48 protein-coding genes (2 of these 48 only partly in view) are annotated in these 57671 nt (G+C 45.5%); 23 read left to right on the forward strand and 25 right to left on the reverse strand.

The genetic code is table 11. The features are described from left to right. The 3 genes from IE103_RS05355 to IE103_RS05365 form a co-directional block, all read right to left on the reverse strand. Positions 1-998, reverse strand: the 5' portion of a protein-coding gene (locus IE103_RS05355) for a M20/M25/M40 family metallo-hydrolase (protein WP_189344917.1). The gene continues 451 nt to the left of window position 1, outside the view; the window shows 998 of its 1449 coding nt (coding positions 1-998); the start codon lies at positions 996-998; the stop codon falls past the left edge of the window. Positions 999-1247: 249 nt separating this feature from the next. Further along, positions 1248-2639, reverse strand: coding sequence for an ATP-binding protein (locus IE103_RS05360; protein ID WP_189344918.1), 1392 nt, complete (start codon positions 2637-2639; stop codon positions 1248-1250). 48 nt (positions 2640-2687) lie between these two features. Next, positions 2688-3347, reverse strand: a complete 660-nt coding sequence (locus tag IE103_RS05365; protein WP_189344919.1) for a response regulator — start codon at positions 3345-3347, stop codon at positions 2688-2690. A 143-nt stretch (positions 3348-3490) separates the two neighbouring features. Between IE103_RS05365 and IE103_RS05370 the strand changes: the two genes are divergently transcribed. Genes IE103_RS05370 through IE103_RS05385 form a run of 4 tightly spaced genes read left to right on the forward strand, consistent with a single transcriptional unit; the run spans position 3491 to position 9558 of the window. Then, positions 3491-4783: an efflux RND transporter periplasmic adaptor subunit gene (locus tag IE103_RS05370; RefSeq protein WP_189344920.1), complete on the forward strand. Its 1293-nt coding sequence runs from the start codon at positions 3491-3493 to the stop codon at positions 4781-4783. After that, on the forward strand, positions 4783-7929 hold the full coding sequence (locus IE103_RS05375) for an efflux RND transporter permease subunit (protein ID WP_189344921.1): 3147 nt from the start codon (positions 4783-4785) through the stop codon (positions 7927-7929). The genes IE103_RS05370 and IE103_RS05375 overlap by 1 nt, the downstream gene beginning before the upstream one ends. Then, the gene (locus tag IE103_RS05380) at positions 7922-8260 is read left to right on the forward strand and encodes a DUF3240 family protein (protein WP_229827083.1); all 339 of its coding nucleotides are present in this window, start codon (positions 7922-7924) and stop codon (positions 8258-8260) included. Before IE103_RS05375 ends, IE103_RS05380 begins: the two co-directional genes overlap by 8 nt. Beyond that, on the forward strand, positions 8260-9558 hold the full coding sequence (locus IE103_RS05385; protein WP_189344922.1) for a TolC family protein: 1299 nt from the start codon (positions 8260-8262) through the stop codon (positions 9556-9558). Before IE103_RS05380 ends, IE103_RS05385 begins: the two co-directional genes overlap by 1 nt. A gap of 209 nt (positions 9559-9767) precedes the next feature. On the opposite strand, the gene IE103_RS05390 is transcribed toward IE103_RS05385, so the two are convergent. Further along, positions 9768-11033, reverse strand: a complete 1266-nt coding sequence (locus tag IE103_RS05390) for an MFS transporter (protein WP_189344923.1) — start codon at positions 11031-11033, stop codon at positions 9768-9770. Between the two features lie 193 nt (positions 11034-11226). Here IE103_RS05390 and IE103_RS05395 point away from each other — a divergent pair, with 193 nt between their 5' ends. After that, positions 11227-11625, forward strand: coding sequence for a hypothetical protein (locus IE103_RS05395; protein ID WP_189344924.1), 399 nt, complete (start codon positions 11227-11229; stop codon positions 11623-11625). 4 nt (positions 11626-11629) lie between these two features. Here IE103_RS05395 and lnt read toward each other — a convergent pair whose 3' ends face one another. Together lnt and IE103_RS05405 are read right to left on the reverse strand one after the other, a co-directional pair. After that, positions 11630-13126 (reverse strand): apolipoprotein N-acyltransferase, encoded by a 1497-nt coding sequence (gene lnt / locus IE103_RS05400; protein WP_229827084.1) that lies wholly within the window; start codon positions 13124-13126, stop codon positions 11630-11632. A gap of 81 nt (positions 13127-13207) precedes the next feature. Next, complete coding sequence (locus tag IE103_RS05405) at positions 13208-14089, reverse strand: HlyC/CorC family transporter (RefSeq protein ID WP_189344926.1); 882 nt, start codon at positions 14087-14089, stop codon at positions 13208-13210. Positions 14090-14422: 333 nt separating this feature from the next. Between IE103_RS05405 and IE103_RS18635 the strand changes: the two genes are divergently transcribed. Then, the gene (locus IE103_RS18635; RefSeq protein WP_373295229.1) at positions 14423-14710 is read left to right on the forward strand and encodes a DUF1294 domain-containing protein; all 288 of its coding nucleotides are present in this window, start codon (positions 14423-14425) and stop codon (positions 14708-14710) included. Between the two features lie 22 nt (positions 14711-14732). On the opposite strand, the gene IE103_RS05415 is transcribed toward IE103_RS18635, so the two are convergent. The 3 genes from IE103_RS05415 to IE103_RS05425 form a co-directional block, all read right to left on the reverse strand. After that, the gene (locus tag IE103_RS05415) at positions 14733-15215 is read right to left on the reverse strand and encodes a histidine phosphatase family protein (protein ID WP_189344928.1); all 483 of its coding nucleotides are present in this window, start codon (positions 15213-15215) and stop codon (positions 14733-14735) included. Between the two features lie 67 nt (positions 15216-15282). Then, a complete protein-coding gene (locus IE103_RS05420; protein WP_229827085.1) occupies positions 15283-15843 on the reverse strand; it encodes a lytic transglycosylase domain-containing protein in 561 nt (186 codons plus the stop codon). A 91-nt stretch (positions 15844-15934) separates the two neighbouring features. Further along, entirely contained in the window at positions 15935-17671 is a 1737-nt protein-coding gene (locus tag IE103_RS05425) for a proline--tRNA ligase (protein ID WP_189344930.1), read from the reverse strand. Positions 17672-18168: 497 nt separating this feature from the next. Here IE103_RS05425 and IE103_RS05430 point away from each other — a divergent pair, with 497 nt between their 5' ends. After that, positions 18169-18831, forward strand: coding sequence for an RNA pyrophosphohydrolase (locus tag IE103_RS05430; protein ID WP_189344931.1), 663 nt, complete (start codon positions 18169-18171; stop codon positions 18829-18831). A gap of 2 nt (positions 18832-18833) precedes the next feature. After that, on the forward strand, positions 18834-19382 hold the full coding sequence (locus IE103_RS05435; protein WP_189344932.1) for a CNP1-like family protein: 549 nt from the start codon (positions 18834-18836) through the stop codon (positions 19380-19382). Positions 19383-19466: 84 nt separating this feature from the next. On the opposite strand, the gene IE103_RS05440 is transcribed toward IE103_RS05435, so the two are convergent. Then, positions 19467-22292 carry a TonB-dependent receptor plug domain-containing protein gene (locus IE103_RS05440; protein WP_189344933.1) on the reverse strand — a complete coding sequence of 942 codons (2826 nt, stop codon included), beginning with the start codon at positions 22290-22292 and terminating at the stop codon, positions 19467-19469. A 723-nt stretch (positions 22293-23015) separates the two neighbouring features. Between IE103_RS05440 and IE103_RS05445 the strand changes: the two genes are divergently transcribed. Continuing rightward, the gene (locus IE103_RS05445; protein WP_229827086.1) at positions 23016-25862 is read left to right on the forward strand and encodes a TonB-dependent receptor domain-containing protein; all 2847 of its coding nucleotides are present in this window, start codon (positions 23016-23018) and stop codon (positions 25860-25862) included. 144 nt (positions 25863-26006) lie between these two features. Here the strand turns inward: IE103_RS05445 and IE103_RS05450 are convergent, their stop codons facing one another. Further along, positions 26007-26882, reverse strand: coding sequence for a collagenase (locus IE103_RS05450; RefSeq protein ID WP_189344934.1), 876 nt, complete (start codon positions 26880-26882; stop codon positions 26007-26009). 234 nt (positions 26883-27116) lie between these two features. On the opposite strand from IE103_RS05450, the gene IE103_RS05455 reads away from it, so the two are divergent. The 4 genes from IE103_RS05455 to IE103_RS05470 all read left to right on the forward strand — a co-directional run bounded on the left by IE103_RS05455 (position 27117) and on the right by IE103_RS05470 (position 32866). Further along, on the forward strand, positions 27117-28211 hold the full coding sequence (locus IE103_RS05455; protein WP_189344935.1) for a proline racemase family protein: 1095 nt from the start codon (positions 27117-27119) through the stop codon (positions 28209-28211). Positions 28212-28239: 28 nt separating this feature from the next. Further along, positions 28240-29355, forward strand: a complete 1116-nt coding sequence (locus IE103_RS05460; RefSeq protein ID WP_189344936.1) for a M24 family metallopeptidase — start codon at positions 28240-28242, stop codon at positions 29353-29355. 3 nt (positions 29356-29358) lie between these two features. Beyond that, complete coding sequence (gene lhpI / locus IE103_RS05465; RefSeq protein WP_189344937.1) at positions 29359-30300, forward strand: bifunctional Delta(1)-pyrroline-2-carboxylate/Delta(1)-piperideine-2-carboxylate reductase; 942 nt, start codon at positions 29359-29361, stop codon at positions 30298-30300. A gap of 877 nt (positions 30301-31177) precedes the next feature. Then, positions 31178-32866, forward strand: coding sequence for an MFS transporter (locus IE103_RS05470; RefSeq protein WP_189344938.1), 1689 nt, complete (start codon positions 31178-31180; stop codon positions 32864-32866). 70 nt (positions 32867-32936) lie between these two features. Here IE103_RS05470 and IE103_RS05475 read toward each other — a convergent pair whose 3' ends face one another. Further along, positions 32937-33536: a YceI family protein gene (locus IE103_RS05475; RefSeq protein ID WP_189344939.1), complete on the reverse strand. Its 600-nt coding sequence runs from the start codon at positions 33534-33536 to the stop codon at positions 32937-32939. A 153-nt stretch (positions 33537-33689) separates the two neighbouring features. On the opposite strand from IE103_RS05475, the gene IE103_RS05480 reads away from it, so the two are divergent. The 4 genes from IE103_RS05480 to IE103_RS05495 all read left to right on the forward strand — a co-directional run bounded on the left by IE103_RS05480 (position 33690) and on the right by IE103_RS05495 (position 35691). Continuing rightward, complete coding sequence (locus tag IE103_RS05480; RefSeq protein WP_189344940.1) at positions 33690-34061, forward strand: YfeK family protein; 372 nt, start codon at positions 33690-33692, stop codon at positions 34059-34061. An 88-nt stretch (positions 34062-34149) separates the two neighbouring features. Then, complete coding sequence (locus IE103_RS05485; protein WP_189344941.1) at positions 34150-34473, forward strand: low molecular weight protein tyrosine phosphatase family protein; 324 nt, start codon at positions 34150-34152, stop codon at positions 34471-34473. 255 nt (positions 34474-34728) lie between these two features. After that, a complete protein-coding gene (locus tag IE103_RS05490; protein ID WP_189344942.1) occupies positions 34729-35034 on the forward strand; it encodes a hypothetical protein in 306 nt (101 codons plus the stop codon). A gap of 246 nt (positions 35035-35280) precedes the next feature. Then, positions 35281-35691 carry a hypothetical protein gene (locus IE103_RS05495; protein WP_189344943.1) on the forward strand — a complete coding sequence of 137 codons (411 nt, stop codon included), beginning with the start codon at positions 35281-35283 and terminating at the stop codon, positions 35689-35691. A gap of 202 nt (positions 35692-35893) precedes the next feature. Here IE103_RS05495 and IE103_RS05500 read toward each other — a convergent pair whose 3' ends face one another. From IE103_RS05500 to IE103_RS05515, 4 genes are all read right to left on the reverse strand, one after another. Next, entirely contained in the window at positions 35894-37339 is a 1446-nt protein-coding gene (locus IE103_RS05500; protein ID WP_189344944.1) for an NAD(P)(+) transhydrogenase (Re/Si-specific) subunit beta, read from the reverse strand. Continuing rightward, on the reverse strand, positions 37339-37662 hold the full coding sequence (locus IE103_RS05505; RefSeq protein ID WP_189344945.1) for an NAD(P) transhydrogenase subunit alpha part 2: 324 nt from the start codon (positions 37660-37662) through the stop codon (positions 37339-37341). Before IE103_RS05505 ends, IE103_RS05500 begins: the two co-directional genes overlap by 1 nt. 230 nt (positions 37663-37892) lie before the next feature. Continuing rightward, the gene (panD, locus tag IE103_RS05510) at positions 37893-38255 is read right to left on the reverse strand and encodes an aspartate 1-decarboxylase (protein WP_189344946.1); all 363 of its coding nucleotides are present in this window, start codon (positions 38253-38255) and stop codon (positions 37893-37895) included. A 166-nt stretch (positions 38256-38421) separates the two neighbouring features. Continuing rightward, a complete protein-coding gene (locus IE103_RS05515) occupies positions 38422-39537 on the reverse strand; it encodes a Re/Si-specific NAD(P)(+) transhydrogenase subunit alpha (RefSeq protein WP_189344947.1) in 1116 nt (371 codons plus the stop codon). 563 nt (positions 39538-40100) lie between these two features. Here IE103_RS05515 and IE103_RS05520 point away from each other — a divergent pair. Together IE103_RS05520 and mnmA are read left to right on the forward strand one after the other, a co-directional pair. After that, complete coding sequence (locus tag IE103_RS05520; RefSeq protein WP_189344948.1) at positions 40101-40595, forward strand: NUDIX hydrolase; 495 nt, start codon at positions 40101-40103, stop codon at positions 40593-40595. Between the two features lie 146 nt (positions 40596-40741). Next, positions 40742-41848 (forward strand): tRNA 2-thiouridine(34) synthase MnmA, encoded by a 1107-nt coding sequence (gene mnmA / locus IE103_RS05525; RefSeq protein WP_189344949.1) that lies wholly within the window; start codon positions 40742-40744, stop codon positions 41846-41848. A gap of 148 nt (positions 41849-41996) precedes the next feature. Here mnmA and IE103_RS05530 read toward each other — a convergent pair whose 3' ends face one another. The 6 genes from IE103_RS05530 to IE103_RS05555 form a co-directional block, all read right to left on the reverse strand. Then, positions 41997-44594 (reverse strand): M14 metallopeptidase family protein, encoded by a 2598-nt coding sequence (locus tag IE103_RS05530; RefSeq protein ID WP_189344950.1) that lies wholly within the window; start codon positions 44592-44594, stop codon positions 41997-41999. Between the two features lie 329 nt (positions 44595-44923). Next, entirely contained in the window at positions 44924-46198 is a 1275-nt protein-coding gene (locus IE103_RS05535) for an NAD(P)/FAD-dependent oxidoreductase (RefSeq protein WP_189344951.1), read from the reverse strand. A gap of 73 nt (positions 46199-46271) precedes the next feature. Then, the gene (gene trxC / locus IE103_RS05540; RefSeq protein ID WP_189344952.1) at positions 46272-46691 is read right to left on the reverse strand and encodes a thioredoxin TrxC; all 420 of its coding nucleotides are present in this window, start codon (positions 46689-46691) and stop codon (positions 46272-46274) included. Between the two features lie 65 nt (positions 46692-46756). Next, complete coding sequence (locus tag IE103_RS05545; protein ID WP_189344953.1) at positions 46757-46966, reverse strand: YgaP family membrane protein; 210 nt, start codon at positions 46964-46966, stop codon at positions 46757-46759. A 108-nt stretch (positions 46967-47074) separates the two neighbouring features. After that, positions 47075-50296 carry an efflux RND transporter permease subunit gene (locus IE103_RS05550; protein ID WP_189344954.1) on the reverse strand — a complete coding sequence of 1074 codons (3222 nt, stop codon included), beginning with the start codon at positions 50294-50296 and terminating at the stop codon, positions 47075-47077. A gap of 28 nt (positions 50297-50324) precedes the next feature. After that, a complete protein-coding gene (locus IE103_RS05555) occupies positions 50325-51461 on the reverse strand; it encodes an efflux RND transporter periplasmic adaptor subunit (RefSeq protein ID WP_229827087.1) in 1137 nt (378 codons plus the stop codon). Positions 51462-51654: 193 nt separating this feature from the next. On the opposite strand from IE103_RS05555, the gene IE103_RS05560 reads away from it, so the two are divergent. Continuing rightward, positions 51655-51993: an ArsR/SmtB family transcription factor gene (locus IE103_RS05560; protein ID WP_189345126.1), complete on the forward strand. Its 339-nt coding sequence runs from the start codon at positions 51655-51657 to the stop codon at positions 51991-51993. A gap of 114 nt (positions 51994-52107) precedes the next feature. On the opposite strand, the gene IE103_RS05565 is transcribed toward IE103_RS05560, so the two are convergent. Together IE103_RS05565 and IE103_RS05570 are read right to left on the reverse strand one after the other, a co-directional pair. Then, positions 52108-53031 (reverse strand): hypothetical protein, encoded by a 924-nt coding sequence (locus IE103_RS05565; RefSeq protein ID WP_189344955.1) that lies wholly within the window; start codon positions 53029-53031, stop codon positions 52108-52110. Positions 53032-53072: 41 nt separating this feature from the next. Continuing rightward, on the reverse strand, positions 53073-53891 hold the full coding sequence (locus IE103_RS05570) for a sulfite exporter TauE/SafE family protein (RefSeq protein ID WP_189344956.1): 819 nt from the start codon (positions 53889-53891) through the stop codon (positions 53073-53075). A gap of 285 nt (positions 53892-54176) precedes the next feature. On the opposite strand from IE103_RS05570, the gene IE103_RS05575 reads away from it, so the two are divergent. The 3 genes from IE103_RS05575 (at position 54177) to IE103_RS05585 (ending at position 56492) form a co-directional block, all read left to right on the forward strand. After that, entirely contained in the window at positions 54177-55037 is an 861-nt protein-coding gene (locus IE103_RS05575; protein WP_189344957.1) for an MBL fold metallo-hydrolase, read from the forward strand. Positions 55038-55127: 90 nt separating this feature from the next. After that, positions 55128-55316 (forward strand): YgaP family membrane protein, encoded by a 189-nt coding sequence (locus IE103_RS05580; RefSeq protein WP_189344958.1) that lies wholly within the window; start codon positions 55128-55130, stop codon positions 55314-55316. 27 nt (positions 55317-55343) lie between these two features. Then, entirely contained in the window at positions 55344-56492 is a 1149-nt protein-coding gene (locus IE103_RS05585) for a 6-phosphofructokinase (RefSeq protein WP_189344959.1), read from the forward strand. A gap of 79 nt (positions 56493-56571) precedes the next feature. On the opposite strand, the gene IE103_RS05590 is transcribed toward IE103_RS05585, so the two are convergent. Further along, positions 56572-57671, reverse strand: partial view of a sensor domain-containing phosphodiesterase gene (locus IE103_RS05590; protein WP_189344960.1) — the 3' end only. Its footprint extends 2578 nt past the window's final position; the window shows 1100 of its 3678 coding nt (coding positions 2579-3678); its start codon lies off the right edge, out of view — the gene reads right to left on this strand; it ends in the stop codon at positions 56572-56574.

The raw sequence follows: 57671 nt of genomic DNA on the forward strand, positions 1-57671 counted from the left end.
CAGGTGGTACGCAAACTGGCGTTATAAAACGGCGTGGTCGCACTTAAACGTGCCAAGGCTTCTGCGTCGACTGGCTCACGCAAGATGGCCTTCATATCCGCGGCCAATTGCCCGCTCTCTATATTCGACATGGTTTCAAAAAAACCACGTGTGGTTGGCGTCAAGCGGAAAGGGAAATCATATTTACCCAAACGCGATAAGGCATCTGATAATTGATAAATCGCATTGTCTTTGCGTGGCACCGAGCTGTGTCCTCCAGTATTCGTCACCTCTAAACTAAAACTTTGAAATATCTTTTCGCCTGCTTGTATGCCGTGACGCACTGGTTTGCCATTTTTATCTAAGCTACCACCACCGCCTTCATTCAAAGCAAGTTCTGCATCGATTAATGCGCGATGGTTCTTTAATAAATATTCGACACCATTAAATTCTGCTGGGACTAACTCTTCATCGCAGGTCAAGGCCATGATGATATCGCGCTTGGTTTTCAATTTTTCCTGTTTATAACGCATCATATTGGCAATGAAAATTGCTGCCATTGGCTTATCGTCAGACGAGCCACGCGCGTAAAAGAAACCATCTTCTTCTATCAATTTAAATGGATCGCGCAACCAATCTTCACGTTTCGCTTCGACCACGTCGATATGCGCCAGCAGTAACAAAGGCTTTTGTGTTGCACCAGCAGATGCCTTATAACGCGCGACTAAATTGCCTTTCTTGGGTGCGCCGGGTGGCACAATGATCTGCATATCGGTATCAGCAAAGCCAGCCTTTTTCAAATGTGCCGCCATCGCCTTTGAGGCCGCAGTGCAACTGCCCACTGAGTTGGTGGTATTTATCTCAACCAATTCTTGATAAATCGCGCGCAGTTGATTTTGTTCTGGACTGAGGTTCTTTACAGCATTCTGTGCGTGGGCTTGCGCACTGAAGCCAGCGGCAACGCTACTTATTGCAATAGCGATGATGGCACGGCTTATTTTGCTACGAGATATCGACATAGTGAGTTCCTAAATTAGCCTACAAATAAGTCTCGAAAAAAAGACATGTACCGAATGATAGATGCCATGGAGGTGCTACAAACAAGTATGGACTAGAGCTGCACGCCAGAGTTCCCAACTCACAAAAAAAGACGCAAATCCATCGAAGCTAGCGGTTTAAATGAGCAATCGACTATTCTCAAGCTACTTCAACCAACACATCAATTGCAAACCTTAGAAAAACATTTAGAAAGAAATTTAGATACAAGTCTAAGAAGAAAACCACACTGTAACAATCAAGCCCTGCCCCGCTGCCTCACCCAGTTCAAGTTGCGCATCATGGCTGTGAACTATACTCTTGACGATCGACAAGCCCAAGCCACTTCCTGATGCGCTCGCGCCGGGCAAACGGAAGAATCGTTCAAATACCTTTTCACGCATCTCGACTGGAATCCCTGGACCCGTATCTTGAATGCGTAAGAAGGCGCGGCCATCGACACTTCCACAAGATAATGCAATCTGACCACCAGCAGGTGTGTAGCGCACGGCATTATCGAATAAATTACGCACCATAATCGCCAGCGTATCGGGATTTATTAAGCAAGAAGCAGCTTGCAGCTCGCTGGTAAAAGCTAACTGTTTTTTCCCTGCGATAGCGGTAAATTCAGCGACTTGCTTGGCTAAAAATGCTTGCAAATCTCCCGTCTGTAATGCAGGATCACGCGCTGCTTGTGGGTCGAGTTTAGATAAGGTCATTAACTGCCCAACTAAACGGGTTGCACGATCAACGCTAATCAACAGACCCGCAGCTGCTTCGTCACGTTCATGATCATTGCGAGCGCGTTGGATGACCTGCAAGTTTGCTTTAATCGCCGCTAATGGCGTACGCAATTCATGCGAAGCATTTGCGGTGAATCGTTGCTCTTGCTCCATCGCGTGACTAACCCGTTCAAACAAGTGATTCAAAGCAGTAAGTAAAGAGTGCAATTCAATCGGCGCTCCGGCCAAATCGACTTTTTCTAAATCATTGGGCGTACGTTGACTAACTTGATCAGCCGAGTGTTGTAGCGCACGGAATAAGCGATTAATCATCCACCAGATCGCACCCGCCATCAAGGGTAACACCAGTAACGCAAATACCAGTAATTTGTAAGCAAAACGGCCGCTAATATCTTTACGATGACTAATTGGTTCAGCGATCTGAATTTGCAAACGATGCGGCGCATTCCAAATCGAATAAGTACGCCAAGGCTGCCCATGCAATTGCGTCCAACCGAAACCACTGTTGGTATCGGTGGTCAAGGGCGTTTCTGGCGCCGCATTATTACGATAAAGTAGCCGCTTTTGCGTATCCCAGATTTGCAGCAACAAATACTGGCTATGCTTTTCCACATTTGACTCTGTCAAGGTATCAGCAGTCGAAGCTAAACGTTCCTCGGCTTCATGATCGGCAAGCGTCAACAGTAGATGCGCAGTCTCGGCTAAGGATTGATCAAATAATTCTTGGCTTTCTTGATCGGCCTCGATGTAAACGACGATGCCACTAAAGCCCCAAATTGATACGGTAATCGCTAACACAATTGCCAAGATCGAACGACGCAGCGACCAGCCCTCGCCTTCTTTCTTCGCCAAATTTTTCAACTCGATTTTACTTAAATTCATATCTGCTTCTCTTACTGTGCCGATTACCCTAATCGGTATCTCTCAACATTATTCTTTATCGATCACGTAACCAACCGCATGCAAAGTGCGTATCAATTCCTTACCAAGTTTCTTACGTAAATGATGAATATGTACTTGTATCGTATTACTTTCGATTTCATCACCCCAGCTATAAAGTGCTTGTTCCAGCTGATCTTTGGTGATGATTTGTCCTAAATGTTCAAACAGAATTTGTAAGATATTAAATTCCCGCGTCGTCAAATTAATCGACTCACCATGCAATTTAACTTGTCTTGCGGCGGTATCAATTTCGACACCACGATGGGTTAAGATCTCTCGACTACGCCCAACCAAGCGCCGACGAACCGAACGGATGCGGGCAGCTAGTTCATCTAAGTCATACGGCTTGACGATGAAATCATCAGCGCCGCTATCCAAACCCATAATACGATCAGGAATCTGATCTCTCGCCGTCAATATTAAAATCGATTGCTCAAAACCCGCTGCTCGCAATTTTTTCAATAAAGACATGCCATCTTGGCGCGGCAAACCTAGATCCAGTAACAAACATTGATACTGATGGAGTTTGATAGATATTTCTGCATCTTCTGCCGACTGTACCCAATCCACTGCATAGCCCAACTGATCCAAACCTAACTGCGTAGCGCGTCCTAATTGCGGATCATCTTCTACCAACAAAATACGCATATACCTCCTCAGTTTTGTTTTTACTGTGCCGATTGATTATTCGCAAATATAAGCCTAACTTGTTAAGGAGTTCTTAAGAACCGCTAACTACAATGGCTTCACTTTCCCCTTATTGACACTCTTTGAGACCACTCGAGACTATTATGCTTACTTTCATCCATCAAGAAAAACAATTTAGCAAGCTTATCCTGCTCAGCGTAATTGGCCTGAGTAGTATTGTGTCGACGAGCAATGCACAAACAAATTCCCAAATTCATATCAGCCAACAACAAATTGCGCGTTCTGGCATCAAAATTGAAGCTGCCACGGTTGCTAGCGATGGTGCATTGTCGGCCAATGCCAATCTATCGGATAAAGGCTTACGCTTGTCTGGCACCGTAGTCGCAGCCACCTCGGCAACGCAATTACTCAGCGCCGTCGTCAGTGGTGTGATTCAAAGCATACACGTCAATCCCTTACAAGAAGTGAAAGCAGGTACTCCGATCGCGACTATCTTTAGTCAACAATTAATGGAAATGCAAAGAGAATACTTGCAGTTCGCGACGCAAGCGCAACTTGCACAAGACAAAGTAAATCGTGACGAAAACTTGTTCAAAGAAGGAATCGTGTCGCAAAGCCGCGTGCAAGAAAGCCGAGCACTAGCCATACAATCCGAAGTTGCGGCGAGTGAACGTCGACAAAGCTTAAAAGCGGCTGGATTAAGCGATAACGCCTTGAAGCAATTACTTAAAACCAGAAGCTTAGTCGCTAACACGGCTATTTATGCCAAATCAAAAGGGACAGTATTAGATCTGCAAGCCCAACTTGGACAAAGAGTCGAAGCGGGAATGCCGATCGCCAAGCTCAGTGGCGATGCGCCGTTCTGGATAGAACTTCAAGCATCGAAAACACAAGCTGCACAAATACGCATTGGTGATCTCTTGCAAATAAAAGACTGTGGCAATGCCAAAGTCATGGCGATCTCGCCACAAATTGAAGCAGGCAATCAAAGCATCACAGTTCGCGCACAAGAAATTATCCAAGCTAAGCAAGCGTCATGCTTACGTTTAAACCAATTTGTCGAAGTCAGTCATATCGGTCATCAAGTCGTCAAAAATAGCTATGGTGTGCCTGCGAATGCTTTAGTGCGTAATGGCAAACACCAATACGTATTTGTAAAAAATAATCATGGCTTTGAAGCGATTGAAGTCAATGTCGTGACAGGTTCGCCCGATAAAATTTGGGTGACTGGCAATTTTGCGAGTAATCCACAAATCGCCACCCAAGGCTTGGTAGTTTTAAAAGGCGCATGGATGGGATTGGGCACAGAAGGCGAGGATGCTCCACCACCAGCCGCTACTAATGCAGCTGCTAATGCCGCTGCTGCCAAGGCACCCGCTAAAGACGCAAACAAAGAAACAAATCAAAAACTAACGACAACCAGTGAGAAGAAATAATGTTAGCTCGCCTAATCGCCTTTTCACTAGCGCAACGATTACTGGTATTGGTCATTACCATCGTATTGATTGCTGCTGGTTTTCAAGCATTTCATAACCTACCGATTGATGCGTTTCCTGACGTCTCCAGCACGCAAGTAAAACTCATCATGAAGGCGCCCGGTATGACGCCGGAAGAAGTTGAGACCCGCATCGTCGCGCCAATTGAGCAAGAATTACTCGGCATTCCACATCAAGTTATTTTGCGCTCGCAATCAAAGTATGCGCTAGCGGATATCACTTTAGATTTTGAAGATGGAACCGATGTCTATTGGGCGCGCCAACAAGTCAATGAACGCTTAAACGGGGTTTTAAAAGATTTACCCGCTTCGGTGAGTGGCGGTCTCGCACCGATCACCACACCGCTCGGTGAAATTTTTATGTTCACCATTGAAGGCCCTTTATCTTTAATGGAAAAGCGTACTTTGCTTGAATGGACGATACGCCCTCAACTACGTAACATCCCCGGTGTTGCCGACGTAAATACGCTCGGCGGCTTAGTCAAGAGTTTCGAGGTCATTCCTGATCCGGTTGCTTTGGCCGCGCGCAAAGTATCTCTACAACAATTACAAGATGCACTCGAAAGCAATAATCGCAATGATGGTGCAGGCCGTTTGAATAGCGGTGAAGAATCACTATTGGTGCGCAGCGATGGCAGTATCCGCAGCATAGAAGATGTGCGCGCGATTTCGATCGATCAACAAGATGGGGTCGCGATAAAAATCGGTGACGTCGCCACGGTAAAGATAGGTCAATTGACGCGCTATGGTAGTGTGACCAAAGATGGCAAAAACGAAGCGGTTCAAGGCCTGATCTTAGGAATGCGTGGAGCAAATGCGCAAAAGGTGGTTGAACAAGTTAACCAACGTCTCAAGTTGATTGAAAAAACTCTGCCACAAGGGATTACGATCAAACCCTTCTACGATCGTGGCAACTTGGTTGAACGCGCTGTGAATACCGTTACTAAGGCGCTTGCTGAAGCGACGATTCTGGTCGTCATTCTGCTGTATTTATTCTTAGGTAATGTTCGTTCCGCTCTAGTGGTCGCTTGTATCTTACCGCTGGCGGCGCTTGGTACATTCTTATTGATGCGCCAATTTGGCTTGAGTGCCAACCTAATGTCCTTGGGCGGACTCGCGATTGCGATTGGTATGTTGGTCGATGCGGCGGTAGTAGTGGTTGAAAATATCGAAGCCCATAGCGCAGACAAGGAACGTCCTAACTTTTCCAAACTACATATTATTTATCGTGCTGTACGCGAAGTCGCAGTGCCAGTGACCGCAGGGATGGTTGTCATCATGATCGTGTTCTTGCCACTGTTATCACTGCAAGGTTTAGAAGGCAAATTATTTGCGCCTGTCGCTATGACGATTACCTTTGCAATCGCAGCGTCTTTAATTTTGTCGCTAACAGTGATTCCGGTTTTAGCTTCTTTTATGATGGGACAAGCACATCATGAAACGCCGTGGTTAGTGCGCAAATTAGAAACTGCGTATAAAAAATTATTGACGCAAGCACTCAATAATGCCAAGAAAGTGATGCTGGTATCGGTGCTGGTGTTGATCGTCACCGCAGCGCTATTTCCTTTCATCGGTAAATCCTTCATGCCTAGCTTGGATGAAGGCGACATCATTATGCAGATCGAAAAGCTGCCTTCCGTGAATTTGGATGAATCGACCAAGTTAGATATGGCAATTCAAAAACGTATCTTGGAAACCGTACCCGATGTGCTGAATGTGATTGCACGCGTTGGCTCGGACGAACTCGGCCTTGACCCTATGGGCTTAAATGAAACCGATACCTTCTTGGTGCTCAAACCACATGACCAATGGAAGAGCAAGAGTAAAGAAGCCTTAATCGATCAGTTACGCACAGTCACCGCCGAATTCCCCGGTGTCAATTTCAGCTTCACGCAGCCTATCGAAATGCGTACCTCGGAAATGTTATCGGGTGTACGTGGTGATCTAGCGATCAAAATCTATGGCAGCAATAATCAAACATTGGCGCAACTTGCAGAAAGCATAGTCAAAACTGTCGAAGGGATTCAAGGTAGTGAGGATGTGTTGACGATCAAAAATAGTGGTGTGCAATATCTGCAAGTCGACATCAATCAAGAAGCCGCTGGCCGACTTGGTTTAAGCGTTGACCAAATCCAACAGGATCTACGCACCATGGTAGAAGGACGTCAATCTGGCATCGTGATTGAGGATGGTCGTCGCATTCCTTTATTGCTACGCGGTAGCGCTTATTTGCAGATGTCAGCTGATCTATTTCAACAAATCCGCTTACCGATCGCGGATGGTAGCTCAATCGCTTTGAGCCAAATCGCTGAATTAAAGATGGTGGATGGCCCAGTCAAAATCGAACGCGAAAATTCATCGCGCATGGTGGTAGTACGTGCCAATGTGCGTGGTCGCGATCTGGTCGGTTTCGTTGATGAAGCAAAAGCTAAAGTAGCAGCACAAATCAAGCTGCCAGAAGGATATCGCTTATCTTGGGGTGGCCAATTTGAAAATCAGCAACGCGCCGCGGCACGTCTAGGCATCGTTGTGCCAATCGCATTATCTTTGATTTTCTTCTTGCTATTCGCCACGCTTGGTACGGTTCGCCAATCAGTATTAGTGTTTGTGAACATTCCGTTTGCGATGTTGGGCGGTGTGATTGCTTTAGCGATCACTGGAGAATATTTATCCGTGCCGGCATCGGTTGGCTTTATCGCCTTGATGGGGATTGCGGTTCTGAATGGTCTGGTAATGATCACCTATTTTAATCAACTGGTTGCGCGTGGCGTGGCGATTGGTGAAGTGGTCTCAGAGGGAGCCTTGCGCCGCTTCCGTCCAGTGATGATGACAGCAAGCATTACCGCGTTTGGTTTAATTCCTTTGCTGTTTGCAACTGGTCCTGGTTCAGAAATTCAACGACCGCTAGCGATTGTGGTCATTGGTGGTTTATTATCGGCAACGAGTTTGACTTTGATTTTGTTACCGATTTTATTTCAACGATTTGGAGTCGCCAAAACGGAAACCACCTCGACACAATTAGCGACAAATACTAACGCAAACTCGAATACCGACACTGTCTCAAATTCAGGTAACCAGCATGACTAACACGACTTCACAGCACGCGATGAACAACAAATTTGACAGTATGTTGACACTGGCGATTCCGCTAGCGCTAACCGAAGAAATCTGCGATTTCCTTCTGCTTAATCCGCAATGGGCTAGCGGCTTTTCTATCGTCGATGCACAAGGCATGGGACAAGGCGCGGCATTACAGACCGCCATTGAAAAAGTACAAGGCCGCAGCAAACGCAAACTGATTATGGTGGTTGGTGAACAAGCGCAATTATTCGAATTGGTGGCGGCACTTGGGCAGAAAATTAAGAACCCAGATGTGGCGTATTGGGTCACACCAGTTCACCGTTTCGGGAGATTTTGATGTTCAATCTTAAGCATACCAAGCGTACTTATTACACTAGGCACATAAAGCGCACGCTGCTTAGCGCCTACTTAGTCGCCGCAGGACTTGTTGCCCAACCTGTGTTTGCCAATAATGATCCTTTATCGATTCTGCCGCCAGAAACCTTGGTTAGAAAAAGTTTCTCCAATATTCCGCAACTTCGCGCTGGCAATATGGGAATCAATCTAGCGGGCAATCAAAAATCACGCCTTGAAGCTGGTCATTATGAATGGACCGCCCGAGCAGGCCTAAGTCGCCGAACCGATTTAAACGGTGGGCGGTATCGTGAACAAGAATTTGCACTCGAACGACCTGTGCGTTGGTTTGGTAAAGCAGATAAAGATCGTGCCATTGGTGACAAAGGTATTGAACTAGCAAAAGCCAGTTACGCGGATCAATGGCATGAAACCAGCCGTGCATTGCTGAAGGATTGGTTTGAAGTATTACGTGAAGACTTCACTCTAAAACAATTACGTCAGCAACTCGAGATCACGGAGCAATTGAGCGCGATCGCAGCAAAACGCGTCAAGGCCGGCGATGCCGCCCACTTCGAACAACTCTTCGCCGAAACCGAATTACAGCGGGTACGTGCATTGTTACAACAAACAGAGCAAAGATTTGAGTTAGCAACGCAAGCGTTACAAGCAAACTATCCAGGCCTACCACTACCAAGCGCTGGCAGTTTGCCACAACCGCTGAGCGTAGACTCACAAGACCCGAAGGCGAGCGAGCATTGGCTCGATAAAATATTAGAGGACAATCACGAACTCGAATTAGCACAAGCAGAAGCCGACTATATGGGACTGCAAGCCGCCAGAGTCGATCAAGATAAAATGCCAGATCCGACTTTGGGAATACGCTCCAGTCGCGAACGTGATGGTCAAGAGCGCGTGGTCGGTTTTAGTATTTCTATGCCCTTCCCCGGCGCAGCACGCAGCAGTGAAAGAAGTGCAGCACTGACAAAGGCGCAGATCGCCAATGAGAAATTACAGCAAGTACAAACCAAGGTAAAACTCATGGCAAGACAAGCGATTACAGACAGCCAACGCACCTTTACCACGTGGAAGACCTTGGACAGCTTGCGTCAACAAAGTATGCAACAAGCGAATCTAATGCAAACCGCCTACCGATTGGGTGAAGTCGGCATTACAGAAGCACTGAATACGAGAAAGATGGCACTGGATTCGGCAATCGCAGCCGACACAGCACAAATCGACGCACTCTCAGCCTATGCGAGACTACATCTCGACGCGCATCTGATTTGGGCTTTGGATTAAATCATTTTTAGATTCAATGCATTGTCAGACTCAATGCATTTTCAGGTGAAATGATTCGATTTAGTTTTTATTGACTAAGTAAATAAATCAAAACGCTCCAAGAATGAGACTACATTCTTGGAGCGTTTTATTTTGTAGAACTACGATGCAAAGGGATCATCAAACATCCAACAACAAGCGATCACTTTGCAACAAAGCCATCAAGCGTATCAAGCATTTGCTGTATTTAAAGCTGTTTGTGCAGATTGCATAATCTCTTTACGGAATTGGAAGTGCATCCACACCAAAGATACGCAAACTGTGCCATACAAAAGCATGAAACAAGAACTACGTACACCGGTCAAATCAACCATTGCGCCAAACATGATCGGCAACACGAAACCACCAAGACCACCAGCGAGGCCAACCACACCAGACACTGCGCCAATATTATGCGTGTATTCATCAGAGATAAATTTAAACACCGATGCTTTGCCAACCGCCATAGCGATCCCAACTACAAATAATAAGCTCGTAAAAATCACTGGCGTTAAGGCGATATTAAATACTTGTGGGCCAGTCACTGTTTTGATTGTAAATTCAGTCTGCGGATAAGATAACAAGAAAAACGATACCCAACATACCCACATCACCCACCAAGTCACTTTGTACGCACCATATTTATCGGATAACCATCCACCAAAAGCACGCAATACGCCACCTGGTAAAGAGAAGCACGCAGCCAACAATGCAGCGTCTTTCATATCGAAATCATACTCAGTGACATAGTATTTCACCATCCACAAACTCAAGCCTACATAGCCACCAAATACCACAGAATAGTACTGGCAATAGCGCCACACTTTGGGGTCTTTCAGCATCTTCAATTGCGCTGTAAAACTCACACTCGACTTCACATTATGACTGGGGTCGGTCGCAGAGAATACCCAAAAAATTAAAGCTGCTGCCAACATCAATACCGCATACACTTTCGGCACCATCACCCAGCCAGCCGAAGCAATGATCGCGGGTGCAATAAATTTATTCACCGCTGCACCAGAATTGCCCGCGCCAAAAATCCCCATCGCCAAACCTTGACGATCTTTTTTGAACCAACGCGCAACATACGGCGTACCCACCGAGAACGAGCCACCAGCCAAACCAACAAACAAACCGAGCACCAAGAAGTGCCAATAGGCGGTAGCGTAACTAATCAAATAAATAGGGATGACGGTACTAATCATCAACATAAATAAGACGATACGACCACCAAAACGATCAGTCCAAATTCCCAGTGGAACGCGAATCAAAGAACCCGTTAAGACCGGCATCGCGGTCAACAGTCCAAACTGCGTTTCATTTAAACCCAAAGATTTTTTGATTGGAATGCCGATCACGCCGAACATCATCCAAATCGTAAAACAAATAGTAAAAGCCAAGGTACTGGCACCGAGTACCGAATTGGCTTTTCCTGAACTATTTACCTGCGTAGTCATTATTTACTCCCTTAACTTTTTTCAGTACTGTCAGCTTAGGGGAGTTTTACACTTTGATAAATTCGCCTGAAGTAGGCAAAGGACTAGGCTAATCAGGCTAGGGATACGCCAAAAGAACTAGACTCGCTTTGGGAGCATGGCTTAAGAGTGTTAAACTGTCGCCTGCGAAACATCTCATCATAAGAAAATCACAATGAATCAAAACCTCAGTATCGACGAATACAATGCACTAGAAGAAATCACCAAATTACCAAAAGGTGCGCGTCCTAGTGCTTGTATCTCACGCAATTCAAAGCGTTTAATCGGTATCAAATTAATTGCACATCGCCGCGATGGTAGTTTTGAACTGACCGAAAATGGTCGCCAGATTTTGTTTATCAAACAATGTATTAATGGCTTGCGCGCTATCGCAGAAAATCCAGACTTTGAGTTAAGTGCACCAGTGGCGACTTTTTTAGGAAAGAAAGCCCACATCGAAATCGATGCAGGCAGCGGCAAGCACCGTATCACTGCACGCGGCTTAGAATGTTTGGCGGATATTGAAGCGACGATACAAACAAGCGCGACAAAAGGATTAGGCAAAAAGTCTTAAGCGCTTATTGCTGCAAACGACGAGGGCGGCGTGCGCTGATAAAGTAGGCTGCTAACAATGCTAAGCCAGCAAGCAAAGCCATAGTCGCATCACCAAAGCGAATGTAAGGCGTGAGTCCTTGCATGCCCTGCACCTGTCCCGCCAAGCTGCCCAGAGTCAATGTCGGCAATTGTGCGATGATCTCGCCGCGTTCATTAATGATCGCAGTAGCGCCCGTGTTGGTCGAACGTAGCATCGGCCTGCCCGTTTCCAAACTACGCATTTGAGAAATCTGTAAATGCTGCGGAATCGCAATCGAATCACCATACCAAGCCAAGTTCGACACATTCAATAATATCGTTGCCGCGCCTTGCGCTGTCTGTGCCTGCGCTCGCAATTGCAAAGCGATTTCATCGCCAAACAAATCCTCATAACAAATATTCGGCATCACGCGTTGATCTTTGACTCGCTGATTGGCTTGTAACACGCCTGGACTCGCGAACTCACCAAGCGGAATTTGCATCATATTCACAAACCAACGGAATCCATAAGGTACAAACTCACCAAATGGGACTAAGTGATGTTTATCGTAACGATACACTTGAGTATCATGCGCCGAATATCCCAATACGCTATTGGAGTAACGATTATTCCCATCATCAGTCGCGACTCCGACAAACAAATTGCTGCCTGATTCACTCGCATATGTTTGTAATTGCGGCAAATAATCTGGAGGTAACTGCGAAGTCAAAATCGGTAAAGCAGTTTCTGGTACCGCGATTAAATCCGCGGGCTTCTCAGTGATCATGCTGCGATATAAGCTCAAAGTGCTATCGATGAAATCAGCATCAAATTTAACGCCTTGATCAATATTGCCTTGCGCTAAACGAACGCTTAAAGGTTTTCCATGCGGACTAGTCCATGCAATATTTTGCAAACCAAAACCAAGACCAAACACGACTAACAACAAAGCCAAACCAGCAGTACGTTTGCGTCTTGAGGCTTTCAACACAAACAAACTGACACAAGCTGCGATCAAACAAACGATCCCACTCAGACCATAAACACCCAGCACTGGCGCGAAACCCGCCAACGGACTAGCAACTTGTGCATAGCCTAAAGACAACCACGGAAAACCTGTCATCAAATAGCCACGCAAGTATTCAAATAGCGCCCACAATGCAGGAATCACCAATAATAGTAAGACCGAATTCGGGATAGACCAACGACGCCGTAAGCTACGCGCAAACAACAAAGTCAACGTCGGAAAAAGCGCCATATAACTAGCCAAAAAGGCGAGCGCAATGATTGCCAAAATCCAAGGCATGCCGCCATAGCGCGTCATCGCAATTAAGAGCCAACTGACACCGCTAAACATCATGCCAAAAGCGTAGCTAAAGCTGACGACAAATAACTGCTTCTTATTCCACTCAGGATGAAGCAGCACAATAGAGAACAGCAGTGCAAGCGTAACAAACTGCAAAGGCCAAACAAAAAAAGGCGCGAATGATAAAACATTCATGCCTCCTAATAGCAATGCCACGAGACTAGCTCGTGGCACTGAAAGTTTTTGCAACCAAGTATTAACAGCGAACATGCCGATCTATTCTTCCGAACTATAGTTAGCGCTGCGCTTTTCAACCAAAATAATTTGCACCTGACGCGCATCTGCACGTAAGACTTCAAAATGTAATTGGCCGATATTAAACTCGTCCCCTTTGTGCGGAACACGTTGTAAATGATTAGTAATAAAGCCGCCAATCGTATCCGCGTCAGCATCGGTAAATTCGGTACCGATCACTTCATTGAATTGCTCAATTTCAGTCAAGCCTTTTACGCGCCAGCGTTTACCATTGCCTTGATTTTCCAAGACGATGATATTGTCTTCTTCCTCATCGAAATCGTACTCATCTTCGATATCGCCGACAATTTGCTCCAGCACATCTTCAATCGTAATCAAACCGGCGACCGCTCCATACTCATCGACCACCATCGCCATATGATTACGGTTAGCACGGAAATCACGCAATAAAATATTCAAGCGCTTGGATTCGGGAATATACACAACCGGACGCAACATCTTGTGTACGTCAAAACTCTCTTCAGCGTAATAACGCAACAAATCTTTCGCTAACAGAATGCCGACAACTTTATCGCGATCACCATCCACCGCAGGGAAACGCGAGTGTGCGGTTTCTAGCACTTCTGGCATCCATTCAGCGATGGGTTTAGAGATATCGACCACATCCATTTGCGAACGCGGCACCATGACATCACGGGCAGATAAATCAGAGACTTGGAAAACCCCTTCGATCATTGCCAAGGCATCGGCATCAATCAAATTACGTTCTTGCGCGTCGTGCAGAACTTCTAACAGCTCTTCACGGTTTTCGGGTTCAGGAGAAATTAAGGCGGTCAATCGTTCAAACAATGACCTATGTGGTTTAAGGTCAGCTGATCTGACCTTACTAGAGTGCTCTTGCATAATGGGCTTAACGCCGTTGTTTCAATCCTACAGGATACAACATCTGCGCGGTTTTCCCAAATTTTGCGACAAGTTTATGCGCTAAATTAACTGAACTTGGCGTGCGAAGAAGACAAAATTACCTAACTCGACACATGTAAATATAGAACGCAGGTGGCCTTAAGAATGCAAATCAGGCGCAACACAAAGACTAATAAGCCTGAACAAATCAAAGTAAATTCAACTACTTAGCCTCAGCACTTCGCCTAAAATAGATGATTCGTCTCAAACAATGAAAAGCCCAATAATGCCTAAGCGCGTTTTTATAGAGAAGGCAAATCGACTAAGAAAATGATGAACACCGTTTTATATTATTCAGTCGCGAATTTGATTTGTTTTGCGCTTTTTGCCTGGGATAAGTGGGCAGCACGAACGCAACAACGCAGAATTGCCGAATTCAACCTGCATCTAAGCTGCCTACTTGGCGGTGCAGCCGGAGCTTTAATTGCCCAACAATTACTCAGGCACAAAACCAAAAAATTCTTATTTACACTGATCATTTACTTGAGCATCGCGCTCCATAGCTTATTGATCATCGCCATCAGCAACGAGCCTAGCCTTCTTCACTACGCTCTCAGCTAATATAAAACATTAAAAAGAACTTCTAGTAACGCAACACGGTGTAAGTTGGCAGCGCATTTTTATTCAAATGCACGACAATTAAACGATCGTACTCATCGTCGGCAACCGTCTTTGCGTTTTGTATTCCCAATCCTTGTAGGATATCAAGCAAGGTATTCGAATGCCCTACTACCAAGGTATTTACCTCTGTCGAAGCTAATTTTTTTCCAAAAACACGTGATTCCTTGGCGGCGTATTGGCTGAGGCTGAGTTGTGCGCTTTGTGCCAATGGTGAAGCAGTCATTTGTGTGCGTTGAAACTCGGTCACATAAATACGCTTCACTTCTGCATCACGCAAGATATTGGCTAAATTCAATGCCCTTTGCTTGCCCTGCGCACTCAATTCAGGATCGCGACTCTCATCGACTTTCTCGCCATGTCGCACCATAAAAATTGTTTGAAACGACCACGCTTGGGTGCTCAACAAACTCAAAACAAGCCACATAGCCCAATATGTTTTTTTCATGCTCATGTCCTGTATCTAAAATTTCCACTCATTCAAACGCTTCAACTTGACCATACTATGACGACTCTTATTCCTTAAACTCCCACTTCTTCCAATTTGCCAACACCGCATTTGGATATTCTGCACGCCCACGACTACCGTTATATCGCCCTAATGCCAAAAACAAATTGCCACCTTCCATGTCGATATACATTCGAAGAATAGAACAACCATAGCGCAAATTTGTTTGCATTTGAAACAGTTTTTTAGGATCACCATCACCAATCACGCGCGACCAAAATGGCATCACTTGCATATATCCACGAGCACCAACAATCGAAACCGCATATTTCTTAAATCCAGACTCGACTTGCATTAGACCCAACACCAAGCCGGTATCCAAACCGGCTCGCTTTGATTCGTACCACACCGTTTCTAAAAATTCGATACGCGTCTGCTTATCTGGCATACGACGTTTTAAGCGATCCGACATCTCACCCAACCAGTGCAAGTATTTAATGCGATCTTCAATTCGCTCGAATGTCGGTTTGGGCGGATTGGGATCTGCCACCAGTTTTGCCAAAGCCAATCTGACAGAATCTGCAATCGCTTCCTCTTTCTGATTTCCTGCAATGGCAACTTGGCTCAAGCCAAACAGCAGAACAAAAAAACAAACGCGAGTTTGTTTCTTGAATAAACAAACTCGCGTTCTCACTACTTTCAACAAATTCATGCGCAACTTACTTCGTCTGCAGTTTAGTCGTGAGGAAATTGAGCATCTCAGTCACTGCAACATTGCTTGCCTCTGCATCACGACGACCTTTGTATTCTAAATTGCCTTCTTTCAAACCACGATCTCCAATAACAACACGGTGCGGTACGCCGATCAATTCCCAATCCGCAAACATCGAACCTGGACGCAAATCACGGTCATCCAACAACACATCAACGCCAGCAGCTAATAAATCAGCGTAGAGTTTTTCTGCTTGCTCTTTAACTGCTGGACTCTTTTCCATACCCATAGGGCAAATCACAACTTCGAACGGCGCAATCGCTGTTGGCCAGATGATGCCTTTGTCGTCAAAGTTTTGTTCGATTGCAGCACCCAAGATACGGGTAATGCCAATACCATAGCAACCCATTTGCAAAGTCTGTGGTTTGCCATTTTCATCGAGGAAAGTCGCTTTCATCGCTTCGGAATAGCTAGTACCCAATTGGAACACGTGACCAACTTCGATACCACGCTGAATCGCCAACACACCTTTGCCATCTGGTGACGGATCACCGGCAACCACATTGCGTAAATCAGCGACCATAGGTTCAGGCAAATCACGGCCCCAGTTTGCGCCAGTGAAGTGGAAATCTTCCTCATTCGCGCCACAGACAAAATCGCCCATCATCGCCACCGTGCGATCCGCCACTATTTTCACTGGCAATTTGGTATTTACAGGGCCAAGATAACCTGGCTTAGTGCCGAAGTGTTCGACGATTTCTTCTTCGGTCGCAAAACGATAGTTCGCCAAACCTGGTACTTTGCTGGCTTTGATTTCATTCAATTCATGATCACCGCGTAACAATAACAACCAGACTTGTTTTGTAACTTTATCTTTCTCTTCGGTTTCTACAGTCAAGACAATCGACTTGACCGTGTTTTGCAAAGGAATATTCAATAATTCGGCAACGTCTTCACACTTAGCTTTGCCTGGGGTTGCCGTTTTTATTAAAGCTTGTGTTGCTACTGGGCGCTCGCTATATAAAGACAAGGCTTCCGCTGCTTCCATATTTGCCGCGTAATCGGACGTTGGGCAATACACCAAAGCATCCTCACCAGTTTCGGCAATCACGTGAAACTCATGCGAACCAGTTCCGCCAATCGCACCGTTGTCAGCAGCGACTGCACGGAACTGCAAACCAAAGCGATTAAAGATGCGGATATAGGCGTCATACATGGTTTGATAAGATTTTTTCAAACCATCCAAATCTCGGTCAAAAGAATAAGCGTCTTTCATCGTAAACTCACGACCACGCATCAAACCGAAGCGTGGGCGGCGTTCATCTCGGAATTTAGTTTGTATGTGGTAGAAGTTAATCGGTAACTGGCGATATGACTTCAACTCTGAGCGCACGACGTCGGTAATCACTTCTTCTGAGGTCGGCTGAATCGCAAATTCACGCCCATGACGATCTTTGACACGCATGAGTTCAGGGCCCATCTTGTCCCAACGGCCGGTCTCCTGCCACAACTCAGCTGGTTGTACCACAGGCATCAACATTTCAATCGCACCAGAACGATCCATCTCTTCTCGCACAATTTTTTCCACTTTACGAATCACGCGCAAACCCATGGGCATGTAGTTATAAATCCCGGAGCCGAGACGTTTAATCATCCCAGCGCGCATCATTAATTTGTGGCTGACGATTTCAGCATCAGCAGGAGCATCTTTTAAAGTAGAAATAAAAAACCGTGTGGCACGCATGAATTGTTTCTTTTCAATAATTGAGGTTTAGGAATAGCATCAAACTAGGATCAAACTAAACAAAATCGTAGCACCGTGAGCAGACTTCCGACATTGGATTTTTTGAAACAACAACGCAGGAACTTTTTTGTTGAAGTCCTAGGTTATAATCAGCTCAATTTTAAAGGATATGCTGGCTCATGCGCTCACTCTTTGTGTTTTTGATGATGGTTTCGACGGCTTAATTGCATTTTTTTCGTCTGAACTGGTGTTTTGATCGGAATTTTCGGCAAATCTCCAAGTTTTCAGCGTAAAAAACTTCGCCTCTCAAAATAAAGAATGTGCCCTGACCACGTTTGGGAATACTTGATCATTTGTTTAGGGACACAAAAAATTTCGCCGATATTGACCGAAGCGGATTTTTTACAGACATAGTTTTACTATTGAATTAATCAGATAAAACGCGCTCATCCTGAACAGATATTAATTATTTCCCAAGAAATAATTGGGGTTATACCATGTTGGATCGTGAAGGCTTTAGGCCTAACGTAGGCATTATTATGCTGAACGCCAATAATGAAGTCTGGTGGGGTAAACGGGTGCGCGAGCATTCTTGGCAGTTTCCACAAGGCGGCATTAAATACGGCGAATCGCCGGAACAAGCTATGTTCCGCGAGCTTGAAGAAGAAACTGGCTTGCTTCCTGAGCACGTCAAGATCTTGGGACGCACCCGCGACTGGCTGCGCTATGAAGTGCCCGATCACTTTATCAAACGTGAAATCCGTGGTCATTATCGCGGACAAAAACAAATTTGGTTTTTATTGCGCATGGTTGGACGTGATTGCGATGTCAATTTGCGCGCAAGCACGCATCCTGAATTTGACGCTTGGCGTTGGCATGATTATTGGGTGCCGCTTGATACGGTGATTGAATTTAAGCGTGGTGTGTATCAAATGGCATTGCAAGAGCTATCTCGCTTCATTCATCGTCAAGATGGACAACGCAAGCCCTATCATCACAAACGCCGACATCAAGAAAACAAAGTAGATGCGAGCCAAGCGAATGTGGGCACAGTTATTCAAACGAGTATGGAAATCCAAGTCGAACTGCAATTGACGAGTGGAACAGAAACACCTAAAACACCTAACACTGCGATAGACTCACCAAAAACCGAAAGCTGATTATGTACGCACGCACAAACACCACAACTTTCCAGCTTGATTTTAAGAAGCTCTTACGTTTCTGCGGCTTGTGCTTGTGCGTTTCTGTCGCTACAACTACTTATGCACAGGATGAGGAAGATAAAGTAGTCAAAGTGTGGGTAGATAGTCCTGTAACACTGCCAGCTGCGCCGCAATCAGAAAATCTCTTACGCTTCTACAGTAATGCCAATCAGGTTTTCTTCATCGATAGCAAATCGATTAGCATCGTGGCCGATGGCAGTGTGCGATTTACGCTAGTATCCAACAGTCAAGCAGGAGCCAAAAATATCAGCTACGAAGGATTGCGCTGCGATACCAACCAAAAACGCCTATTCGCATTTGGTCGCGCCGATGGCAGTTGGTCAAATTCCCGTCGCAACGAATGGGATAGTTTCAACAACAAAGGTGTGAACCAACATCACAGCAGCCTAGCTTGGGACTTTATATGCGAAGGCGGTAGTGTTGCAGGAAACGTCGACAAGATCATTCAACGTATTCGGCAAAATCAATCATTGCGACAATTTCATTAATTTCCAATTTCAGAAAAATTAAAGACATGCCCAGAGCGACTAAGTCATTCTGGGCATGTTTGCTTTTTCAAACGACTACTTCAATTAAAACTTATACTCCCCCCATAATTTCAAAGAAGTCCCGCGCAGTGGCAAAGGACCGCCCGCACGGTTTTCAATTTGTGTTTTACGATTCATGACGTTAAACAAATTAAAGCCGATTCGCAAATCTTTGAAGCCGGAGTAAGAGCCGTAGATATCTACGGTGAAATCAGCGCCAAGCTTACATCCACTGGCACTTACCTTACGCTCAGCACACGCCTCTATGGTATTCGATGTGTCATCCGCACCCCATGCTAGCTTTCGCTCACTTTGGAAATAGCCGCGTGCACCTGCACTCCACACCGCTTTCGACCAGTTTGCACTGAGGTTGCTCACTACACGTGGATAGTAGCGATAGCCAACATAATTTTCACTGAAGCGCTGTTTATCGGTATCAAACCATAAGGTATCAATTTGGATGGTCGATTCCAAATTGGTCGTTAGACGACCATACTCACCTAAGTTCCAATTGCTACGAACACTCAAGTCAACCCCTGCCATCTTACTCTTTGTGACATTCGAATATTGATCGCGAACACCTTGTACTGGTCCCACTTTAAAACCCAATGGAACGCCGGCAAGCTGACTTGCCCGTTGACCAAATTCAATATCCTGAGGCGATAACGCGCCACGAACTACCAAGCCCGGTCTGATATCCTCATTCGCCAGAATATAGTCAGAACCTCGCACTGCGATTTCATTAAATCGCGACACATTCCAATAGTCCAAAGTAATCGCGGTATTTTTTGTCGGTTGCAACACAAATCCTAGGCTGTAGATACGAGAGCGTTCAGGCTCCAAGTTGGGATTTGGTGTCACGGTTGAGGGAAAGCCCGTTTCACATCCAGAATAATAAGCAGTCAAGGCATTCGAACGATCAGTCGCATCTCCTAGCATCAAGGCATCATAAATTTTGTTGGCCATGTCGCAGCGTTTAGGATCATCGCCACCAGTGAACCACGATGCGCCACCATTGCCGGTCTCTGGCAAACTAGGAGCGCGATAACCGCGAGACATCGTGCCGCGAATTTTCAATTGATCAGAGACTAAATAGCTAGCATTCGCTTTCGGAATCACTTCCAAATCTGTGGGGCCAGACTTGTCTGCACGCAAGGCAAAATCTAACTCTAACTTTTTGGTAATCGGCGCATTCAATTCGGCAAACGCAGCGCTGACATTGCGTGAACCATCTATCGACACTCCGCTAAACTGGACGATGCGTGCTTGCAAAATATTATCCATGCTCTTGTGCAAAAAGGTCTCATGACGTACATCAGCACCCAGCACCAAAGTCATAGGACCACCCGCTAAATTCATGACTTCTTTACTGGCTTTGAAATCCAACCAAGATTCGCTTGATTTTCCATCCGAGCCCATCACTGGGAACATTTTATCTAGCAAAGCACGTGGATTTTGTTGACCAAATTTATATTCACCACTGGTAATTGCTTTCGTGTACTCATAACGATCACGATATAGTTGTTGTCTTTGATGCGCACGCCCTCCCATATAACCAATTGCAGCATCCCATTCCCAACCCGCCGTTTTACCAAGCAAGCCAGCAACTGCGCGGTATTGTTGAGAGCCGCCAATGTTTTTGAACATGTCGGGATGATCTGCAAAACGATAGTTCAAACCGATAGGAAATGTGTAAGGATTATTTGGATGCCCTACAGGCAAAGTTGGGTCCACAAAATATTGCAACTCGCCCTTAATTGAGTCATACCAAGACAAACTAGAACCTGTCACATTACTACGCGGAATGGCGGTGTTATAGGTCGACTTAGTATCGGCTAATTGAATCTCCGCCCACGCTGACATATCATCAGAAATCTTCAGATTTGCCATAGAATAGAATGCAGCGCGCTCGGCGCCTGGCATGGCATCACTGTCTTTCCAATAGTTATAACGACATAAGCCATCAATCAAATTCTCTGCGGCACAGCCTGGCATAGCTTTACTAATTCTCGTACCAGCTAATTTAGGATCAGCATAATTCGCTGGATAGCGACCGGTATAGTTTCCGGGAAATGCACCTGTAGACAATGAATCAATCTTGCCCGTATCTCGTGCGGGATTGAGCTTCAAATACCATTCCGGTAAACGACGATTCACAAAATCATCTTTATACGAACCGCGTTTGTACAAATCGAGACTGGCAAATAAGTTATAGCCATCTTTATCAAGATCGCCGAAGCCCGCCGTCAGGTTTGCAAAACTTTGGTTGTTTAATTTGCGGTTGATCACCGATTGCTGCTTACTAGCACTGATCTGTACGCCTTTAAAATCTTTACGTGTGATGATGTTAACGACGCCAGCAATTGCAGAAGAGCCATAAATCGCTGATGCGCCATCACGCAAAATTTCCACACGCTCAACAGCGGATGCTGGAATCGCATCGACATTGACGAAAGTATTTTGCAGGCCATCGGCAAATCCAAAACTCGGCAAACGACGACCATTGATCAGCACTAATGTCGCACTCACCCCCAAATTGCGTAAGGACACGCCAGAAGCTCCACTGGCCCAAGAATTCGCGCCACTCAAATCCGAAATCGCACTTCTGTCATTCGAAGTTGATAATTCCAGAATATCTTTCACCGTCACGGCACCACTTTGCATAATTTCGGCTTTGGAAATGATCTGCAAGGGCGCCGCTGTTTCTGCATCAATCCGTTTGACGTTTGAACCAGTCACAACAACTCTTTGTGCGCTCGACTTTTCATCTGCATTGGCTTTCACCAAATCTTGCGCCCACCCCGAAGAATGTGATCCAAACGAGAGTGTCAGTGCAATGACGATCGCTTTTACTTTAATTTGTTTTCTCAAAATAACTCCTTTATTTTCTATCGTTTTCAGCATCATTTAAAAGCTGCCTAATGATGTGAAACGCTCACTAAATTTTTGCTTCAATCACCACGTAAATTGAAGAAATAATCAAAAGCACATGCTTCACATGCACGCACATTTAAATATATTTAGAAAATATTGCAAAGATATTTAATGAAAATCAAGAAAAATAGTTGCAAAATAGGCTTATTTATTACCGAATTTAAACTAATTGCCAATTGAAAGCGCTCTATTATGATCGATAAAATATGTATACTATTATAATTATCGTAATAACAATTCGACTAATCTGAATCCTTCTAAGTATTTTGGATGGCAGCGCATCTGTTTCATCAACAGACCTCGGTCATCTGTAACTTTTCCTCAATAAATCCCTCAGAAATCATAATAAATAGTCATTGGTTGCACATCAACCACAAATATATTTATTTAATATTTACGATATATTTTAAATTGTGACTGCTTTATACTTAGCAAAGGTGAACTTGTTTTTTGCAAGTTTGAGTTTTATTTAAAGAAATTAGATTCAAGCCGTACTCAAAGCTACAAAGGCGGACAAGAGAGCGCTCACCAACATGCACACCACTGCAATGCCTTATTTTGAGAAATCTCCCCAAGCACTTCTCAATTTTTCATTTGAAGTAATACCAGCATATGCGCCGCTAAAAATTAGCGCGCCAAGGCATTTAAAGAAAGAGAATCATGAAAGAAAAGAAATTATCGAAAACCGTTCGCGCCCTGTTTAGTGGCGGGGCGATCATCACCGCAACTAGTTTCGTCATTCCAGCTTCAGCACAAGAAGCTGTACAACGCATAGAAATTACTGGCTCTGCAATTAAGCGTATTGCAAAAGAAGGAGCGTTACCAGTTCAAAACCTCAGTGCCGCTGACATTCAAAAATCAGGTGCAAAAAATGTGGAAGAGTTAATCCAATCCTTACCATCTATGCAAGGCTTCACTACCGCATCTGAATCCGTCAACGGTGGTGGCGGTGGCGTACAAAATGCTTCGATTCATGGCATTGGTGCTGGATATACTCTAGTGCTTTTAAATGGTCGACGCATCGCATCTTATGGATCAGGTAGTGCCGTCAATTTGGCCAGTATTCCTATGAGCGCAGTTGAGCGCGTCGAGATTCTTACAGATGGTGCATCTACCCTGTATGGATCTGATGCGATTGCGGGGGTTATCAATTTTATTCTGAAGAAGAACCAACAAGATTTCCGATTTGAAGCGGGCATGAACAAGCCGAGCAAGCAAGGTGGTAAGAGTTCCAACGTCTCACTATCCAAAGGTTTTGGCGATCTTGATACCGACGGCTACAACATCTTGCTAACATATGCGCGCGATACGCAAGATGAGCTGAATGCGAAGGACAGAGATTTTGCAAAATCTGGTCTACAAAAATTCACAGAGAATGGCAAAACATATTCGACTTATCTGCTTGCTGGCAATACAGCACCCGCATCTGCCACACTGAGTTTAAAAGACAATTCTGTCAAAATTTTCTCACCCAGTTACTATAAAACCGGAACTTGTGGACCGAATACATCTTTCATTGGCACCGATACCGACAAGTCATGCTGGTTTGACTATGCAGCAACCGTGCAATTGATTCCAAAATCTGAACGCGACAGTTTTTTCTCGTCTTTAAATGTCAAAGTGAATCAGAATCTGAATTTATTTGCCGAGGCAGTCGCCTCTAAGTTTGTTCAAACTGCGCGCTATGCACCAGGTGCGCAACGCCTCGCCTTGCCATTAAACAGCAATACCTATATCACCGAAGTACTGCCTTACCTTTCAAAGATTGGTGTATCGCCAAATGATGTTGCATCAGCATCGATGAACATACGCTTTACCGATGCTGGTGGACGTGCACGCGATTATGTGACGAAAGCGAAACATCTGGCTTTTGGAGCGAATGGCAACTACCAAGGTTTTGATTATTCAGCTTCTTATACGCACTCTGAAAATAGCCAAGAATCTAATTTTGTAGGTGGGTTCCTTAGTCGAAACAAATACAATGAGATCGTCAACTCCGGCAAGTTCAATCCCTTTGGACCGTCTGGTAGTTCTGCAGCGGTTCTCGCCCCTGCTATCCTGAACACCAATGAGAATACGACTGACGTCAAACTCGACAAATTTAGTGCATCTGTGAGCCACGAATTATTCACTGCTCCTGGCGGTGTATCACAAATCGCGATCAGCGCTGACTATTCGAAACAGCGATATGACTTCATGCCAAGTCCTATCTCGCAAGGACAGAATGCACAGCAACCGAACTTTACGGATACGCCGCTCGGTGATTCCGCCGACAATCTCCCTGTTGCTGCTAAACGAAGTAACTGGGGTACTTCGGTCGAGTGGATGATTCCTGTAAGTAAAACACTAGAGGTCACGGCAGCGAGCCGCTATGACTCCTATAGTGCTGTCACGAATAGTTTGGTGTTTGATCCATCCAACGGCAAGTTATTGCCGCCTGCAGAACAAGGAAATGCGAATAAAAAAGCAACCTATAAATTGGCGTTTCGCTTTAACCCAGTCGACAATCTCCTAGTCCGCGGCTCTTATGGCACTGGCTTTAAAGTAGCCAACATGGATTCCATCACTTCGCCGATTAGACAAGCGGGCAATACCTCTGGTGCCTATCCATGTCCAGTCAAAGCACCTGATCCACGTGCTGCTTACTGTACTGGAACGACGCAGCAATATTTGCTCTCGGGCGGTAACAACCTGAAAGGACCTAGTGGTTTAAAACCAGAAACTTCCAAGCAATACACAATCGGATTTAGATTAGATCCTATTACTAATTTGTCGCTCGGTTTAGATTTATGGTCTGTCAAAATGAAAGACCAAATCACCTCCTTGCCTGAGCAATTTCCATTCGCAGATCCAGTGAAATTCAATAATAATTTCTCCATCGTCTACGACCAAGGTATTGGCTCCAACAAATTGGTGACTTTGTTACCAACTTTTAATTTGGCTGGAGCACGCTATCAAGGGCTTGATTGGGACAACACCTACTCAACCAGAACCGAATTTGGCAAACTCAATCTGAAATGGAGTGGAACCTTGATGCTCAAATCAGAGGTCGATGTACCAGGCTCTCCCACGGAAAGTAGTCTAGGACGATTTGATGCGTACAACAATGCGACGTCCAAAGTAATTTCTCAGCTCTCGGCCAGTCTCAATAGCAAGGATATGTACACCAATACATTGATGATGAATTATCGCTCTGGCTACCAAGATCAGGTGTTAACAGCTGACGATAATGCACTCAAACTGGTTAATAGCGATGGTAGTTTGCCAGTGGGATTTACGGGGCTAAAACGCGATGTCCGCGCATTCATTACGTTTGATTGGCAAACCCGCGTACAGTTTAAAGAGTACAACAATCTGACACTGAGCCTCGGCATACGCAATCTGTTTGATAAAGCACCACCATTGAGTATTCGAATCGCGGGTGGCGGCAATCAAGCGGGTTACGATGCACGCTACGCCAATCCTTTAGGGCGCCAGTTCTATATCAATGGAGGTCTTAGCTTTTAATAAGTGAGGAAATAAAGGTGACGGGGTATATGTTGAATATACCCCGTCATTTCCTATATCAATGTCTTACATACAAGTTGAAACCCGCGGTTAATATTGGCAAATGATACTAGCAAGTGATCAATCAAATAACTTCGTCCAAACTTAATTCTTTTGATGTCCAATTTCTTCCAACCAAACCGCAAATTCTGCGTCAAAAGAAGTCCCCCATGATTTCACTAAAGCTTGATAACGTGGATAGTCACCAACACGAGTAAAACTTAACATTCGGTCGACTTCATTGCGATGACGTTCAAACATAAATCGAACGGCCAAATAACCCCAGCTATAAATACGGGTGCTGTCATTATTTTTTTCATAGCCTGTGTCGAATAATTCACTCAAGCGATAACTCTTTTTTGTCGCGAGCTTGAGTGCTGCGACATGCGCATTGCCATGGGCGATGTATTCTGCCAAACCTTCGCTCCACCACACCAAGTAAGGCGTTTGTGGAGCTGGTTTAGGGCAATTTTCTGGGGCCGCGTGAGAGTCATGCAAGTTGGCACAAAAGTCGCCGTACAAATTAAAACGTCCGTCTAAGTAGTGAACATATTCATGGCCTAAGTTATGGACTACTCCCTGCTCTCTTTGATAAGCGACAAACTCCGCGTGATTGCCAGCACGTTCGGGCGTGCCTTCCAAATACATACCGCCATTATTGACAGGCATACCGAAATGCATACCAGCGTGTTCAGCAAAGCTATTTTTGTTGCGATAAATGTTTGCTCGTAAAGACTGGTTATTGTCATGTTTGACGGGAACTAGGGTTTTGCCATCTCCTGCAAATAATTGATGAAAATTCTTCTCTAGTTGACCTAATTGTTGACAGACACTTTGTTCTTGCGCATCACTCAAGGCTTCGGAACGTAAGCTCAAGGTTTCACTACAAACATGAGCACGTGACAGAATTTGCTCGACCGCTCTTAATGATGGCGGCGCTTTGAGCTGCTGTTGCTGCCTACTTTGTGCATGAGTATTCATGTTAATTCCAACTCCCAATAGACTCAGGATCAAGATAGTTCTAGCTGATGAGAAAAGCGATGGAGATTTTGATTGGGGTGCATTCGGCATCGTAAATTTGTCCTTAAGATTTGAAAAAAGAGGTAAAATTCACATTCATTATAAATATATTTAACATATATCGATAGAATATCTTAGCAAATTTGCTGTATATTGCTGACATTACTGACGCAAAACAGCTAGCGCGGACAAAAAATGACGAGCGATCAATTTCAAAATAATGCGAGCAATGGTCGAGACAGCGGAACAACACTGACCAAAGGTTTTGGCAACTGGCGAGCACCTTCACATTGGCTAGCGATTTCAACATTGGATTGCCACACAGGCGGTGAACCTTTACGCATTGTGACTGGTGGCTTCCCTCTGCTATCCGGGGACAGCATATTAGCGATGCGCCGCGATTGTCTGGAGAATTACGATCATCTGCGTACTGCTTTAATGTTTGAACCACGTGGACATGCGGATATGTATGGTGCATTGATTACACCAGCAGAGCGAAGTGATAGTCACTTTGGCGCACTGTTTATGCACAATGAAGGTTACAGCACCATGTGTGGTCATGCGATTATCGCGTTGACCAAAACAGCAATTGAAGCAGGCGTGGTTACGATCACGATGCCAAGAACTGCCATCAAAATTGATGTGCCTTGTGGGCAGATCCACGCCTATGCTGAGCTAAATGAAAATGGGATTCAGCACATTTATTTTGATAACGTGCCCTCCTTTGTTGCCGCGCTGGACCAACAAATTGAGGTTGAAGGGCTGGGCGTTGTGACTGTTAGTTTAGCTTACGGCGGAGCGTTTTACGCTTATGTGGATGCCACCTCAATAGGTCTATCTTTGGAGGCCGACAACCATAGACAAATCATAGATTTCGGTCGCCGTATCAAGCGCGCGGTGATGGCTAGTATCGAAGTCATCCATCCATTTGAAAGCGATCTTAGTTTTTTATACGGCACCATATTCTCAGCACCTTCAAACACAGTTGGCGTGCATAGTCGGAATGTGTGCATATTCGCAGACGGTGAACTAGATCGTAGCCCCACTGGGAGTGGTGTATCAGGACAAGCTGCCATCCTGCACGCGCGTGCTCAGCTTGAAATCGGACAATCAATAACAATAGAAAGTATTTTAGGCTCGCAGTTTCAAGTGTCTGTAACAAGCACACTTGACTACGGTAATTACAAAGCCATCATTCCTCGAGTGCAGGGAAATGCACATGTCACGGGAAAACACACTTTTTATATCGATCCTGAGGATACGCTACAACATGGTTTTATATTTCGATGAACTTAATTAGCGGATTGCACAGATAAGTATGAATACACCTCTTCAAGCCCAATTTGCCCAACGCTTACAAAATCTGCGTCAGCAAATGGCCAATGCTAGACAAGACGCTGCCTTGATTTTTTCTTTGGACAATCTTCGTTATCTCTACAACTATAGTGGAGAAGCCGCATACGGCTTAGTGACGCAGACTAATTTGTATCTGATTACCGATTATCGTTTTCTTGAGCAAGCCGAAGACGAATGTGTGAGTGACCGCATTCCGACCAAAGTCATTTGCCGTGATCGCGATAAACAAAGCCTAGGGCAAGCAATTGCAGTGATCTTGCAAAGTGAAAAAGTGGAACATGTTTGGTTTGAGGCCGAACACATTAGTGTTGGTGTATGGGACACAATCGCGAAAGACAATCCACAAGCGATTTTCACACCCAGCACCGGAGCCTTGGAACATCAAAGAAAAAGCAAGGATGCGTGGGAAGTTGCGCAGATCAAAGCTGCGGCTCACATTGCAGACCAAGCTTTAGCAGCGCTGCTGCCACAGATACAAATCGGTGCGAGCGAAGCTGAGTTGGCTTTAGAACTTGATTATCAAATGCAAAAGCGCGGCTCACAAGGATTGTCATTTGTCACCATTCTGGGTTTTGGTGCGCGCTCGGCTTTACCACATTGCATCCCTTCTCAGAAGCGATTACAAATCGGCGATTTAATCGTGCTCGATTTTGGTGCTGTGGTAAATGGCTATCGTTCAGATATGACACGCAGCTTTGTTGCCGGTCCAGCGAGTTCTCAACAACAGGCGATGTTTGATACTGTCAATGCAGCGCAGCAAGCCGCTTTCGCATTATTACGCGATGGCGTCGCGGCACAAGAAGTCAATGCAGCATCGGCAGCTGTACTTCAAGCATCCAAGTTTGCCGAGTTTGCTGGCCCTGGTTTAGGTCATGGTCTTGGGATAAAACTGCATGAGCAACCCTTCATCAGCCCAGTATGTCGTGAGAATCTACTGCGCAATTATGTGGTGACGATAGAGCCTGGCATTTATATTCCGCAGTATGGTGGAGTACGTGTTGAAGACGACGTCTTGATTACTGAGAACAGTTTTGAATTCCTGACTCATGCGCCTAAACATTTTGAATTATCGCTATAAATCATGAAGATTATCGATGCTCAACAAGTCAATCAAATTCTAGATTTTCCAAATTTGATCAATGCCTTAGATGCTGGCTTCAAACAAGAATTTGGGATGCCACAAAGACAGGTATTTGCTTTGTCCGAAGATCCAGCGAAACATGATGGGTTTGCAGTATTGCCCGCTTGGAATGAGGATGTGATTGGGGTTAAAGCCTTCACCTATTTCCCCGATAACGGCAGCAAATCTTTACCGACACTCTTCTCGAAAATTTTGCTGTTTAGCCGTGCCGATGGACAGCCATTAGCGATGATCGATGGCACCACGGTGACCTATTGGCGCACTGCCGCTGTGTCGGCGTTGGCCAGTCGTTATTTAGCCAGACCAGAATCAATGCGCTTGCTTCTACTAGGCACAGGGAATTTGGCAATCCCTCTGGTGCAGGCGCATTTAGCTGAACATGCGATTTCACATGTCATGGTGTGGGGACGTAGCACTGAGAAAGTACAGAATTTATTGCAATCCTTACGAACACGCTTTCCTCATGTTGAATTCAGCAGTGCTGATCAATTAGCAAAGAGCGTACAAAACGCGGACATCATCGTTAGCGCCACAGGATCATCACAGCCTTTAGTTTTCGGTCGAGATGTTACAGAAGGATGTCATGTAGATTTACTCGGCAATCATAGTCAGGACAGACGAGAGTGCGACACAACTTTGGTGACGCGATCTTCGGTGTATGTTGACTATCGAGCGAATGTATTGAAAGAGGCGGGAGAGTTGCTGATCCCGATCAGCGAGGGTGTATTTTCTTCTGGTGATGTTAAGGGAGATTTGGCGGAGTTATGCCGACGTGGCCAAACTTCTCGACGTGATGCCTCTGAGATTACTTTGTTTAAGTCAGTTGGAACAGCTTTGAGTGATTTGATTTGTGCTAAGTTGGTGTTGGATCGTTTGGGGTAGCTGTTTTTTTGGTTTTGGTTTTGGTTTTGGTTTTGTCGTTGTTTTGCGGCCTGTTGGTCGGGGGTGGCCCGACAGCCACTCACTTTTCTTGCTTCGCCAAGAAAAGTGAGCAAAAGAAGGCGACCACGCTGCCACTGCCCTTCGGGTTCCCAATTATGCAAGACAAAAAATGGGAAAGCTTCGAAACTCGCTTCGCTCAAACAACGAAGCTTTCTTTATCCATTTTCTGTCCTGCACAATTGGCAGTGTCAGAAGTGGAACTGCGTTAAAGTCAAAAGCAACGGCAACAACCAAACAATCAGTAACCACGGTAATTCATTTTTCTATTGGCAGTAGCTGGTCGTTGTTTTTGATTTTGCTTTTGATCTACCCCCGTTTGAGACGATGTAATTTGTGCTTCACAGAAAATGGATAAGAAAGTGTTGTTGTCTGAGGTGAAGCAGGGAATTCGAGGCGCATGCGCCTCGCCTGCGGAACGATGTTCGCTTGCAAGCGAACATTCCTGAGAACAGTTTCAACACTTTCCCATTTTTTGTGATGCACAAATTATGCTGAAGCGAAGCGTAAGCACCCCCGCAGGGGCGAGTCTACGGTCGCCTTTCTTTTGCTTACTTTTTCTTTGGCGAAGCAACGAAAAGTAAGTAGCTGTCGGGCTACCCCCGACCTGTAAACGATGAGAGAGGATGAAGCGAATCTCACTTCAGCAGACGAAGAAATGGAATTCGATAGTGTGAATTTACGGCCGCTTCTTTTCCGAAGCAAAAAGTGAGTGGCTGCCGGGCCACACCCGACCTGTATCCATAAAAAATTCCGAAAAATATTTAAGACCTTAGAAAACCAAATCCAAACAAAAAATCATAAACCAAGAGACAACAACATGACCACCATCAACCGCAATCCCTTCCACCGAGCCTTCTACGTAGCCAACACCATGGAGATCTTCGAACGTCTCGCTTGGTACGGTTTCTTCACACTATCCTCACTCTACATCACCAGCCCAACCGCCCAAGGAGGACTTGGATTTAGCGACCAAGAACGTGGCTTCCTGCAAGGCATGATTCCTTTTTTACTGTATTTACTCCCCGTGATTACCGGCGCTTTAGCGGATCGGTTTGGTTATCGTCGCATGTTCTTGATTTCGTTTGCGATCATGTGTCCTTCCTACTATTTGCTCGGACAGGTCCATAGTTTCTGGGCATTTTTTATGGTCTTTTTGGCGGTGGCAATCGGTGCCGCCTGCTTTAAGCCAGTCGTGGTCGGTACCATTGGACGTTCTACCGATGACACGAATCGTGGCCTAGGCTTTGGTGTGTTTTATACCATGGTCAATATCGGTGGCTTCATCGGCCCGTTTATTGCCGGATATGTACGCGCTGTCAGTTGGGATTTGGTGTTTGTGATGTCAGCGATTTGGATAGGCATTAACTTTATTCCCGCTCTATTTTTCTATAAAGAACCGGAGCACGATTCGAGCAAAGATCAACGCAGTTTGAAAATGGTTCTGCTAGAAGCGCAAGAGGTTCTTGGTAACGGACGATTAGCCTTAATGGTGATTCCAGCCATTATCGCTTTGATGGTGACAACACGCATGGGTATCGGATTTCATTATTACCTGATGGGTGTAGCAGCGTGGGTTGCGCTCAATTTTGCTTGGACAGTATCCATTAAAAATTCTCCATCTTCAGCTTGGTATTTGCAAAAGGTTAAAGTCGGCAATGTGCCCTTCGTCTTGTATTTATTGATATTGACTGGCTTTTGGGTCGTGTACTTCCAATTGTTCACAACACTTCCGGTATTCATTCGCGATTTTGTCGATACCAAAGATCTGGTAATCGCTCTGCAACAGTTCGCACCGTACTCTGTTGACTTCTTGGCTGGCGTAAATCTAGATCAATTAAGTGGCGCATTACCGACTCTGGCGAAAAAATATCATGCGGGTATGGATGCAGTCGCTTTGCAGCAATTAGCATTTGATTTGGTCAACTATAAAGTGATGGTTCCAGACGACGCATTACGCGCTGGCCTACTCGCATTACAACAAGGGAATGTATCGCCAGCGACACTTGCCGAACAATGGGCTAAACAATATCGACAAGTCAATCCTGAATACATTGTGAATATCGGTTTTGGTTTGATTGTCTTATGCCAAATCGCAATCAGTGCATACATTCAACGCTGGCGTGCATTACCCATCTTGGTGTTTGGAACCGTGATACTTAGCGTCGGAATTGCCTTGTGTGGCTTTGGCGCGGGTTTAGCGATTGGTGGAACAACAGTCGTGATTGCCGTCATCGTTTTCTCAATTGGTGAAATGATCGCATCGCCAAAAAGCCAAGAGTACGTCGCCGCCATCGCACCGAAAAGCAAGACCGCCATGTATATGGGGTATTACTTTGTCTCAATGGCTCTTGGCAATTTATTCGCAGGATTGTTATCGGGTTGGGCATATACCGCGATCGCCAAAGAGATGAATCGCCCCTTGTGGATGTGGCTATTATTTGCTGCAATTGGTTTGCTAACCGCTGCCTCCCTACTCATTTTTAATACATGGTTGAAGCGTCGTTGAATCTAAATTAGCGATGGACTATTTCACTTAAAAATTTAAGCAATCAACTTATATTGAATTCGTAATCAAACTACTCCTTGATCGCCTCAATCGCAAAACGCAGCGTCACCTCATCGCTCACAAACGGCGCATAACGACCTAAGCCAAATTCGCTACGCAATATTTTTGCGTAGCCATTTGCGCCACATGCTGTTTTAAAATAAAGCGGCATAAAACGACAGTGGAAATGCGTAAGTTCAAATCGCACTTTTTTACGCGTTCCCTTGATAGTCAAATCGCCCTCGATGGCAATCACCTTATTAGCGTCGTCAAAAAGAAAGTTCTCTGATTTGAATTGAATGCTAGGGTAAACGTCGGTCTCAAAAAAGCTAGCTGAGCGCAGCGCCGTATCAAACAAGCTGCTACCGGTACTGACTGAGTTCGCATCAATAAGCAAATCGACTTTGCCGACGCGCTTTTCTTCATCAAATTCAATCGAACCCGAATTTTTATCGAAACGCCCCTGCTGCACTGATAGACCCCAGTGCATGTATTCAAAGATTGAATAGGTATGCGTGCTATCAATCACATACCGATCTGAGGCGTTCGCCAAATGACTGCCAGCACAACTGGCGCAAGCGACGACAAAAGCTAGCAGGTTGCGCACAAGACTCTGGCAATTTGGTTTCATGTTTTAGCTTTCATTCTGCTTTAAAAGAATTTCAATCTAACATAAATAGGAAATACTTGAGGCAAACTGGCGCCTTTCAAATCGGGTCACAAAACCAAGAGATTACAGACTACAATCATTAACTTCAAAGGATGACAACATCAATCACCAACCATGCGCTTAGTTTATTTCTTACTCTTCCTTGTTACGCTTTGCCCATCAGTAGTGAGCAAAGCAACGCAGACACCGTCAACCACACGTACCGAAATTCAAGTCCTTCTGAAAAGATTGCAGGACTCTGGTTGCCAATTCAACCGCAATGGCAGTTGGTATTCGGGCGCTGAGGCACAAACCCATTTGAGCAAAAAACTCGACTACCTAGAAAGAAAAAATATGCTCAAGTCAACCGAAGACTTCATCAAACTAGGCGCTTCAACCAGTAGTTATAGCGGCAAAGCGTATTTAGTGAAGTGTGGTAATACACCCGCGGTCGAGAGTAAATTATGGTTGGGCGAGCAATTAAGAATTTTGCGCGAATCTAAATAACTGACCTTAAGAGAAGAACTTTACGAAGCACAAGCTTAGAAAAATAATGACATTAATCATCTGTATCAAAAATCTGATTTAAAGAAAAATGAAACGAGCGCTCTTTATTTGCACCCAAAACCGACTCCGCAGCCCGACAGCGGAACAAGTTTTCGCGTCGTGGCCAGACGTGGAAACAGACTCCGCTGGTATAGGCAACGATGCCACCGTTCCACTCTCTTCAGAACAAATCTCTTGGGCGACGATTATCTTTGTGATGGAGAAAACGCATCGCAATAAATTGTCAAAGAAGTTCAGATCGTATCTAAGCAATAAGCGGATTATTTGCTTGGATATTCCTGATGAATATGAGTATATGGATCCGGTGTTGATTACTATTTTAAAGGCTAAGGTGGGGAAGTTTTTGGTTTAAGTTGTTAGTGATCTTATTCGCTTTTTCACTTGCTCATCATTCACAGATCGGGTGTGGCCCGACAGCCAATTACCTTTTTTGCTTCGCCAAAAAAGGTAATCCAAAAAAGGCGATCGTAGATACTTTAAGTTATTTCAGTAAAGCCTCGCTGCGTCTATTGTCGTTCCCGCGAAGGCGGGAATCCAGTAGCGTAAAAGCCTAACGTCACTGGATCCCTGCCTACGCAGGGATGACGCCTCGATTTTTCGAGTCTAATTGAACGACTTCACGGTCGATACTGTTTGTTTTGCTGTTGCTTTTGACTTTAACGCCGTTCCACTTCTGACACTGCCAATTGTGCAGGACAGAAAATGGATAAAGAAAGCTTCGTTGTTTGAGCCGCAGGCGAGTTTCGAAGCTTTCCCATTTTTTGTCTTGCACAATTGGGAAGCCGAAGGCCAGTGGCAGCGTGGTCGCCTTTCTTTGCTTACTTTCTTTGGCGAAGCAAAGAAAGTAAGTAGTTGTCGGTCTACCACCGACCAGCAAACGATAAGACAGTTTATCAACAAATATTCTTATTAAAATTCGAGGCCTGCTCGCAATTATTCGGCTATCAGAGCGTGGGCAAAAAAACCTACCCACCCTACTAAACTAGCCTACACTTTTCATCGTAGTCCTCAGCAAAAAATTTAATTCTTACACAAGTAAAAATCTATAACTTAGCCACTGATAATGACGATTGACTTATCACATACCTACTATTACGCTACCCTAATCTCTGTTGCGAGATATACAATTTCCGACATGCCAAAATAAATTATAAATTCTATGAAATTGAAAATCCAAAATCTTATCTACACTCTGGAGACACTACTGATTCTGCTTCCGGCGACATTATTTTTGATCTTCAGTGCTCCTTGGTTATTCGTAGGTATCGAATTTAAAGCGTGGACAGCTACTTTTTATGCTTTTATGTTGTGGATTGGTGGATGGCTCGGAGTCATCGCATTATTTCAAATACTCAGACGTCTACTATTAATCAAGAACTCAAAAATTAATTACTTATGGATTAAATCAGCAGCTGGTACGACTTCTGTGCTGACATCCATTCTGTTTGTATACGATTTACCTTTACGAAGACAAGATTTTATTGGCATTCTGATTTTTATAAGCCCAATCATTGTCGGCGCCCATTGGCTCTCTGTATTGAAAATCTCCAATAAAAAAGTCGTCCAATAATCTAAATAAATACAAACTTCTTCAACACCATCATTTACACGGACATTGTGGTAGATGAATTCTTCCAAACAACCAATCTTCAGTACCATTTCGTGCAAGTGCAATTCACCAATCAGACATACTAATTCAAATAACAAAAAGCCCGCAAAATCCAAAGATCATGCGGGCTTTTTCACAAGCAATCAAAACATAGAAAAGCTAATTATTCCACAGCCTTCACCATATCCTCAATCACCTTCTTAGCATCCCCAAACACCATCATCGTCTTATCCATATAGAACAACTCATTATCCAAACCAGCATAACCAGATGCCATAGAACGCTTATTCACGATAATCGTTTTCGCTTTATACGCCTCAAGAATCGGCATCCCAGCAATCGGTGATTTTGGATCTTTAGCGGCTGGATTCACAACGTCATTCGCACCGAGAACCAAGACCACGTCTGCTTGACCAAATTCGCTATTGATATCTTCCATCTCAAACACTTGGTCATACGGCACTTCGGCTTCCGCCAATAAGACGTTCATGTGCCCTGGCATACGACCTGCCACTGGGTGAATCGCGTACTTCACTGTGATGCCTTTGTGCGTGAGTTTTTCCGTCAACTCCTTCAAAGCATGTTGCGCACGCGCTACCGCTAAGCCATAGCCAGGAACGATGATCACCGTCTCCGCATTACCCAACAAGAAAGCAACGTCATCAGGTGAACCAGACTTAACCGTGCGTTGTGCGCCACCGCCTGCGGCTGCTTCTGCTGGTGCGCCGCCGAAGCCGCCCAAGATCACGTTGAAGAAGGAACGGTTCATCGCTTTACACATGATGTAAGACAGAATCGCGCCAGACGAACCAACTAAGGAACCAGCAATGATCAACATCGAGTTATTGAGTGAGAAGCCAATCCCTGCTGCAGCCCAACCAGAGTAACTGTTCAACATCGACACCACCACTGGCATATCAGCGCCACCGATAGGGATGATGATCAGCACACCCAACACAAACGCAATCGCTGTCATCAAGATGAATGGCGTCCATGCAGGAGCCACGTCACCATCAAAACAAAACACCAAACCCAAACCAACCATCGCAATCGCCAACACCAAGTTCAACATGTGTTGACCAGCGAAACTAACTGGCGCACCTTGGAACAAACGGAATTTATATTTACCAGACAATTTACCAAAGGCGATCACCGATCCTGAGAAAGTAATCGCACCAACGAAAGTACCAATAAATAACTCGATACGGTTACCAAATGGAATTGCCGCATCACGTGTCGTGATATTGAAAATCCAAGGTTCTGCAACCACCGCAACCGCGATACAGACTGCCGCTAAACCGATCAGTGAGTGCATCGCTGCAACTAGCTCTGGCATCTTGGTCATCTCTACGCGCTTCGCTAAAGTGGCACCAATTCCGCCACCAACCACGATACCGAGTATCACCAAGCCGTAACCCAAACCAGCGCCACCTGCTTCGTTTTTCAATTTAACGATCAGCGCAACTGTAGTGAAGGCTGCAATCGCCATACCAATCATACCGAAGGCATTGCCTTTACGTGCGGTTGATGGATGCGATAAACCTTTAAGCGCTTGAATAAAACAAACCGATGCAATCAAATAGAGCATCGTGACGAGATTCATACTCATTATTTGCCCTCCTTCTGTTCCGCCTGCGCTTTCGGTTCTTTTTTCTTAAACATCTCTAGCATCCTTTGGGTGACTAAGAAGCCACCAAAGACATTCACCGCCGCGAGTGCGACCGCCAGGGTTCCCATCACTTGGGCTAGCGCACCTTCGGTTAAGCCTGCGGCCAACATCGCACCAACAATGATGATCGCAGAGATCGCATTCGTCACCGCCATCAAAGGTGTGTGCAATGCGGGTGTTACGGTCCAGACCACGTGGTAACCGACATAAATTGCCAGTACAAAAATGATCAAATTAGTGAGTGTATGACTTACTACATCCATGACGTTCTCTCTTTATTTACGTTAAAAGGGACTTCAGTAGTTATGCTGTTCAGATAAATTTTCTCTCTGTCGTCGTCATCCCTGCGTGGGCAGGGATCCAGTGTCTTTGAGCCTTTACACCACTGGATTCCCGCCTTCGCGGGAATGACGCCTCGTTGTTTCGAGCTTAGCTAAACCGCATTAAACTTCAGTAATTCTCTTATTTCATCGCATCTGAAAATCTCTGCAAATCAATATTCTTTCAAGCTAGTGATTTTATTTCTCGCATCAACGAACACGACTTTCGGTTTGAAGTTTTCTGCGACTTCATCGTCCATCGGTGCGTAGGTGCAAATAATCATTAAATCGCCTAACTGTACGCGTCGAGCTGCCGCACCATTCAGGGAGATTTCACCACTGCCGCGTTTGCCTTTAATCGCGTAAGTAGCAAAACGCTCGCCATTATTGATGTTGTAGAGTTCGATCCGTTCATGTTCCTTAATGTCGGCTGCATCGAGCAAATCCTCGTCGATGCCACATGAACCTTCATAGTTCAAATCACATTGAGTTACAGAAACGCGATGAATCTTGGCGCGTAACATATTTCTTTGCATAATTTCCTCAAAACTTCTATGTAAAACTTACTTACTACAACTGATGATAAAACCGGATTAAATCCTTTTTTCGCCGCAGAGGCACGGAGGACGCAGAGATTTCTCTTTATTCAACTCTGCGTCCTCTGCGCCTCTGCGGTTCAAATGTTTTTCATCGTTTTCAAATTTATTTCTTCAACACTTCGCCACCAGAGCACATCATCGTAGCGACGACGATTTCATCTTCTTTGTTGATCGCTAAATTTGCCTCTTTATCGATAATCAATTTCAAGAAATCGAGAATATTGCGGGCATACAATGCGGAAGCATCGGCAGCCACCAAGGTCGCTAAATTCGGCTCGCCAATAATGTGGACACCGTATTTCGTGACGGTTTTATTCAGTTCAGACAAAGGACAATTACCACCCTGCTCGACCGCCATATCCACAATCACAGAGCCCGGTTTCATCGCCTTGACGGTTTCTTCTGAAATCAAAATCGGTGCTTTGCGACCTGGGATTAATGCAGTAGTAATAATGATGTCGGCTTGCTTGGCACGTTCATGTACCAACGCAGCTTGACGCGCCATCCATGCGGCTGGCATAGGACGCGCATAGCCACCGACACCTTTGGCGATTTCGCGTTCTTCATCAGTTTCGTAAGGCACATCGATAAATTTCGCACCCAAGGATTCGACTTGCTCTTTGACTGGTGGGCGTACATCGGAAGCTTCGATCACTGCACCTAGACGCTTAGCAGTCGCAATCGCTTGCAAACCCGCAACACCGACTCCCATAATCAAGACCCGCGCAGCTTTTACAGTACCGGCTGCTGTCATTAGCATCGGCATAAAGCGTTGGTAAGTATTCGCTGCCAACATTACAGCCTTGTAGCCAGCGATGTTTGCCTGTGAGGACAGCACGTCCAATGACTGCGCACGTGTAATCCGCGGTGCGGCTTCTAAAGAAAAAGCCGTAATGCCGTGCGCTGCCATCGCTGCGATGTTGTCTGCATCAAAGGGATTAAGCATACCAACCACCACCGCACCCGATTTGATCAAAGCACGTTCTTCTGCCGAAGGCGCACGCACTTTCAAGATCAACTCTGCGCCGAATGCATCAGCAGCTGTACCTATCGTCGCGCCAGCTGCTTGATAGGCTTCATCGGTAATCGAGGAGGCAATACCAGCACCAGCTTGTACGACGACTTGGTGTTTGGCACTCACATATTTCTTAATTGTTTCTGGGGTCGCCGCAACGCGCGTCTCGCCCGACCGGGTTTCGGCGGGAATGCCGATTTTCATAAAGAACTCCTTTTATTGTTGATAGCCTTAGGTTCAATGACAAAAGTGATGACTTCAGGTACACCATGTTGCGCAGAAATTTCCTACTTGGATAAAGCAAGAAACAAAACCAAAACTGACAAGGATTTAAACCACTTGAACTACTTACAAAGCTGTTGCCAGCGACTGCGAACTGCATACAAATTTGAACTGCCGGAGGGATCTTACATTTAATATTCGACAACGATATTACACGAAAAACGCACCAATCTGGCACAAGAAAAGCACACTGAAGCAAGCTACTAAGAAATAACTTGCACCACTTCCGCGCACAGTGGCTCCCTATGCAAGACAAACAAAATCTGCGCAAACCTATGCCAGACAAGGCTTTACCGAATAGGAAACAAAAATGGCTTGGGCCTAAGCACACTACATTTTTATTTAAAAATTACTAACGAGTCTGATGAATTTTCTTATAGATAGAATCTTTATTAGTAAATTCGAATCTTGATTTGACCCAGCTCGCGCTAAGAAAGACACTTAAAAGGGTAAAATGTTGGCTTGATTGATTGTCTGCCTCGCTTATGTCTGAAACTTGGAAACCCTCTGTCACTGTTGCTGCGATTGTGCCGCGCCAAAACGGTGAGCGCCTAGAATTTTTGATGATAGAAGAAACCACAGCCGATGGAGTGCGCCTGAATCAAGCGGCAGGTCATCTTGATCCGAATGAAAGTTTAGAACAAGCCGTAGTCCGCGAAACTATGGAAGAAACTGCGCATGAGTTTGTACCGGAAGCGCTAGTTGGCACGTATATGTCGAAATTTATTTCACCAAATTCAGGCAAAGAAGTGACGTATTTGCGTTTTGCATTTTGTGGCAAAGTGATCGCCCAGCATGATAGACCTTTAGATCACGGTATTTTACGGGCCTTGTGGATGACCTATGAGGAAATTTTGGCATGCCAAGAGATGCATCGCAGCCCCTTAATTTTGCAGTGCTTGCAGGATTATCTGGCCGGACAGAGAGCGCCTTTAGATTTGATGTATACGCATCCTAGTGTAACGAATTCGGCAAATTAAAAGACATCAAGCGATTTTGAATTCACCTTCTCAGATTTGTAGCTTAGATGAGAAGAAACAAATAAATCGTAGGGCGGGTGAAACCCGCGCTTCTAAAGTAATAACTGCAGTAATAACTACAGTAACAAAAATCAGTAGGAATATTCATGAGTAAAAAACGTGTAGTCATCGGTATGTCCGGTGGAGTCGATTCTTCAGTCTCAGCTTGGCTCTTGAAAGAGCAAGGCTACGAGGTCATTGGCTTGTTTATGAAGAACTGGGAAGACGATGATAATTCCGAATATTGCTCAACGCGCGAAGATTTAATTGATGCAGTTAGCGTCGCCGACGTGGTTGGTGTTGATATTGAAACCGTCAACTTTGCGAGTGAATACAAAGATCGCGTGTTTGCCGAATTCTTGCGCGAATATCAAGCAGGTCGCACACCCAATCCTGACGTATTGTGTAATGCTGAAATTAAATTCAAAGCCTTTTTAGATCACGCGATGAAGCTCGGTGCCGACTACATCGCAACTGGTCATTACGCACGTGTACGCGAAGTCAATGGTGAATTTCAATTATTAAAAGCACTTGATGCCAGTAAAGACCAAAGTTATTTTCTGCATCGTTTAAATCAAGCTCAACTCAAAAATACGCTGTTCCCGCTCGGTGAAATCAATAAAACTGAAGTCCGTAAAATCGCTGAACAAATCAATTTACCGAATGCGAAAAAGAAAGACTCAACTGGGATTTGCTTTATCGGTGAACGCCCTTTCCGCGAATTTTTGAATCGCTATTTGTCGTACGCGCCGGGTGAAATCCGCACCGCCGAGGAAGAAGTGATTGGTCAACATGTAGGCTTAAGCTTTTACACTTTAGGCCAACGCAAAGGTATAGGCATAGGTGGCATTAAGTCACACCAAAATACTGATGGTAGCAGTGATGCTTGGTATGTGGCACGCAAAGATGTACCGAACAATCGTCTGTACGCAGTACAAGGTCATGATCATCCGTGGTTGCTGTCTAATTCGTTAGAGGCAGCACAAGTCAGTTGGATCGCTGGACATGCGCCAGATCTAGAGAAACTATCAGCCAAGACACGCTATCGCCAACCTGATATGGCTTGTCGTTTCAATGGTAATAACGAGCTATTTCAATTGCATTTTGACGAAGCGCAATGGGCAGTCACCCCGGGACAATCTGCGGTTTTATATGATGGCGATGTTTGTTTGGGTGGAGGGATTATTAACTCGGCCTCAGCAGAGAATAACTAAAACGTATTACTTTGATTCGCAGCCACTAACTTAAATAACTTGGCTAACTTCGCTAAACAAAAATAGCCGAATGCGAAAGCACAAAAGACAGAGGGCAGATACACGATGTATCTGCCCCTGTTTTATTACAAAGTCTAGCTAAGTCGATTTAATCCTCATGCGCCTCATCACCTTCAGCGCGCGCTTTTTCAAATGCTTTTCCAAAGAACAAAGCATTTTCCAAAACACGACGACTACCGAGCCAACCGCTTCTAAAGCCCAAAGCTGCACTTGCCAAAATCACGCTACCGCTACCGACACGTTGCGCTGTGATTGCCGCTGATCCAGCGATACGCTTGGCGTTCTCTGCCGAAGCATATCCGCTCAACACGGGTGAACTTGTATACGCAGCGACCGTGCCATAACGATCCCCTTCTAATTTGTACACATCCGCCTGCCCACGGAATACTGGCAAGATATCGCGTGGAATGCCCGCGGCAATTGGATGACTGCGATCAATTTCCGTTTCAAAGATCACGCCAGCAACCAAATCTTTGGCGGCGTTTGCATCTTGGTCTTTATAGGCTAAACGTCCTTCTTTGGCTTTCTTATCCTCTGCCTTATCTGCATCCGATTTTTTACCTGCATCGCCTTTCACTAACTTGGTTTGCAAATAGGATTGATTGCTCGCCCAATTCAAAGCACCTTCAACACCGATGATGACGCCGCCTTGCTTCACAAAGCGTTCGATGTTTTTGTTGGCCTCGTCGGACAAACGATAACTACCATCACTCATCACGATGTGTGTGTAGCGCTCTAATTGCGTTGACGCTAAACGATCTGTGCTGAGCATGGTTGCTGGCAAACGCAAATGGGTATCAAGCCAATGCCACAATTCACCAACCGAAGTCGAATCCAAGCCTTGACCAGTGAGCACTGCCACGCGAGGGCGTTCTACCGTTTTCAAACTGGCGCTACCTAAATCTACACCAGTACTACCAGCGCCAGAACTTAATGCCAACACTTCAACACTATGATTGGCTGTCGCTTTACGTACTATCTCTGCCACATTCGCGGCTGACGTGCTTTGCATCGCGACTGGAATCACGATACTGCCGATACCTAAATCCTTACTACCTTCAGTCGTTTGCACGCGCATTGGCTTGGTCACTGTGCGTAAGCGCAATCCGGTCTGGCTTAGTTCTGCCAGCAATGGTGCAGCATCATCATTGACCCATGAAAAAGCGTAAGCAATATTCGACTCAGCTTTTAAACTCGCTTTCGGCAAATCCTGCACCGGATCACCAATCACATCAGCCGCACTCTTAGCACTTGCCAAGTCATACGCTTTGGTAACACTCCATGCGGATACATCGTAAAAAGTATTATCTTTGAATTGCGTACGCAACTCAGTGATTCCTTCTAACAAACGACTTTGACGCTGATTCAATGGAACCGCAATCGCATTGCGCGCATCGTAACGTTGACCATTAACGGTGACGCTACCTTTCACTTGATGCACCGCGATTCCGTGTTGCTTCAACAAATTCGAGAAATCACGCAAGCGGGCTGGATTGCCTTCAGCCGCAAATAACATGGCGCGATTAGGATCCGCCTGCGCCATTTTTTTCGCTTCATCATAGAAATTCTTTTGGTGCGAAATTAATTGATCACGAATCGCATCTGCTGCCTGTATCGTACTAAGTGAAGTCGTAATTTGATTGGCGATGGTGTGATCAAATTTCAGCAAACCATTACGAGAATCCTGAATATGACCGCGCGAACTGGCTTGCTCAAACAGGATACCAACGCTGCCTTGCAAATCTGGATAAGTCGAACCTTTGCCATAGTAAAAATCATCAAAGGCTTCACGGCTAAAATACAATTCGCCACGCGCATCTAATGCTTGGGCATGGAACTTCGCAATCGCTTCAGTTAAGGATTGATTATTCGCAGGCGTCAAAGGATGGGTACGCGTTGGTACGCCAGGTTGGAAGAAGTAAGTCGCGTCCGTACCTTGCTCATGAAAATCACCAAACACATGCGGGCGCCACGTTTGGAAAGTGGCGACGTGCGCGCGTGATTCAGGGTGTTGCAACCACAACCAATCGCGATTCAAATCAAACCAATAATGATTACCACGACCACTAGGCCAACCTTCACGATGCTCTAATGTATTTGGATCACTAACCAAAGTCTGACCGCGATTGCTATTCGCCCAATTTGCAAAACGCGCTAAACCATCCGGATTGAGCATAGGATCAATCACAATCACGGTACGCTCTAACATTTCACTAACCGATTTGTCGATTGAACTTGCGAGATGCCATGCCACTGCCGGTGCAGCATTTGCACCACTAGGTTCATTGCCATGGACGCTATAACCAAGATACACAACCAACGGGGTATCGCTTTCACCACGTCCGCGTGCTGCTTCGATTTCACTCAAACGTTGATGATTTTTTTCACTGGTGATAATCACATTCAAAATCGGACGACTCTCATGTGAATAGCCAACCACACGCACTTTGACCCGCGGTGATTGCGTTGCCAATAGTTGATAGTAGGAAGTCAATTGCTCTGGCCGTGCGTGCCACTCGCCCAGTTCATATCCAAGCACAGAAGCAGGCGTACTAATTTTATCGGCGCGCGCATGCGCAGGAATAACTGATTGTGGTGTCGCCGCATAAGCAGAATAAATAGGTGCAGCGCTAACAGAAATACAAAATGCGAGACTGACCGCTTGAGCGATTTTTTTTAGAGACATGGGATTCCTTCTTATAGTGAATTACCGACTGGAGGTTGCGCTATGCGGCGATGGATTGCGGCATTAGCTTAGCGCGTTTAGAACGCTTGCTGAACATTTAGTTCAAACTTGCAAATTCGAGTTAATCAATCTACAAGCTCATTTCTATGATCAACTTCTAAAGAGTTGGCGCATGCCCTGCATATAGACAAGCACAAAAAAATCCCCCGCCAATCAGAGCGCGGGGGATTTATCCTTTTATGAAGGATCAAACTACTTATCTTCTACTTATCTTCTACTTATCTTCTACTTATCTTCTACTTGTCTTCTACTTATGTTCTACCTATTGACTACTTATCTAAGCGTTCAATACCTAGCATTTTCAATACGTATTTTTCATAGACAGGTTCAGAATTTCCGGTCTTCATTTTGCGAATGAAATATTTCTCAAACGCGATTTTGGCATAGTGCACCCATTTGCCTTTTTTAAACCAATTCACGTTACGTGGAGGAATCTGCGGTAAAGCGACAAAGGCCGCGCCCGTATCACCCATATCGGCCAAACAAATTGCATTCCAACTGCCTTTCGCGGTCGCGGGTTCGCCCTTTAAGTCTGCCTCAATATTATGCACAATCGCAGTAACCATGGTTTCTATCATATAGCCAGTCTTAGGCGCACCAGTGGGAACCGGCGTCACTTCGACTGGCGGAATCGCGATACAGACACCAGCAGAATAAATATTCGGATATTTTTTGCTACGTTGATGATCGTCTACCATCACAAAGCCACGTGGATTGCACAAGCCTTCCACTGCAGCAATCGGATCAACTCCACGGAACGATGGCAACATCATGCTGTATTTAAATGGTAGTTCATGTTCTTTTTTAAGATTGCCCATCTCATCCATTTCACTGACGAACATCTTGCCATCTTCAACCCGCGTCGTCTTCGCGTTACAAATCCATTTGATATCGTTGTTACGTAATTCGCTTTCTAACATGGATTTAGAATCCCCCACGCCACCCAAGCCTAAATGTCCGATGTAAGGCTCGCTAGTCACATAAGTAATTGGCACCTTATGACGTAATTTACGACGCTTCAAATCAGTGCTAAAGATAAAAGCGAATTCGTAAGCAGGACCAAAGCAAGAAGCGCTTGGCATCGCGCCAATGATCGCAGGGCCCGGATCATCTAAAAACTTTTGATAAGCAGCATAGGCATGCTCTGCATGATCTATCGAGCAAACTGATTGGGTAAAGCCGTTTAATGGGCCAGCACCAGGCACTTCATCAAACGCCAGTTTCGGCCCAGTAGTGATCACTAAATAATCATAATTCACGGTTGTGCCATCAGCCAAAGTCAAAGCGTTTTGTTCTGGCGATAAAGCAGTCACGGCTTGGGCAATAAAGTTGATCCCCTTTTTTTCCAAATAAGGACGGATCTCGAAGGTGATTGCATCACGTTGACGCCAGCCGACCGCAACCCAAGGATTCGACGGCACAAATTGAAAATAATCGACAGCGTTAATCACCGTGATTTGATGCGCACTACCGAGTTTTTCACGCAACTCGTATGCAGCTGGCATACCGCCTGTGCCTGCGCCGAGAACAATAATATGTGCCATGTCTACTCCTTATTTGATTTATCAGCATTCACCCTAATTCAATACCATTCAAGCCACACCATTAAAAACTTCTTTATAAATATTGCCGTGCCCAAGCTACAATTTGTGCAGCTGGCATCACACCACTTTGACGCGCCAGCTCGCGTCCACCCTTCACTAATAGCAAAGTCGGAATACTACGTATGCCATAGCGCTGACTAGCAAGCGGCGCTGCATCGCTATCGACTTTCACAAAGCGAATATCCGGCGCCATATGCGCAGCCTGTTCAAACTGCGGTGCCATCGCACGACAAGGACCACACCACCCTGCCCAAAAATCGATCAATACCGGTAATTCGGTATGAGATAAAAATTTTGGCAAAGCCTGCTCACTAATCGCCACTGGCTGCGCCGCCATCAAAGCATGGCCACACTTGCCACAGACTGGCGCATCACCCAAACGCTCGTCTGGAATACGATTCGTTGCTGTACAACTAGGACAAACTAAATGCATGGATTTACTCCTTTCCACTTTCCAATTTTTGATAACGCTGGCACAACACGTGCAGGTAGCGAAAACTAATCACCAGCCTTAAATCCAACTTTGCGCATGATTGTCTCCATCAAACACCACTTGGTAATCCCACTCTGCAAAATATTGACGCCAACAAAAGCAGTAAATGCCAAGAACCATTGATTCATAAATATTGGGCTACCAGGAATACCTAAAGCCAAACTCAAAAGAATAAATACACCAGCAACCACTCTCACCATTTGCCATGAAGTCATGCTATTTCTCCTTAATATAAACACGTAAAAAATTTCTGATCTGGTCTTGCTACCGCCACTAAAACCACGTTTTTCAAGTGCTATTTAAACTAAGCACTAAGCTGATTTTTAAACTACCTCCTCATACTTCTTTCGATAAGCCATAAAGTACAACAAAGGAATCACGACCAAGGTCAACAACGTCGAAACAAAAATGCCGAAGATCAAAGAGATCGCTAAGCCATTAAAAATAGGATCATCAAGAATAAAGAAAGCGCCCATCATCGCTGCTAATCCAGTTAAGGCAATTGGTTGTGCGCGTGTGATCGCAGAGTTGACTACCGCTTCTTTAAACGCAATACCTTCCGCGATTTGCACATGAATAAAATCCACCAACAAAATCGAATTGCGCACGATAATGCCGGCCAAAGCGATCATGCCTATCATGCTAGTTGCTGTGTATTGAGCACCCAAAATGGCATGCCCAGGCATCACCCCGATGATAGTCAAAGGAATTGGTGCCATGATGATCAATGGTGTTAGGTAAGAACCAAACTGCGCTACCACCAATAAATAGATCAGGATTAAGCCGACCGCATAAGCAGCGCCCATATCGCGGAAAGTTTCATAGGTAACTTGCCATTCGCCATCCCATTTCAAACTAAAGCCACGATACGGATCTTGCGGCGCACTGATAAAGAATTCTTCTAACTTGCCACCACCAGGCGTTACCAATTTGGCGATTTCGCCACGCATACTAAACATGCCATACAGCGGACTATCGATTTTTCCAGCCATATCCGCCACTACAAAATTTACGGGCAGACCATCTTTGTGAAACAAGGGTTGTTCACGTAAGGTATCGGTGACCGTGACAAGTTCACGAATCGGCACAATGTTGCCTTGTGCGTTCTTCACTCCCAAAGACAGCAAGGTATCCAGATTGCCTTGCTCACTAATCGGCAAGTGCAAATTCGCTGCAACCGGATATTTACTCTGGTCATGCAAATAAGCGGCAGAATCACCAGCCAAACCTGCGCGCAAAGTTGTTACGATGCTGGACTGAGCAATGCCCAATTGCGCTGCTTTTTTTCTATCGATGATCAGCAATTTACGTGGTGCATGCAAGATACTGCTGTCATCAACATCGACGATGCCTTCAGTTTTTTCAAACACTGCACGTACTTGTTTGGCGACTTGACGGCGCTCCACATCGCTAGGTCCATAAATCTCAGCCACTATCGGTGCTAACACTGGTGGACCAGGTGGTACTTCCACCACTTTGACATTCGCATCTGGGTCTAACTTTTTCGCCAATGCTTGCAAATGCGGACGCACACGTGTCGCAATCACATGACTCTTATCGGAGCGATGACTTTTATCGACAAGATTGACTTGAATATCACCAACCTCACCACCGGCACGTAAATAATATTGACGCACCAAGCCGTTAAAATTGATCGGTGCGGCAGTGCCGGCATACGCTTGATAATCACTAACTTCTGGCACTGTCTGTAAATAACTGCCAAGCTCACGCAAAACCGCTGCAGTCTTTTCTGCTGGCGTACCCGCTGGCATATCAACAATGACTTGGAACTCTGACTTGTTATCAAACGGTAGCATTTTCAATTGCACCCAACCGACCACTGGCAATGCTACTGACAAAGCAATTAATGCAGCCACGCCAAGACCGAGCTTTTTACGATTTTTACTTCCAGCGCTGTCGTCTAAAAATGGCTTGAAAATCTTACGGAATGTGGGCTCTAATTTGCTCGCCAAACCATCTTGTGCATGGTGACCTTCTTTCATCCATATCCGCGCTAACCAAGGCGTGACTACAAAGGCAATCGCCAATGACAACAACATACCCATGCTCGCATTAATAGGAATCGGGCTCATGTAAGGGCCCATCAAACCACTAACAAAAGCCATCGGCAACAAGGCCGCGATGACGGTCAGCGTTGCTAGAATCGTTGGGCCACCAACTTCATCCACCGCACCTGGAATAATTTCTGCCAATGTTTTATGAGAGAATAAGGCTTGATGACGGTGAATGTTTTCGACCACCACAATCGCATCATCCACCAAAATTCCGATAGAGAAGATCAGTGCGAATAACGAAACCCGATTGAGCGTAAAGCCCCATGCCCATGAAGCAAACAATGTGACTGTCAAAGTTAAGATCACAGCCGTACCCACAATCGCGGCTTCACGACGACCCAGCGCGATAAACACTAAGGCAACCACCGACAAAGTCGCGAACAAGAGTTTTTGTATCAGCTTTTTCGCTTTATCGTCCGCAGTCTGTCCATAGTTGCGACTGACAGAAACTTCGACATCTGCTGGAATAACCGCATTTTTCAAAGTATCAACGCGATCGATTACCGCATTCGCGACTTCGACTGCATTTTGTCCGGGCTTTTTAGTAATCGCAATGGTAATAGCGGGATATTCAGCAGCCTCTTTTCCCGCAGTGCCGTGCCACACGTAGCGACTTGCTGGTAAAGCACCGTCTTCGATTTTTGCAACATCTTGCAAGAAGATTGGACGCTTGTTTTTCACGGCGACGACTAATTCGCCGACACTTTGCGCATCACGCAAAAATGGTCCCGCTTCAATCGCCACAGTTTGATTGCCCGCGCTTAGTTCACCGCTAGGCAAACCCAAATTCGCTGCGCGCAAAGCGCCTTGCAAATCCATCACGGTCAAGTCATTGGCGGCCAATTTAGTTGGATCGAGCTCAATATTAATTGCGCGTCCTGGCCCACCAATGCTGACCACTTCACGTGTTCCTGGTACACGTTTAATATCCGCTTCAATACTATGGGCGACACTCTCTAAAGCGGCAGCACCAGTTTCTGTATTTTTGCTCCACAGGGTCAGGGAAACGATAGGCACATCATCGATGCCTTTAGGTTTAATCAAAGGCTCTAAGGTGCCAAGATTGGCAGGCAACCAATCACGATTGCTATGAATGGTGTTATACAAACGCACCAATGCCTCGGTACGTGGCACGCCCACTTCAAATTGCACGGTGATGATCGCGATACCTGGACGCGCCACCGACATCACGTGTTCAACATTGGCAATTTGGCTCAAGACTTGCTCAGCAGGAATCGCCACCATTTGCTCAACATCTTTGACCGAGGCACCGGGGAAGGGAATCAACACGTTCGCCATCGTCACATTAATTTGCGGTTCTTCTTCGCGTGGCGTTACCAATACCGCAAATAGTCCTAGTAGAAACGCGACTAATGCCAGTAAAGGCGTAATTTGCGATGCTTGAAAAAATGCAGCAATCCGGCCAGATACGCCCATGGTTTTCGCTTTGATCATATCGATGTCAGACATGTTCGCTCCTTATTCTTTGGGTACAAGCTTATTTAGCGACAAGTTTGCTCGCATTTGCCGCTGCTAATGGATCTACCGCGACCATCTCACCAGCAGCAACGCCACTTAATATTTCCTGTTCATTCGCCATCACTGGGCCAGGTTTGACCTGACGCAAAATTGCTTTTTCTTGGGAGTTAATAACGTACACAACGTGCAACTCCGCACGACGAATGACCGCACTGCGCGGCACATACAAACGCTGGGCACTTGCTGATTTCGTTTCATTCGTTTCGGCTTGCAAAGCGAAATTGACGCGTGCAAACAAGCCAGGGTTGACCGCTTGTACATCTGCTGGCAGGTCGAAGCGGACTTGTACCGTATGGGTAGATGCATCGGACAAAGGTAAGACCGTCATCTTTTTAGGTTTCACAAAACGCTGTGCAGCAGGTAATGAAGGAAATTCAATTTGCAGATGCTGATCCGATTTCAATTGACTCACACGTGCTTGCGGTACCGTGACGATCACACGCAATTCTTTGGGATCATAAACCGTCATGATTGGTTTGCCTGGCATCACCATTTCACCGACTGCTGACGGCATTTCCGAGACGATGCCGTTATATGGCGCATTGATCGTATAGAAGCCTGACTGCGTTTGCACCGCGCCAGCTTGGGCAATTTGGGCATTCGCTTGCGCGCTGGCTGACTTAAACTGCGCTAAGGCACGATCCAATTGCGCTTGGCTAATGTAATTTTTTTCAAACAATAGTTTTTGACGCTCGTAGTCTTTTTCTGCGACGGCGAGATTGGCTCTGGCCGCATCCACTTGCGCTTTACTTGCATAGAACTCTTGTTGGGCTGCACGTGCATCCATACGCACTAAGAGTTGGCCAGCTTTGACCACATCGCCTGCTTGCACCGGCAATTGCACGATGGCACCCGCAATTTGCGCAGAGATCACGGTGTTACGCACAGCTTCCACCACACCATCAGCACTCAAATTGCCGTCAGCATTCACGGCTCTCACGGCAACTGACGTCAAACTCGACTTAGCCACAGGCGATACAGGTGTCTGGGGCGACGTTGATTTTTGTGCATAGGCTTGCGTTTGCACCAAGCTAGTAACAATCAAGGTAAATAGCACAACAGATCTACGCAGCTTCATGGTCATCAATGGTGTCATGGCGTTGACTCTCTCAAGTTTCATAAAAATCAAAGTTAAAAATAGCCAAAAAAATTTAATTGCTATCCGATACTTCGCATAATATACTTATTTGCGTACATGCGCAAATAGTAAATAAAGTTTTTGCGCAAATAGACAAAAATTCATTATAGAAGGTATCATGCTGCTTTCAACACATCATTCATGCTCGGTTATGGAAGGCTTGTCAGAACTTGCGCTTAATCACGTCGCTCAATACTTTTCTGCGTTATCAGAACCAACGCGATTAAAGATTTTGAATAATTTGCGTGACGGCGAAAAAAATGTTGGCGACTTAGCCAGCGCATGCGACTGCTCACAGGCGAATGTCTCTCGCCATTTATCAACACTGGCAAAACACGGCATGGTGGTACGCGAGGGACGCGGCACTGCAGTGTATTACCGCATTGCGGACGAATCGATTTATGCCTTATGTGATCTAGTCTGCGGCAATGTGGCGCGACAATTGGAATCACAAGCGTCGTTATTGGGTGGTTTGCAGGCTAAAAAGTGATAGCCGCTGCTACGAATCTTTAGTCTGCACAAAGACGCTCTTCACGACCAACAGCCACGCACAATTAACAAACGTGAACTTGATTTAGCTTCGAGCGCGGCTGTCACACGAACTTCAGTCAGCCTCGAGTCGCCAAATTGAAGCATCATAAATGCTTGAGTAATCAGGCACACAAAAACTGTCTACACCGACCGCCCTTAAAAAATACAACTTACCTAAATCCTGCTCATGTTCGGTATGTACATACCATGCCGCTTGTGTTCGATCAGGAAAATCTTTGTAATATTTTGCGCGTTCAATTAGTAACCAACGCAAAAAGACTTCGTTCTCGGCGAGATTCAAACCAATAATCAGCAAAGGCTTATGAAACAAAATTTGTAGCCATGTATTCGCGCCCTCCCAGTCATTGATCGCACCACCAGCCGACAAGCGTTTACTACCTTTGTGCAAACGCGCGCGTGCTCTCTCGACTGAACCCATGTAATGTGTCAAACCCAATCGAATACTACGATGGTATTTCTGCATACCATTAATATGCCAAATACCAAATCCGCCGCAAGGATGGTCAAGTTCACTGTTACTAAAATAGGTTTCCCAGGGATAAAAATCGGTAAACGCGTTTTTACTAGTGACAAAGGCGGACGCCTGCACCGACTCACTTAGCGTATGTTCAAAATTCGTCGTCAATATAGGACAAGCAAAATGCCGTGCCCAACGTGCAATGCTTTGGTGTTGAACAGCAGGTTTCCAATCCGCCATTAATTGACAAAATTGCTGCTGCAAACTAGGTAGCTTCGTAGATGTTTGAGGATCTTTCAGTTGTCGACGCGAACCCAGCTCTAGCACATCATAAAACTCAGTCAATGAAATTCCTGCAGGGAGTTTGCCATTCAATTCTGGCAAGCTACTTTTCGCCAACGTGCTTAACAGCGCATCCCAAGAGTTGGTATTTGCACGACTGTTATAGCGATTGATGCCGTTCCCAATCAATAGTGCCAGTTGATGTTGATGATGTTGAATTAGATCTCTTAGCAGCATAAATTTTTCTCAAATGAAGCACTTCTAAATTCAGCAAATCGTCAAACTGCCTTCAAGAGAAAGCTTAGAGCAACGCCGCTCAACATCGTAGCGAAAATCAATTGCACCGTTTTAGGATCAAGAAAATTCGCTAATCGACGCCCTATCAACACACCAGCAATCGAAGCGGCAGCGAACCATAAAGAAAACACTATGGGCAATTCGACACCATGAAGCACTGCTGAACCTACGCCTACTGCACCTACTAACGCGATCACCATCAAGGAGGTCGCAGCGGCACTCTGTATCGTCAAATTGGTGAAGTGACGCAATAGTGGAACAATAATAAAACCGCCACCGACTCCCAATAGTCCGGTCGCAAATCCAGCACAAGCACCAATAAGGCCGATGATCGCCGCAGTTGACCAACTCCAATCAAAGCGTCCTGTCTGTTGATTGACCATTGCCAACGCTTCATTTTTTACTGCAGCGCTAAGCGCGGCACGAGCGTCGGCACGCACTTGCAAAATCAAACGCGTGACGACTAACATCAACACCAATGAAAACGCCAACATCAAGCCGCGCTGTGACATTTGCTGCGCAAGCAAAACACCTAGGGCCGTCATCGGTGCGCCTGCGACCGCCATCAATGTCGCCGCTTTATAACGAACTTGACCACGTCGCAATCCATCGATCGCACCGATCATCGCGCCGATACTGACAGCCAATAATGCAACTGGCGTTGCCTGCTGCATGGTCCAGCCTTGAGAATAGACCAAGGCTGGAACCGCCAACATGCCACCACCTGCGCCGGTCAATCCCATAATTAAACCGACCATCAGACCGATCGATAGAAGTACAAATAAGGCAAATAAACTCATGAAGAAAAAAGAGGTAATTAGAAGTCACTGTAAAAAGTCACCTTACCTTAGAAAAGAAATTGCGACAAGCAAATCACAAGCGCGCATAGAAAATGTATTTTTCATCCTATGTGAAAAATCAAATGAACGCCAATTGCTTGTGGTTTCACACGCAGATAACTGAATTTGTCTTGCATTCAAAAACTGGTTTGCTATGATTGTCTGTCACGACTTCTATCCAAACCAAACAACGTATCCAATTGACGTGTTCAATTAACGTATTCAATCAAAGTATCCAATTAAAGTATGAGACCGCAGATACAAAGTTTTTTTGATCCTAGCACTTGCACAGTCAGCTATCTTGTTTTCGACCACGTTGGCGGCCATGCTGCCATAATTGATCCCGTGCTTGATTATGATCACAAATCTGGTCGTAGCAAAACGGTTTCTGCGGACAAGCTCCTGCACGCGCTCAAAGAACAGCAATTAACGCTAAGCTGGATCTTAGAAACCCACGCCCACGCCGACCACATCTCCGCAGCACATTACTTACAACAAGCGGCTGGTGGAAAAATCGCAATCGGCGCGCATATCAATCAAGTACAAACTGTATTCAAACAGATCTTTCATCTTGAACCAGCATTCGCGGTCGATGGCTCACAATTTGATCACTTGTTTCAAGAAGATGAAATTTTCAATATCGGCGAATTGACTGCTAAGGCTTTATTTGTCCCCGGCCATACGCCCGCTGACATGGCATATCAAATCGGTGATGCAATTTTTGTTGGCGATACCATGTTCATGCCCGACGTTGGTACCGCGCGCTGCGATTTTCCTGGGGGTGATGCACAGATGTTAATTGCATCAATTAGAAAGCTCTTGTCCTATCCCGATGAAACACGACTCTTTATGTGTCATGATTATCCGCCGAATGGACGTGAAGTTAGTTTTGAAACGACCGTCTTTCAACAAAAGAAAAATAATATCCATGTGCATGATGGCATCAGCGAGGCCGATTTCATTGCGATGCGTAAAGCGCGCGATGCAACACTCGATATGCCACTCCTGATTTTGCCAGCAGTGCAAATCAATATCCGAGCGGGCAATTTGCCACCACCGGAAGCGAATGGAATTAGTTACTTAAAGATTCCATTCAATGGTATCTAAAGTAGCATCAACAAAACAGTCGCAACACATGCATATTTGTTTTGATCAACGAGCTTTACTTTTCATTTTTTACTTCAATAGGAGAGCGCTATGAAAGTCAACGTCGGAACTACAGATCGTCTAATTCGAATCATTGCTGGAGTCGCTTTAATCGCAGGCGCTGCGACAGGCTATATAGGCATGTGGGGCTACATCGGCATCGTCCCTATACTTACTGGTACTTTACGCATTTGCCCTGCTTATTTGCCGTTCGGTATCTCTACCTGTAAAAAAGATTAATCCACTTCGTTTGCATCTGGAGTTTGCATGACTAATAGCCCTGTTCCAACCACAACACTCAAGCCAATTCGACGAATCGCGATTAGCACCGGCGGTGGCGATGCGCCGGGCTTAAACGCGGTGATTCGAGCAGTGGTGCTCGCTGCGTTACAACGTGGCTGGGAATGCTTTGGGATACGCGAAGGCTTTAACGGTATTCTTCGGCCGGATCGCTTTCCCGTCGATGGCGTATTCAAAATCAGTAAGGACCAAGTGCGCGGTATTAGCCATCTCGGCGGGACTATGCTGGGCACCACCAATCACGGCAACCCCATGCGTTTTGTCATGAAAAATGCAGATGGTAGCGAATATGAAGTTGATCGCACCGATGATATTATTCAACACCTACGCCAGATGCAGATCGATGCATTAATTTGTGTTGGTGGCGATGGAACGCTGACCATCGCCCATGCTTTGCACCAACGTGGATTAGCACAAGGCTTACGCGTGATTGGTGTGCCGAAAACGATTGATAATGATTTAGACAAAACCTACACCACGTTTGGCTTTGATACGGCAGTCGCATTTGCCACAGATTGCATTGATCGCTTGCATAGCACGGCTGAAAGCCATCGCCGTATTATGGTAGTTGAAGTGATGGGGCGTTACGCAGGCTGGATCGCCTTACATGCAGGAATGGCGAGCTCCGCACATGCGATCTTGATCCCAGAAATCCCCTACGACATAGCACAAGTCGCAAAAAAAATTCATGCACGCACCAAAGCTGGTCGTCATTACAGTATCGTCGTAGTCGCAGAAGGCGCGCGCGCAAAAGACGGACAACGCGTGCTAGAAGAACAAGCGCAGCTGGGCGGCGTTGAACGCTTAGGAGGCATAGGTGAGCAACTCGCACGCCAACTCGAAGCGCTTACTGGAAAAGAAGCGCGTGCAGTGGTTCTTGGCCATTTACTGCGTGGCGGTAGCCCCACTTCTTTCGATCGTTTATCGGCATTGCGTTTCGGTGCAGCGGCAGTTCGCGCATTGGACCAAGGCTTTTCCGGCATTATGATCTCGCTGGCATTCCCGAATGTTGAATATGTCAACTTAGATGAAGTCGCGGGCAGAATGAAAGCAGTTCCCTTAGATGGAGATACTTTGCAAACAGGGCGCGATATTGGTATTTGCTTCGGAGATTAAAGATACAGATACTGACTCAGCATTGCTAAACGATCTCGCATATATACATGCACATACAAGCGCATACACGCAAGCTCAACTAAATATTTTTACGTCCCTGCATGAATTCTTGAAACTTGAGCGCATCTAATGGCTGGGCAAAAAAGTAGCCCTGTACTTCGTCACATTGATGCGCTTGCAAAAACTCAAGCTGCTCATTGGTTTCAACGCCTTCGGCAATCGTGCGCATACCAAGACTCTTCGCCATACTAATCACAGCGCTGATGATCGCCTTATCTTCGGGATCGGTGCCGATATCTCGTATAAACGATCGATCGATTTTTAATTTAGAAACCTGAAATTTCTTGAGATAGCTGAGGGATGAATAACCGGTTCCAAAATCATCAATCGCCATTCTGACTCCGCGATGATGTAGATCATTCATGGTTGCAATGGCAGCAGGTGGATCAAGCATCGCAACACTTTCCGTCAATTCTAATTCCAAGAATTGCGCATCTAGGCCAAGCTCTCGCAAGATTTGCGACACCGTTCCAGGTAAGTCGGTGTGCCGAAACTGAATTGCCGACAAATTCACCGCCATACTCAATTCGCGCCAACCGGCATCATGCCATTGACCTAACTGAGAAACCGCAGTGCGCAACACCCATTCTCCGATAGCCAAAATCTGTCCAGTTTCTTCCGCCACCGGAATAAACTCAGCGGGTGAGATTGAACCCATTTCAGGATGATGCCAGCGCAGTAAGGCTTCTGCACCAATCACTTTACCTGTCTGCAATTGAATTTGTGGTTGATACAAAACTTGTAGCTGATCACGCTCTAAGGCATAGCGTAGTGCATTCACCAATTCGAGATGACGTCCAGATCGTGCCTGCATTTCTTGCGTAAAGAATCGGAAGTTATTGCGTCCATCTTGCTTGGCTCGATACATCGCTGTATCCGCGTTACGCAGCAAGGTTTCTAGGTCTTCACCATCATCTGGATAAACCGCGATGCCAATCGATGCAGACACATTTAGATCGTATTGGCCAAGTACATAAGGCTGATTCACCGTTTGTAATAATTTTTCTGCGACGCGCTCGGCACCAACTTCATCAGCGCCCGCTAATAGCAATATGAACTCATCGCCACCAAGACGCGAAATGATATCGTCTTCTCTGAGGACATCACGCAAACGACGCG

The sequence above is a fragment of the Affinundibacterium macrobrachii genome (assembly GCF_014652415.1).
Classification (GTDB): domain Bacteria; phylum Pseudomonadota; class Gammaproteobacteria; order Burkholderiales; family Burkholderiaceae_D; genus Undibacterium; species Undibacterium macrobrachii.

What these genes read in the sequence shown, in the direction of transcription:
- IE103_RS05360 (WP_189344918.1), bottom strand. Translation starts at nt 2,639, where the DNA reads ATGAATTTAAGTAAAATCGAGTTGAAAAATTTGGCGAAGAAAGAAGGC.
- IE103_RS05365 (WP_189344919.1), bottom strand. Translation starts at nt 3,347, where the DNA reads ATGCGTATTTTGTTGGTAGAAGATGATCCGCAATTAGGACGCGCTACG.
- IE103_RS05370 (WP_189344920.1), top strand. Translation starts at nt 3,491, where the DNA reads ATGCTTACTTTCATCCATCAAGAAAAACAATTTAGCAAGCTTATCCTG.
- IE103_RS05375 (WP_189344921.1), top strand. Translation starts at nt 4,783, where the DNA reads ATGTTAGCTCGCCTAATCGCCTTTTCACTAGCGCAACGATTACTGGTA.
- IE103_RS05380 (WP_229827083.1), top strand. Translation starts at nt 7,922, where the DNA reads ATGACTAACACGACTTCACAGCACGCGATGAACAACAAATTTGACAGT.
- IE103_RS05385 (WP_189344922.1), top strand. Translation starts at nt 8,260, where the DNA reads ATGTTCAATCTTAAGCATACCAAGCGTACTTATTACACTAGGCACATA.
- IE103_RS05390 (WP_189344923.1), bottom strand. Translation starts at nt 11,033, where the DNA reads ATGACTACGCAGGTAAATAGTTCAGGAAAAGCCAATTCGGTACTCGGT.
- IE103_RS05395 (WP_189344924.1), top strand. Translation starts at nt 11,227, where the DNA reads ATGAATCAAAACCTCAGTATCGACGAATACAATGCACTAGAAGAAATC.
- lnt (WP_229827084.1), bottom strand. Translation starts at nt 13,126, where the DNA reads ATGAATGTTTTATCATTCGCGCCTTTTTTTGTTTGGCCTTTGCAGTTT.
- IE103_RS05405 (WP_189344926.1), bottom strand. Translation starts at nt 14,089, where the DNA reads ATGCAAGAGCACTCTAGTAAGGTCAGATCAGCTGACCTTAAACCACAT.
- IE103_RS18635 (WP_373295229.1), top strand. Translation starts at nt 14,423, where the DNA reads ATGAACACCGTTTTATATTATTCAGTCGCGAATTTGATTTGTTTTGCG.
- IE103_RS05415 (WP_189344928.1), bottom strand. Translation starts at nt 15,215, where the DNA reads ATGAAAAAAACATATTGGGCTATGTGGCTTGTTTTGAGTTTGTTGAGC.
- IE103_RS05425 (WP_189344930.1), bottom strand. Translation starts at nt 17,671, where the DNA reads ATGCGTGCCACACGGTTTTTTATTTCTACTTTAAAAGATGCTCCTGCT.
- IE103_RS05430 (WP_189344931.1), top strand. Translation starts at nt 18,169, where the DNA reads ATGTTGGATCGTGAAGGCTTTAGGCCTAACGTAGGCATTATTATGCTG.
- IE103_RS05435 (WP_189344932.1), top strand. Translation starts at nt 18,834, where the DNA reads ATGTACGCACGCACAAACACCACAACTTTCCAGCTTGATTTTAAGAAG.
- IE103_RS05445 (WP_229827086.1), top strand. Translation starts at nt 23,016, where the DNA reads ATGAAAGAAAAGAAATTATCGAAAACCGTTCGCGCCCTGTTTAGTGGC.
- IE103_RS05450 (WP_189344934.1), bottom strand. Translation starts at nt 26,882, where the DNA reads ATGAATACTCATGCACAAAGTAGGCAGCAACAGCAGCTCAAAGCGCCG.
- IE103_RS05455 (WP_189344935.1), top strand. Translation starts at nt 27,117, where the DNA reads ATGACGAGCGATCAATTTCAAAATAATGCGAGCAATGGTCGAGACAGC.
- IE103_RS05460 (WP_189344936.1), top strand. Translation starts at nt 28,240, where the DNA reads ATGAATACACCTCTTCAAGCCCAATTTGCCCAACGCTTACAAAATCTG.
- lhpI (WP_189344937.1), top strand. Translation starts at nt 29,359, where the DNA reads ATGAAGATTATCGATGCTCAACAAGTCAATCAAATTCTAGATTTTCCA.
- IE103_RS05470 (WP_189344938.1), top strand. Translation starts at nt 31,178, where the DNA reads ATGACCACCATCAACCGCAATCCCTTCCACCGAGCCTTCTACGTAGCC.
- IE103_RS05475 (WP_189344939.1), bottom strand. Translation starts at nt 33,536, where the DNA reads ATGAAACCAAATTGCCAGAGTCTTGTGCGCAACCTGCTAGCTTTTGTC.
- IE103_RS05480 (WP_189344940.1), top strand. Translation starts at nt 33,690, where the DNA reads ATGCGCTTAGTTTATTTCTTACTCTTCCTTGTTACGCTTTGCCCATCA.
- IE103_RS05485 (WP_189344941.1), top strand. Translation starts at nt 34,150, where the DNA reads ATGAAACGAGCGCTCTTTATTTGCACCCAAAACCGACTCCGCAGCCCG.
- IE103_RS05495 (WP_189344943.1), top strand. Translation starts at nt 35,281, where the DNA reads ATGAAATTGAAAATCCAAAATCTTATCTACACTCTGGAGACACTACTG.
- IE103_RS05500 (WP_189344944.1), bottom strand. Translation starts at nt 37,339, where the DNA reads ATGAGTATGAATCTCGTCACGATGCTCTATTTGATTGCATCGGTTTGT.
- IE103_RS05505 (WP_189344945.1), bottom strand. Translation starts at nt 37,662, where the DNA reads ATGGATGTAGTAAGTCATACACTCACTAATTTGATCATTTTTGTACTG.
- panD (WP_189344946.1), bottom strand. Translation starts at nt 38,255, where the DNA reads ATGCAAAGAAATATGTTACGCGCCAAGATTCATCGCGTTTCTGTAACT.
- IE103_RS05515 (WP_189344947.1), bottom strand. Translation starts at nt 39,537, where the DNA reads ATGAAAATCGGCATTCCCGCCGAAACCCGGTCGGGCGAGACGCGCGTT.
- IE103_RS05520 (WP_189344948.1), top strand. Translation starts at nt 40,101, where the DNA reads ATGTCTGAAACTTGGAAACCCTCTGTCACTGTTGCTGCGATTGTGCCG.
- mnmA (WP_189344949.1), top strand. Translation starts at nt 40,742, where the DNA reads ATGAGTAAAAAACGTGTAGTCATCGGTATGTCCGGTGGAGTCGATTCT.
- IE103_RS05530 (WP_189344950.1), bottom strand. Translation starts at nt 44,594, where the DNA reads ATGTCTCTAAAAAAAATCGCTCAAGCGGTCAGTCTCGCATTTTGTATT.
- IE103_RS05535 (WP_189344951.1), bottom strand. Translation starts at nt 46,198, where the DNA reads ATGGCACATATTATTGTTCTCGGCGCAGGCACAGGCGGTATGCCAGCT.
- trxC (WP_189344952.1), bottom strand. Translation starts at nt 46,691, where the DNA reads ATGCATTTAGTTTGTCCTAGTTGTACAGCAACGAATCGTATTCCAGAC.
- IE103_RS05545 (WP_189344953.1), bottom strand. Translation starts at nt 46,966, where the DNA reads ATGACTTCATGGCAAATGGTGAGAGTGGTTGCTGGTGTATTTATTCTT.
- IE103_RS05550 (WP_189344954.1), bottom strand. Translation starts at nt 50,296, where the DNA reads ATGTCTGACATCGATATGATCAAAGCGAAAACCATGGGCGTATCTGGC.
- IE103_RS05555 (WP_229827087.1), bottom strand. Translation starts at nt 51,461, where the DNA reads ATGACACCATTGATGACCATGAAGCTGCGTAGATCTGTTGTGCTATTT.
- IE103_RS05560 (WP_189345126.1), top strand. Translation starts at nt 51,655, where the DNA reads ATGGAAGGCTTGTCAGAACTTGCGCTTAATCACGTCGCTCAATACTTT.
- IE103_RS05565 (WP_189344955.1), bottom strand. Translation starts at nt 53,031, where the DNA reads ATGCTGCTAAGAGATCTAATTCAACATCATCAACATCAACTGGCACTA.
- IE103_RS05570 (WP_189344956.1), bottom strand. Translation starts at nt 53,891, where the DNA reads ATGAGTTTATTTGCCTTATTTGTACTTCTATCGATCGGTCTGATGGTC.
- IE103_RS05575 (WP_189344957.1), top strand. Translation starts at nt 54,177, where the DNA reads ATGAGACCGCAGATACAAAGTTTTTTTGATCCTAGCACTTGCACAGTC.
- IE103_RS05580 (WP_189344958.1), top strand. Translation starts at nt 55,128, where the DNA reads ATGAAAGTCAACGTCGGAACTACAGATCGTCTAATTCGAATCATTGCT.
- IE103_RS05585 (WP_189344959.1), top strand. Translation starts at nt 55,344, where the DNA reads ATGACTAATAGCCCTGTTCCAACCACAACACTCAAGCCAATTCGACGA.